Below are 47293 nucleotides of genomic sequence, written 5' to 3'. Positions count from 1 at the left end.
AGGTTGTTTGAGCTATGAAACTATATCAACGACCCCCATCATGGGTAAGCGACTAAAGTGGCTAGCGGGCTTTTCCGCCCCGCACTCAAGTGCGGGGCTACCAAGCTATCCCTTTGTGTGTAGGGGCGTCTTGACAGCGCCTTCGCGATTCCGGTTGTGGACTGCGTGAGAATTCCCCGACTTGAGTCGGGGGAGTGTCAAAAAGCACTTGGCGTGGATGCCGAGGCTTGTGTCGCCGTTTTTTAGTTAAGAAAAAGACGCGAGCTCTCGGAAAAAAGCGCGTAGAGTCGCAGAGCTCCTAGGATTGCCCCTTCCCTGGAGAGGGAGGATAAAGCAAGGCTTCCAGCTCCTGTAGAGCCTGCTCTAGATTGTCGTTGACGATCACGTAGTCGAATTCGTCTTTGGCATCCAATTCTTTGCGAGCCTGTTGCAGACGGCGTTGGATGCTGGCTTCAGAGTCTTGTCCGCGTTCGCGAATGCGGCGTTCGAGCTCTTCTAGCGAGGGAGGAGACAGGAAGATGCGAATGGCATCGGGACACTGTTGTCTCACCTGGCGGGCCCCGGCCAGTTCAATTTCCAGAAGCACATCCTGACCCTGGCTGAGTTTTTGGAACACGATCTCGCGGGGAGTGCCGTAAAAGTTACCTGCATACTGGGCCCATTCCAACAACTCATCGGCTTCAATCAGGTTGAGGAACTCCTCGCGAGTGCGGAAGTAGTAGTTGACGCCTTCCTGTTCCCCAGGGCGGGGGGGGCGGGTGGTTACCGAGACAGAAAAGTACAGCTCAGGGTGGCGCTGGCGCAATTGGCTGACCAGAGTGCCTTTGCCCACCCCACTGGGCCCTGTCAAAACCACCAGGCGACCGCGAGTGGCAGGAGGCCGAGGGGTTTCCTGTTGCTGCAGGCACTCAGGGGGAGTTGGCGAGGAGAGCGTAGTGGAAGAAACTGCCATAGGCGGAGAGCGACAAAGGACGGCTGGACAGTTGGCTGGTTTGGTTTGTTTTAGGATATCTCACTCTCGGCCTCGCAGGCTGCTTGTGAGGCCCTTACTCAGGTTCCTCCGGCGCACCGACTTTGGCAGTAAGGAAGCGGTTGGCAACGGTTTCCGGCTGAATGGCCGAGAGGATGACGTGCCCGGAATCGGTGATGATTACGGCGCGGGTGCGGCGACCGTAGGTCGCGTCCACCAACTGGCCTCTTTCGCGGGCGTCGCTAATGATGCGTTTGATGGGAGCTGACTCAGGACTGACAATGGCGATAACGCGCCCGGCGGCGACGATATTGCCAAAGCCGATGTTGATTAGGCGAGTATCCATGGTTAATCAGCCAATCTAGCGCCTGTCCGGCCAGCAGCCTTCATCTGAATGCGCGGGACACCCCACCGTCTATACGGTGGGGAGCGATAGCGCCTAATATAACCAGCATGACCCAAGTCCTGACTATCTTCTGCAAGCTCAAGGTATCTGCCTCGCAAGCCACAAAGCTGGATGCAACTTTGGATGCCTTTGCCCAGGCCTGTCAACCAAAACACGCCAGAGAAGATAACCAACGCTCTTCAGCTTCAGTCTCTGAGTGACCGCGAAATCCATGCACGGTTTGGGCTGTCCAGCAACTTGGCTGTGCAGGTATGTAGGTCCATCCCCCCGTATACGGGGGGTGTGAAGGGCGGTTGGAGCCGGGTAGTTTACCCTTTTTCCCAAGAAAGTGCAGGTATTAGGCAGCAAGCCGTTCTATGGCTACTGGAAATGGCTTTCTCCTCAGAGAAGCAAAGCCTTGTCAACGTCTGCGCTGGCGACGAGGAGGCCCCTTGCGTTTGCAAATTCTCGGTGGCGTTTTGCTTAGCAAGGCTGGATTCCGCTTTTGAGCTCTAGAGCACGCCGTTGAAGGTAAAGCTGCCGCTGCCCAGCCGCTCCTGGCGATCGAAAACGCTGATGGTGAGTTGATGGGATCCCGTCTGGGTGACGGTAAAGCGGCTCTGGGGCAGGGTAAGCCCTGTTACGGTACAGGCGGTGGCTCCAACGAAGCAGCCGGGCAATTGGGAAGCGTCGAAAGCCCCTAGGGTTACAAAGTTGCCCAGGGGAGTGGTGACGGCAGCCAAGAAAGCGTTGGATCCGCGGATCCCGGCAGGAGCCTCGACGCGGAAGGAGACGACAAAGGTGGGGGTTTGCCCTACGGGGACGGTGCGGGGCGAGAGATCGGTGATGGTGAGAGAAGGAGGAGGGAGGGGCGTCGGCAGGGGCAGGGGGCTGCTGCTGGTCGTCTCCCCGCATCCCGCCAAAACGACGCCCAGGAGCCACAGCAGGGGGATCCGTCTGTTCAGGAGTTGGGCAGGCTGCATAGGTTTCCGTTACCTTCAAATGAGCTGGGTTGCAAGTCTTCTCTTGGCAGAAAGGGAGGGTTCCTCCTATCCTCCCCTGCCCAGGGCTTTGGCTCCATTGTGGCGGGAGGGTCTCGACGGAGCCAGTCCTTGGAAAGGAGAAAACCTGGCTAGAAGCAGCCTGAGCTCCTTCGCCTATTCCTCTTGCAGGAGCTTTTGGCAGGCATTGGCAATGGCCCAGTCTTCCTGGGCTGAGATGACCAACACCCGCACCGGAGCATCAGAGGTGCTGATGTCGCAGTTGCGCGGGGATCCGGCGTTGAGAACTGGGTCGATCTGGATCCCCAAAAAGCCTAGGTTGGCACAGGCTGCGGCCCGTACCGGCGCCGCGTTTTCCCCGATGCCGCCGGAGAAGACCAAAGCATCCAGCCGATCCAGGCTCATGAGCATGGCCCCAATCTGGCTGCGCAGGCGGTGGATGAAGAGGTTAAAGGCCAGCTCGGCGCGGGCATGGCCTGCCTGCATGGCTTCCAGGATCACTCGCATGTCGCTGCTGAGGCCGGACACGCCCTGCAAGCCCGATTCCCGGTTCAAGATCCGATCCAGCTCCTCCACGTCCATGCCCCGGCGCAACTGGTGGATGAGGATCCCCGGATCCACCGAGCCGGAGCGGGATCCCATCATCAGGCCCTCCAGGGGGGTGTAGCCCATGGTGGTGTCGACGCTGTGGCCCCCGCGAATGGCCGCCAGAGAACAGCCATTGCCCAGGTGGCAGGTGATGAGCTGCAGCTCTTCCAGGGGCCGGCCCAGGATCTCAGCGGCGCGGCGGGCGCAGTGCTCGTGGTTGATGCCGTGGAAGCCGTAGCGGCGGATCCCTTGCTCGGCCCAGGCGTAGGGAAGAGGATAGAGGGCGGCTGCCGCAGGCATCTGCTGGTGAAAAGCGGTGTCGAAGACAGCCACCTGCGGGATCCCAGGCAACAGTTGGCGCAGGAGGCGAATGCCCTCAAGAGCAGGGGGATTGTGAGCCGGTGCCAGGGGGCTTAGTTGCTCGATGGCCTGTTCCACCTCGGGCGTAATCAAGGTGGGCTGGCGATAGAGGGATCCCCCATGCACCACCCGGTGGCCAATGGCCTTGATCTCAGCCGCTGTGGCCAACGGGGATCCCTCCCCCTGCCAGAGGCTTTGAAAGAGGGGAGCCAAACCGCTAATGCCAGCTTCTGGGGCAAGGGGGGGAAAAGATTCCCAGGGGCCGCCCCGCCGCCGAGTTTGAATCAAGACTTGGCCGGACTGGTAGGCAAAGTCCACCTGCGCCTGCCAGAGGGGGGTGGCCTCCACCTTGCCCTCAACGGTTGCAAAGAGAGAGGACTTGAGGCTGCTGGAGCCGGCGTTGACGACCAGGATGGGCACGGGATCCCTCCTTTTATTCCAGGCTAGCTGGCCGTTTGCGCCTGCAGGGTTGGGAACTCAGGCAGTTTGCGCCTGGCGCACCAGGCCTGTGGCCGCCAGAGCAGCCAAGGCGCGATCCCGGTAGCGGGCGTAGCGCTCTTGTTTGCTGCGAACTTTTTGCCCCTCCAGCTCCGGCAGGAGGCCAAAATTGGCCGGCATGGGCTGGAAGTGCTTGGGATCGGCGCTGCTGATGAACTGGAATAGGGATCCCATCATCGTCTCCGGCGGCAGCGTGATCAAAGGCAGCCCCAGGGCCAGGCGGGCGGCGTTCTGTCCGGCCAGCCACCCTCCTGCCACGGCACAGGCGTAGCCTTCGGTGCCCACCAACTGGCCGGCAGCCAACAGCGTTGGCCGGCGGCGAAATTGCAACGTAGGCAACAGAAGCTGCGGCGAATTCAAAAAGGTGTTGCGGTGCATCACGCCAAAGCGGACAAACTCCGCCGCCTCCAGGCCAGGGATGAGGCGAAAGACCCGCTGCTGTTCTCCCCACTTCAAATTGGTTTGAAAGCCCACCAGGTTCCACAGCTTGCCCGCTTTGTCCTCCTGGCGCAACTGCACCACCGCATAGGGCCGCGATCCCGTGCGCGGATCCACCAGCCCCACCGGCTTCAGGGGCCCAAAGCGGAGAGTATCTTTGCCGCGCCGGGCCATTTCTTCAATGGGCAGGCAGCCCTCGAAAAACTTGCGCTCCTCCTTTTCAAAGTCTTTGAGGGGCACCTGCTCGGCCTCCACCAGCGCCTGCCAGAAGCGCTCGTACTCCGCCTCGGTCATAGGGCAGTTGAGGTAGGCCGCTTCCCCCTTGTCGTAGCGGGAAGCCTGAAACACCACCGCCCGGTTGAGGGAATCCCCGGTAACAATGGGGCTGGAAGCGTCAAAAAAGCTCAGGTATTCCAGGCCCGTAAAAGCTTGCAGCGCCTTAGCTAAGGGCTCGCTGGTCAGCGGGCCCGTGCAGAGGACGGCTATCCCTTCCGGGATCCCGGTCACCTCCTCCCGGCGCAGGGTGATGAGGGGATGGTTGGCGATGGCTTCCGTTAGGGCCTGGCTAAAGCGGGCCCGATCCACGGCCAGGGCTCCCCCTGCCGGCACGGCGTGGCGATCGGCGGTGGCGATGACCAGGGATCCCAGTTGGCGCAGCTCTTCCTTGAGCAGGCCTGCCGCCCGGTCGCTGGCTAGGGCCCCGAAGGAATTGCTGCACACCAGCTCTCCCAGTTGATCCGTGTGGTGGGCCGGGCTCTGCCGCACAGGGCGCATCTCCGACAGGATGACGGGCACCCCCAACTGGGCAATCTGCCAGGCGGCTTCTGTCCCCGCCAGCCCCCCACCCACCACATGGATGGGAGCTAGGGTCTCTGCTCGGCTCATGGAATGGGGCATCATGACCTCCCGCAACAGTCCTCAGGAAGCGAAAAAGGGGCCCTCGCTGGGCCAGAAGAGCAACCTCCCAAGGAGGTGACCTTGATGATCAGCATGGCTCAAGCTGGACGGTGTAGGGCAAGCGGTTGGAGAATAGGCCCCACCGATGGAGGCCAACCAGGCTGCTGCCCAACTCCTTGCCCGAAGAGGGCTACAGCTAGATGAAGGCGCTTCCCCACCCCTCCGTGGGCTCTCTTCCAGCCAGAGTTCCTCCCGTCCTGCAAATATGCCCACTCTCGACCAGGAACAACTCCAACAAGCCTACTTTTTGGCAAACGGCAAGCAGGACACTGCCCTGCGGCTTCAGGCGGCAAAATGGATGCGCAGGTAATCTTCCTCCATCTTGGCACGGGCCGGCTTCATGGCGGCCAGGGTCTGGGGCAACACCAGGTTGCGGCGGTGGTTGCCAATGCGGATGTTGAGCTCGTCGCCAGTTTTGCTCAGCTCCACCTGCTCTTTTGGGATCCCGGGCAAGTACAGATCCAGGCGGTACTGGCCGTTGTCGCTAGCCACGTTCATCGTCTGCTCGGCGTAGAACACCTCCGCCGGGTTGCGCTCCCCCCAGAGATCCTTTTTCAGGCGGGCCAGGGCGTCCCACCCCACCAGCTCCTCTGGGTAAAGCGGGATCTCCACCACCGGCAGGGGGGCAAAGTTCTCGTGGATCTCCTGGCGATATTTCTGCTGGGCGGCCTTCCAGGCGGCAAAGTAGGGATCCACCACCCCTTCCGGCAAAATGCGGTTGGCAATCACCAAATCGGTGGCGACGCCGTAGAGGCTGAGGTAGGCATGGGCCCGCAGCGACTCCTTGATCACCATCTTTTCGGGGTTGGTGACTAGGCGCACCGAGGTGATGCGGTTGTCGGTGAGGATGCGCTCCAGCCGCTCGATCTTCTGGTAGAACTCGTAGGGGGCATCCAGCACCTGGTCATCCGGCAGGGGGATCCCGGTTAGCCCTTTTACAATCGGCTCGGCAATGGGGCGCAGCACCCGCGCCAACCCCTGCAAAGGTTTGTAGAACTTGCGCATGTACCAGCCGGAAACATCGGGCAGGCTCAAAAGGCGCAAGGCCGTACCGGTGGGAGCCGAGTCGATAATCAGCACATCAAACTTGCCCTCGTCGTAGTGGCGGTTGACCCGCACCAGGGCGAAGATCTCGTCCATCCCCGGCAGCACCGCCAGCTCCTGGGCCTGCACGCCATCCAGCCCGCGGGCCTGCAACACCTGCGTGATGTAGGTCTTGACGGATCCCCAGTTCAGCTCCAGCTCCTGCAGGGCGTCTAGCTCTGCTCCCCAGAGGTTGGGCTTGACCTCCACCGGCTCGTGGCCCAGGGGCTGGTCGAAACTGTCGGCCAAGGAGTGGGCCGGATCCGTGCTCAACACCAGGGTCTTCAGGCCGAGCTCGGCACAACGCCAGCCGGTTGCTGCCGCCATCGAGGTCTTGCCGACCCCACCTTTGCCGGTCATGAGGATGATGCGTTGCATGGGAGCGCTCTTTACGTTCTTTTACAGCTCTAGGCTAACCGATTTGCCCCTCTGCCCACAGCGGCCTGGAGGGCAGTTACCAGGTACACTATTGATTGCCTATGGCTGGCCAAGGAAGTAACGGCCAGAAAGCAAGCCTGTGAAGGCGGATGGGAGGTGTAAGATGATGCGTCGTTGGCCCAATCTGCTGCTGATTGCCATCCTCACATTGGGTCTGTGGCTGGGATCCCTTCCCGTCCAGGCGGCTGCCGCCTTGCCCCGAGAGCTGCAGCAGCTGGAGCAACAGGTGGAGCAGCTGCAGAGCCTGGTGGATGCCGAGGACTGGCTCGAGATCCGCTCCTACATCCATGGGCCGATGGGCATGACCCGCAAGACCTTGAACGGCCTGGCGGCCACCCTGCCGGACAAGCACAAGCGGGAGATGCGGCGCCTGGCCAAGGAGATGGGCCGCGGCTTGGAGCAACTGGACTTTGCCGCCAAAGCCTACGACCAGCCGGAGGTGGAGGTGGCCCAGGCCAAGGTGAGAAAGACGTTGCAAGAGCTGAAGGCCCTGTTTTCCCAGGCAGGGATCCCTTCATCCAGCTAAGGGAAAACGCTCCCGCAGATCTTGAACTACCGGCGGTGGCACCAGGTGATCGATGGGGCCGCCCAGCTTGGCCACCTCCTTGACCAGGCTGCTGCTGACGAAGCTGTGTTCGCTGGCGGTGGCAAGGAAAAGGGTTTCCAGCTCGGGGGCCAGCAGCTTGTTGGTGTGGGCCATCTGCAGCTCCACGTCAAAGTCGGACAAGACGCGCAAGCCGCGCACGATAACTTTTGCCCCCCGTTGGCGGGCATAAGCCACTGTCAAGCCGGAAAAAGTATCGACCTCAACGTTTTTTAGGTGGGCAACAGAAAGGCTAATCTGAGCCTGCCGCTGCTCCGGGCTGAACAGAGGGGTCTTGTTGGGGTTTTTCAAGACGGCGACGATCACCTTGGAAAACAGGCGGCTGGCCCGCTCGATGATATCGAGGTGCCCAAAGGTGATGGGGTCGAAGCTGCCGGGGTAGAGGGCAATCATGCTAGAGAGGGTACCGCTCTTCTTAGCCTACCTGCTCTCGGGCCCACGCCAGATAGGTAGCGCTTACCTGAGCAGCCGGCAGAGCCAGGATCTCCGGCTCCTGGTAGGGGTGGAGCTGCCGCAGCCGCTGTTCCAGGCGGGGATAAGCAGTGGAGGGCAATTTGAGCAACAGCAGGAACTCGCTCTCCGTCTGCAGGGATCCCTGCCAGCGGTAGTAGGAGGTGATCGGCGGCAGCACCTGGGCACAGGCCACATAGCGCTCGGCCACCAGAGTGTGTGCCAAACGATGGGCGTCGGCTTCGGATCCCACGGTGGTCATGACAACCGCCAGGGTATCGGGGGCGGTCTTTTCCTCCATCGGAAGCAAGCTCTAGGCGTCGACCTCCCCTGATCGTACCGCTGGATCCTCGGATCGCCATCCCAGTTGGGTCAAGCCCCCCGGAGCGGCGGTGTGGCCTTGGCAAAATAGGGCCGCCTTTGGTGCCAGCGCCAAGCTGTCTGCAGGATCTCGGCCAAGTCGGCATAGCGGGGCTGCCAGTTGAGATCCCGCTGGATGGCCGTGGCATCGCCCACCAAGCAGGGGGGATCCCCCGGTCGACGGGCTCCAACTTGCACCGGGATCTGTCTTCCAGTTACCGCTGCTGCCGTGGCGATCACCTCCTGAACAGAGAAGCCCTGGCCATTGCCCAGGTTGTAGGCTGCCTGCACAGGCTGGCCAGACGCCAGCGCTTCTAAGGCCAACACATGGGCCTGCGCCAGGTCGGCGACATGGATGTAGTCGCGGATACAGGTGCCATCGAGGGTGTCGTAGTCGTCGCCAAAAACAGTGATGTGGGGGCGTTGGCCGGCGGCGACTTCCAGCACCAGGGGGATGAGGTGGGTTTCGGGGTCGTGGGCTTCGCCGATTTCTCCGTCGGGATCGGCGCCGGCGGCGTTGAAGTAGCGCAGGCTGATAAACCGGATCCCGTGGGCGGTCTGGAAGTCCCGCAGCATCTGCTCCACCACCAGCTTGCTCTGGCCGTAGGGGTTGATGGGGCGCTGGGGGTGGGTTTCCGGGATCGGGATCTGCTCCGGCACGCCGTAGGTGGCACAGGTGCTGGAGAAGACAAGGTAGGGGATCCCGTGATCCCGCATGGCCTCCAGCAAGGTCAGGGATCCGGCCACGTTGTTGCGGTAGTATTTGCCCGGATCCTTGACCGACTCGCCCACGTAGGCATAGGCGGCAAAGTGAATCACCCCTTCGGGCCGATACTGCCGAATGACCTGATCCAGCCGCTGGCGGTCGGCAATGTCGCCGATTTCCAAAGGCCCCCAGCGAACGGCCCAAGGGTGGCCGTAAACCAGGTTGTCGTAGGCAATTGGCAGGTGGCCGTGGGCTGCCAGGGCCTTACAGGTGTGGCTGCCGATATAGCCCGCGCCGCCGGTAACCAGAAGCCGCATAGGTCAGGGGGAAGGAAATTCCTGTCTAGAATACAGCTACTCTTGCAGACCTTGGCAATGGCCCCGGCCTATTCCAGGAGCTGATGCCAATCCAGATGAGGCCGCCAGGCCTCTGCCAGACGATCCAGCAGTTCTTCGCGTTGCTGGGCATAGTGGCCGTCCAACTCCGGCAAGGGATCCCAGCCTTTTTGGCGGCGCAGCTCGTTTAGCCAGTGGCGCCGCCAGCGGTGGTTGTCGAAGAGGCCGTGCAGATAGCTGCCCCAGACCCGGCCTGTGGGATCCCGCCAGCCCAGGCCTTCTTGCTCGAAGATCGGCAGGCAGCCAGCGGGATCGGCCTGGGTGGATCCCTGATGGATTTCGTACCCCTGGACGGGAGCGGGGGCGGGCCAGCGGCTTTGCGTCTGCACCTGCTGGGTAACCTTGGTGGGTTGCAAGACAGTAGTCAGCGGCAGGAAGCCCAGCCCGGGGTAGGTGCCAGCAACTCCCTCTAGGCCGGCGGGATCGGCGATGGTTTGCCCCAACATCTGCAGCCCGCCGCAGATGCCGACGATGTGGCCGGAATAGAGACGCAGTTGGTCGGCCAGGCCGGTCTTTTGCAATGCCAACAGATCCTTGAGGGTGGTTTTGCTGCCGGGCAGGATGACCACATCGGGGGATCCCAGGCTCTGGCCGGGGTGAACCCAGCGCAGATGGACGCTGGGCTCGGCCAGCAAGGGGTCGAAATCGGAAAAATTGGCCACCTGGGGCAGGCGGATCACGGCAATCTCCAGGCAGCTCCCCCGCCCGGCACGTTCGCGGCGATTTTCCCAGAGTTGAGGGCCCGCCTCAAGGCCCATCGAATCCTCTTGCGGCAGCACCCAATCCAGCCAGGGCAGAACTCCGACCACTGGGATCCCGGTGTAGTTCTCCAGCCAATCAAGGCCAGGCTGCAGCAGCTCCCGCGCGCCGCGAAACTTGTTGATGACAATGCCGCGGATCAGGGCCCGCTCGGCCGGCTCCAGCAACTGCAGGGTGCCCACCACATGGGCTAGCGCCCCCCCTCGGTCAATATCTGCCACCAGCCAGGTGGGGGATCCCAAGTGCAAAGCCACCCGCATGTTGGCCAGATCCCGCTGCTTGAGGTTGACCTCTGCCGGACTGCCCGCCCCCTCGCAGACAATCCACTCGTACTGCTGTTGCAAGCGGGCCAGGGCCGTTTTCACCGCCTCCCAGGCCGGCGCAAACCAGCGCTCGTAGTACTCGCCGGCGCGACAGGTATCTACTGCCACGCCGTTGAGGACGACCTGGGAAGTCAGGTTGCCCTGCGGCTTGAGCAAAATCGGGTTCATCTCCACCGCGGGCGGGATCCCGGCGGCCCAAGCCTGCAGAGCCTGCGCATAGGCAATCTCATGGCCCTCCGGGGTGACGTAGGCATTCAGCGACATGTTCTGGGCCTTGAAAGGGGCAACCTTCTTCCCCGCCTTTTTGAGAAGGCGACAGAGGGCAGCTACCAAAAGGGTTTTGCCCACGTGGGAAGAAGTCCCCACGACCATCAAGGATCGGCAAGCACTGCTCATTCGGCTCCCTTTCCCTCCCAGGCCGATTGTCCACCCTCTCCCCTAAGCCGACTGCGCTAGGTTGACGGATTGGCCCTCTGCTGGCCAAAGTCTTCGCGCCAGCAATGCAAAAAGCGTACCCTTGCGCCTAGCGGGAAGTTCCCGAATCAGCGAAGGGGAACTGCCCAAAAAAGCCTTCTGCTGTCTCAAGCAGACCTAGCCCAGCTTAAGACTGGGGCAGATGGATTCGAACCACCGAATGGCGGGACCAAAACCCGCTGCCTTACCGCTTGGCGATGCCCCAATTTACACTGCTTGACTACTTTAGCGATGCAACCTTGGATCTGTCAACGGGCTGCGGCCACCTCTCATCTCCTCAGGAACCAAGTTGGATCCTTTGCCGAGGTCAGGGTTGACCTCAAAAGGGTTGGGCAGAGGGGGAATGCGGGCCACCTCGAAGAAGTAGGCGCGGATCTCCGGCCCAAAGTAGATAACATCGCCACTCCTCAAGTAGTGGGTAGCTACCCGCGTGCCGTTGACGAACACCCCATTGGTGCTGGACTGCCCCTTGCGGTTGCCGTCGACTAGACAATACGTAAATCCTGTGCGATTGGACTTGGTGGGCACTCGCACCAAATAGGCGTGGCGGCGGGAGACGAAGCGGTTGACAATCTGGATGGCATTGGAGGGATCCCGTCCAACCGTGTAGATACTCTCCCGCAGGATGTAGCTGCAGGGCCGGACAGGATGGCAGATGGACAGGGTGAACTCCGGGTGAGACACCGGCTGCTGCGGGACTTGGTCGAACAGATCCAACGGCAGATCGAAGTCCTGACTGCCGGACAGATGGCCTCTGCCCACTGCCGTAGTAGAGGTAAAAAAATCGTCGTAGCTCTGGGGCAACAGCGTTTCCTCCTCGACGCTCAACTACCTGCCCGGCAGCCTGGCTCTTCCAGTCCAACTCCCTGAACCCTAGAGTTCCCAGAAACTAGGAGACACCCAACATCCCCCCGGCGTTGGCGGGCTGGTGGAAAACTCATAGGCCTTAATGTACACTACTATACACCACAGGCAGCCTTGGAGATACTCCCTTTTCCTAAAAAAAATTGGAAAAATTGGGTTTGGGTTCAGGTCGGAGCTATTCCCGTTTTAAGGGATCCCTTGGGAGCCACAGCCTTGGCCGCGGGCGGGCTATTCTGGGTAGCAGGTTTGTAGCCTTGAGGTGTGGGTGTGACGGAGGCCCTGTTGCGTCGGTTAGATGTGGCCACAGAGGCGGCCCTGGAGGCAGGGGCTTTGCTGCGCAGTTACGTGGGGGGCACCCTTGCCATTGAGGAGAAACGTCCGGGCGACTTGGTAACAGCAGCGGATCGCGCTTCCGAGGAGCTTATCTTGAAAATCTTAAGGCGGCACTTCCCCGAAGATGTGATCTTGACGGAAGAATCCGGCCAGCAGGGATCCCCGCAGGGCGCCTACGCCTGGATGATCGATCCCCTCGATGGCACCACCAACTTTGCCCATGGCTATCCCTTTGCTGCCGTCTCTATTGGTCTGCTGGAGGGGCGGGAGCCGGTGCTGGGGGTGATCTACGACATCTTTCGCGGGGATCTCTTTCGCGCCGTACAAGGGATGGGCGCCACCCGCAACCGCAAACCCATCCGCGTCTCCTCTACTACCGAACTCTCCCGCAGTCTCCTGGTTACTGGCTTTGCCTACGACCGCCGCGAAACCCCCGACAACAACTACGCCGAGTTCTGCCACTTCACCCACCTCACCCAGGGAGTGCGGCGAGGTGGATCGGCTGCCCTGGACTTGGCCTACGTGGCCACCGGCCAGTTGGACGGCTATTGGGAGCGGGGTCTCTCCCCTTGGGACATTGCCGCTGGGATTGTCTTGGTGCGAGAGGCCGGCGGCAAGGTTACCGCCTACGACGGCAGCCCGGTGGATGTGTACAGTGGCCGCCTGCTGGCCAGCAACGGCTGGCTACACGCTGCTCTTCAGGAAGAACTGGCCCAGGTCAGCCCTCTGCCGGTCTCCTTCCCCATGCGGCGGGATCGCCGGTCTGGGGAGCAAAACGGCCAAAGTTTAAAGATCAGGTAAAGATCAGGCGAAAATTGGGTAAGGTTTACGCAAAGGCCCTCATGGCTCTTTCGCAAGGCAAGGGAGATAACTTGGCCGGGAAAAAGCTCCGGCGTCGTTGTTGGGCGGCAGGGTTTGGCCTGGCGCTGCTCTTGGGGATCCCGGCCTACCCTCAGCCTGCCCCAAAGCCGACCCTGCCCGCTCCTGCCAGCGAGCGAGCACAGGTTCCCGATTCCCGTTGGGCCGAGATTCAGGCGCGGGGGCGCATCCGGGTTGGCCTGGATCCCAGCCTGGGCCCGGCTTACCTCTACACCGACCTGGAGCGGCAAACCTACGCCGGCTTCGAGTGGGATATCCTGGAGGCGCTTGCCCAGACGCTGCAGGTGCGAGTGGAGCCCGTCTATGTGGCTTGGAGCGAGCAGTTGGCGGCTTTGCAAGCGGATGAGGTGGATCTCATCTGGGGGGCGCGGGAAGCTTTGGGCTTGGATCCGCAGCAGTTTCTCGCCACCCGACCCTACTACCTCAGCCCGCAGCGCTTGGTGGTACGGGATCCCGGGCCAGAGGAAGCTCCCATTGAGGCGCTGTCGCAACTCTTTGGCCGCAAAGTGGGCATTGTAGTTAACAGTACGGGAGCCGCTCTGTTGGAGGCGTACAACGAGAGGCGGGGCAACGCCATTCGTCTTTTTGCCACCAGCAACCCGGATCGCTTGTTTGCCCAGCTCCAGGCTGGCCAGTTGGATGCGGTGCTCGTCGACCAGCCCGTTGCCGCCCTGAGCCTGCGCCAGGCGGGATCCCGGCTGCGCCTGGCGGGGCCGCCTCTGTTCCCGATTCCTTTGGTGGGCGTGGTATCCTCACAGCATCCTTCCCTGAAGGAAGCCGTGGATGGGGCGATCGCAGTCCTGACCGAAAACGGAACTTTGCAACGCATCTTGGAGAAGTGGCAACTATGGGATCCAACTCTGATGTCCCCCGCCTCACCCGAGGGCTAGCCCGCTACGAGACCGACCATTTCGCCATCTTGGGCGTGCCCCTCACCGCCGATGCCAAAGGGATCCGACGCGGCTACCTGCAGGCGGCCAAGGCTCTGCACCCGGATCGCTTTGTCGGGGATCCGGAAGGGGCAGAGCGGGCCAACGTCCTCTTCGCCAAGCTGGTCAGCCCGGCCAACGAGGTGCTGGCCAAGGAGCGAGAGCGGTCAGAATATGAGACTGTGCTCAAGCTGCGCGTTCAACGCCTGCTGGAGTCGCCACCCCCCGATCTGTGGCCCACTGGAGAAGCTGTCAAAGACCTGGCCGAGCGCGCCGATTGGCAGGAAGAATATGTCCGGCGGGTGGAGAAGCTGGCCAAAGAGCAATACAGCTCTATGGCCACCCTGCTGGAGAAAACCGAGCAGTTGAGCGAGCTCAACCTAGCCTACCTGCTGCTCAAGGCCGGCTACAAAGGGATCCCCGCCCCTGCTGCCAAAACCACCACCTCGACGGGGATCCCAACCCCTTTCCCCAGCCGCACCACCTTGGGCGGGATCCCGGCTGCTCCACCCACCGCTCCCCCTGTCCAGCCCGCCCCTCCTTCGCCCCCAACCCCGCAACTTAGCCCCGCTGAGACCCGCTTCCTGCAGGCGCTGGACATGATCGAGCGCAAGCAGTACCGGGTTGCCATCCAGTATTTAAACTTCGCCATCAGCGCCCAGCCCAACGTGGCCCGTTACTATCTGCACCGAGGTATCGCCCACCTCAAGCAGGGCAACGCTGGCATGGCCAAGGCCGACTTCCTGCAGGCGAGCCGCCTCGAGCCGGCCAACGCCGAGTTGATGGCCGAGGTGCGCCGCTGGCTGCAGCAGGTCACCACCCAACAGCCGGTTCCCGTTCCCTCGGCCAGCCGTCAGACCTCCCAGGCCCAGAAAATCGTGCCACCGCCGCGCAAAGAGGATAGCGGCGGCTTCTGGAGCCGCCTCTTCGGCAAGAAAAAGTAGGCCAAACTCCCCTCAGGAAGCGCCCCCCAACACCAGCAGCGTGACCAGGGATCCCGTATTCCAGAGGCTGTGCAACAGGATGGGGGCCAGCAGGTTGCGGCTGTGGCTGTACACCACCCCCAGCACCACCCCCAGCATGGTCAAAGGCAACAGATCGGAAAGGTTGAGGTGGGCAAGGGCAAAGGTGAAGGCGCTAAGCCCAATGGCGGCCCCCATAGGCAGGTAGCGGCTTAGAGTAGGCAGCCAAAAGCCCCGGAACAGCACCTCCTCAAAAACAGGGGCACAGACAGACACCACGGCCAAAAACACCAAGCGCGCCCCCCAGCCATGGCTCTCCAGCAGCAGAGGCAAGATGGGGTTCCCGCCCCCTGCCTGGGGCAGCAGCAACTGCGACAGCGCCGCTGCCAGCACCACCAAAGGCAGGGCCGCCCAGTAGCCGCCCAGGCCCCAGAGGATCCAAGGGCTCCACAGCCGCACCTGCAGCACCTTCTGCCAACCGGGATAGAGCCGAAGAAGCCGGTACAACAGCGCCGCCCCCAGCAGAGCGCCCGCATTGTAGGTGAGAAACAGGGCCACCGCCTGATGCCAAGGGCTGAGCTGCTGCGTCCCCAGGCCGAGCCCGACCGTGTAAAGGCGAGGCACCAGCGCATTGAGGAGAATGAAACCCAAAAACCAACCGGTCAGGACCGCCTGCGCCCCGATCCCCGGCCAAGGCACCTCCCACGGCGGGCCCACAAGAGGACGTTGGCGCCAGAAGCTCCAGCCCAGCCAGCCCAACAAGAGCACCAGCCCCAGCAGCGCCCCCAGCAGCGGGATCCCGCCCACCACCGCCAGCCGGAACAGGGCTGCCAAGGCCAATTTTTCCTGCTGCTGGTTGAGGGCATTGAGGCTGTCGCTGCGCTGTTGCAGCCGGTAGAGCTGCTGCAGGGCCACCGCCTCAAACCAACCGTCCAGGTGGTTGCGGATTTGCACCTCGGCCTCTGGCAAGATGCGCCGTGGCGTTCCCCACAGCCCTTGTAAAACCTGTGCCACCCTCTTCTGGCCGGATTCCAGCTCCAAGGGACGTTCTGGATCGACTACCTCTTGCCACTGCTGCTGGGCTGCCTCCAGATCCTCCTGGTAAACGTAGAGCAGACCCAGGCGCAGCCGCAGGGCGTCCAGCTCCGCCTGCAGATCCTGGACAGAAGCCAGGAGGACGGGATCCACTTCTTCTGGAGTTGAGGCCGGCCCCACCGCATCTGATACCCTGGCCAATTCGGGTTTGCCCCCTGCCGAGGAAGTCGCCCTTTCCAGCCGTGCCATCCGTTTGAGGCGCTGCAGGCGTTCGGCGTAGTTGTCGGCCACCTGCTGGTAGCGATTGTGGGCCAGCTCGAAAACGTTCTGCCCCAGCAGAGCCCGCGCCAGGTCCTGATAGCGGGGATCGTCGAGGGTGCGGGCAGCCTGCAGGGCGAGATTGGTTTGCAACAGATCCAACTGCGTTTGCGGCGGCGGCTGAAACCAACTGCTGGAAAGCGAAAGCCCGACAATCAAAAGGGCCAATAGGCTCAGCAGGTTGAGGATCCCTCGGCGAACAGAAAGCCAAGCGGAAAAGGGATCGACAGAGGCCGTGGCTTCAGAGGGAGACATGGCAGCAACCGAGGCAACTCCAGCGGGTTATATCCTAGCTTCTATTGGCTTCAGCCGGATAAAGGGGTCAGCGTCGCTCTAGCCAATAACGGTAGATGGGCAGACCCAACTGCAGGCACTGCCACTCCCGCTCGGTGGGAATGCCGAAGGGGTTGTCATCGATGGGCCCCTGGTAGGGATTCCAAAACTGCGGATGCTCTAGGAAACGATCGACCATCTCCTCGGCCACTTCCCGCACGTCCGACTGCAGGAAGACGGGGCTGCCCGGTTGCAGCAGCAGGGCCAGATCCGCCACCAGTCGCGGTTGGACGATCCGCCGCTTGTGATGGCGCTTTTTAAACCAGGGATCCGGAAATTGGATGGTGACCCGGCTGAGATCTCCCGGCGCAAACAGATGCCGCAGGGAGACGTTGATGTTGGCAAACAGAAAATGGACGTTATCCAGCCCCAGCTCGTCCCGCCAAGCATTGGCCCGCTCCACCAGCGGCTGTCGAATCTCTACCCCCAAAAAGTTCCAGTCGGGCTGCTCCTGGGCCATGCGCAGCAAAAAGCGTCCGCTCCCTGAGCCGATATCCAAATGCAAGGGCTGCCCCAGTCGCCGATACACCCGTTCCCAGTGGGGTGGGGGGGTGGGTTGTTGGTACTGAGCCTGCAGGGGGTTGACGTGTTGCCGCAGTCGCTGGCCGAGACCCTTCTGCAGCGGGATCCCTGTCCAGGGGGGAACAGAGGAGCCTTTCTCAAGTTGGGCCTGCTGTGCTCGCTGCACGTCCGCTTCCACAGACCACCTCCTGCCGTCAGCCACAGCCGTAGCGAACCCAACGGTGGATCCAAAACAAACGGGATCCGGCAGCCCAGCTCTACCACCGGATGCTGTCGATGACTTGCCGCAAGATCTGGGCCGAGCGGTGCAGCTGCTTCCGCTCGCTCTCGGTGAGGGACATGGCCAGCGTGCGCTCCACCCCTTGCCGACCGACCACTCTCGGCAAACTAAGGCAGACCTCCGGCAGGTCATATTCTCCCTGGGTGAGGCTGCTCACGGTTAAAACGCGCCGCTGATCCCGTACCAGGGCCTGGACAATTTGTGCCACCCCCAGACCAATGGCATAGCTGGTGGCCCCTTTGCGGCGGATGATCTCATAGGCGGCATTGCGCACCTGCTCGAAGATATCGCCCAAATGGGCGGGATCCCATTCCGGCGAGAGCTGGCCAATCGGCGTGCCGGCGATGTTCACCTTGCTCCAGACGGCCACCTCGCTATCCCCATGTTCGCCGATGATGTAGGCGTGCAGGCTGCGCGGATCCACCCCCAGCCTCTGGGCCAACAGATAGCGAAAGCGAGCCGTATCCAAAACCGTTCCCGACCCCAGCACCTGCCCCGCCGGCAGCCCCGCTAACTTCAGGGAAACATAGGTCATGACGTCAACGGGGTTGCTCACCACCAGGAAAATGGCGCTGGGGCAATGCTCCATCAGGGCCGGGATCAAGCTTTTGAAGATCTCGACGTTGCGGTGAACCAAATCCAAACGGGTTTCTCCAGGCCGCTGCTTGGCCCCCGCCGTCACAATCACCACGTCTGACCCGGCACAATCGGCCAGCTCCCCTGCCCAGATCCGCGTCGGCTCCACAAAAGGGATCCCATGCACCAGATCCATCACTTCCCCTTCCAGCTTGGCGCGGTCGATGTCGTGGATCACCAGCTCATCGAGGGTGTTCTGGATAAGCATCGCGTAGGCGCAGGCCATGCCCACCTGCCCGGCGCCGATGATGGATCCCTTCAAAAGGCGGTGAGCAGTCAGCCCACCGGCTTGCTGCTCAAAGCGTGGCTTGGGTTGGTGCTCAGAAACGGTCATGGCTTCAGCCGCTGCACTTCCCTTCCCAGCTTAAGCCTGGCCAGGCGGAGAGAAAAAGAGCAGAGGGGCTATCGCCCCCCAGAGCAAGAAAGGCTGGAAGGGAAGAGAACTTCCGCCTTCCCGGTCGCCTCGGATCCCCGCGGGGTGAAGTGACTTTGAATGCAGCTCAGTAAGGGTTTTAATGGTTTTTTAAGAATTCTTGGGTAGACCTCAACTCCGTTGCTGGGTTAGCCGCTGCCAAAGCTCCAGAGGAATGCGCTCATGAGGACGTGGAAGAGACCGAATCTGAACCAGCTCTTCCGGCAAGTAGTGCAAAGCCACCCGCGCCGTTGCGTCTAAGAGACTGCGCCGCCGCTGGAGATGTTGCTCCGCTTCTCCCAAAAACACATCCAGCCAGCCATCTCGCTCTTGGCAGCGAATCCGCAAAGCAGAGAGAGAAGGTAGGGACTCTTGGCGATAGAGCCGGAAGCCCTGCTCAGGACTCCACCCCAGCCACCACTGGGGCGCCAATTGCCCCAACTGCCGACACCACACGCCCGCCTGAACCTGTTGCCATGTCATGCTCACCACTCCGCAACCTGCGAAGACCTAGCTGCAAATTTTTCCAACTACTTTAGCTAGGTACTCTACCAGACTCACTCGGTTTGATGCAAGTCTTTATCAAAGAGGAACCGATGTGCCATGGGGATATATTGCAACTTAATCTCAATAGTGCTATACTGTCACCCGGTTGAGTGGTGGAGTCATATCCATCAGTCTTCCTCTCTTGTCTTGGACGCAGCAGGGATCCCGCGCCGGCGGAACTGGCCATCCTGCGCTTGGCAGGGATCCCTTTTTCTCCACAAAGTTAATGAGACTAAATATAATTAATGGGAGAGGGGGAGGTTTTCCGCCAACATCGTGTTGAAGTAGGAGGTAGCAGTCGAGGGTGATCGCGCTTGCGTCGGCGGGCCAGCAAGCGAAAGCGGCGTGAAGCGCTGGGGAAGTATCTTGAGCTATTTGGAATGGCTACCAATCCTCTAGAAAGTAAGGAGATAAACGGATGTTTTCGGAACAAGCTAGCTGTTCCGTCTTTGTTTTGTTCTCTAAAAAATGATGTTGGAAGAAGATTAAAATCTGGAGAAAGGAATTGAACCAGATGCGAGTTATCGATTAGAATCTAGATGGCGTTAACGCTAACCGCGACGAAGAGATCGGAGAGGGGAAATCTAACATCCTCTCTCCTTTTTCTGTGGAATTCCTTCCAACTCTATCTCCCGTCTCCCAAGAAGTAGGGATCCCTTAAGCCAAACTAAAGGGTTGCGCCTCGGTCTTGCAGCCATTGGGCAGCTAGCCTGTGCTGACGTTTCTGGGCATAGGCGAGGGGAGTGTGTCCATCGTGATTGCGGGGGTTTAATTCGGCCCCATTTTCCAACAGCAGCTCTAGGATCTGGATATGCCCTTCCCAGGCAGCCCAGTGCATGGGTGTCGCCCCGAAGCGGTTGCGCGCGTTGACATCGGCCCCGTACAAAATGAGAAAGCGAGCGATGCCCAAGTGTCCTTGTGTGGCCGCCTCGTGCAGAGGAGTTCGCCCCGTCTCATCAACGGCATCCACCGGTGCCCCCTTGGAGAGCAAGCGGGCGAGAACGCTTTTCCTACCCGTAGCTGTAGCCCAGTGGAGAACGCCACAGGTTTTTGCCCCTTTTTGGATCAGCAGACCAATAACTTCTGCCTGATCGGTTAGGGCAGCCCGATGGAGAGGAGTGTATCCATAGCGATCTAGCAGATCGATATCGCTGCCTGCCTTGAGAAGCCGCTCCACCACTTCCACCTGGCCGCTGGCAGCAGCCAAATGGAGCGGCGTAGCCCCTGTGGAATCCATCGAGTCGACGGAAGCGCCATAAGCCAAAAGCAAGTCCAACAGCTCCAGATTGCCGATGAGTACTGCTTTGTGAAGCGGGGTGAACCCCTGCGAATCGGGAGCATTCACATCTCCCCCTTGCTGCAAGTAAGCCAGCAATCCTTGCGGGTCTTCATTGGCAAGGGCGCGGTGCAGTGCTTCGCTCATAGTCACTCAGAAATAGGACTTAGAGACAGCTAAAAGTACTTTGAGAACAGTTAGGAGTAGAGTTAGGCAAAGTCTGGAATTTACAACTTGGGCAAAGTCTAGCACTGGATCCCTGCCTCTGAGGTAGCTGTGCGAAGAGATGCCTCTTAGCGCTCAGTCAGAATGGTCAATGCAGCACCATGCCTCAACATGAGAATGATTCTCTACTAGATTGGATCTAAATTGCATGAGCGCCGAGGGGATCCCTTGGTTCAGCCCAGGTTGGCATGGCATGATCGGCGTAGCTCCGAGCCAGAGCTGACTCTTCGCCCAGGTTCAGCAGCCCCTCACCCTCTCTTCTGCTGCCGCTCATGGACTACTATGCAATCCTGAACCTCTCTCCCCAAGCGAACAGCGAAGATATCAAGCGAGCCTTTCGCCGGTTGGCGCGGCAGTTTCACCCCGATGTGGCAGGAGAGGGATCCCGAGAACGATTTGAGCAGATCTACCAGGCCTACCAAGTGCTGAGCAACCCTGAAGAGCGGCGGCGCTACAACGCCCAACGACACTCTCCACCCAGTTCTGTGAGGGGGGAAAGGCGCGTGGTTGTACGCACCACTGGGTCAGGCTCCATCTCAGCAGAACCACCGGCTCGGGAATCCCTTGAGGCAGGGATTGCCCGCGTCAAGGCGGCTTGGCGCGAGCGTAAGTTGCCCACGGCAGTGGCTCTGGCGGAGGCGCTGCTGAAGCGGTTTCCCAACTCCAAGGAAGCCATCCACATCTTGGCTTTGGCCTATCAGCGCTTCGGCAATCATTTAATCTGCGAGGGTCGCTACCAGCAGGCAGAGGCTTACTTGAGAAAAGCTTTGGCCACAGAGCCACACAACCGCGAGTTGGCCTTTGAAATCTGGCGAGACTTGGCCCGTCTGGGCATCCGGGAGGGATCCGGCTAGCTGCCTGGCGTTGCCAGTCTCAACTGCTGGGCCGCCCACTGCCGCAGCTGTTGGCGGCTGACTTTGCCCTGGGCGTTGCGCGGGATCCCGGCACACCATAGCCATTGCTTAGGGTGCTTGAAGGGGCTCAGTTGTTGGCTCAGGTGTTGCTTTAGGTGCCTCTCCAGCTCTACGGGGAGGGCAGGGATCCCAGCCTTGGGCACGGCCACCGCCACCACCTGCTGGCCCCACTCGCCGTCGGGCAGGCCGAGCACGCACACATCCTCCACCCAGCCGCTGGCCCGGATCTCCCCTTCTACCTCGGCCGCCATCACCTTTTCCCCGCCGGTCAGGATCAGGTCGTCGGCGCGGCCCAGCCAGTAGAGATAGCCGTCTGAGTCCAGATAGCCCCAATCTCCAGGGGTGAAGCCCCGCTGTTGCCACTTGCCCAGGCCATCAGCCTCCCTCGCCAAAGGGTAGTAGCCCAGCGCCAGGGATTCCGCCCACACGTGGATGTGGCCCGCCGTCTGGGCGGGCAAGGGATCCCCTGCTTCGCCGCGGATCTCCAGGGTGGCGTGGGGCAGGGGCCGCCCCAGGCTATCGCTCCCCTGCAAAAAGGCTTCCGGCAGGAGCGTACACACCTGGGAGGCGCTTTCGGTCATGCCATAGGTGAGGGCCAAGGGCAGGTGCAGTTGCCGGGCCTGTTGCCGCAAACTGGGCCAGGTGGGGCCGCCGCCAACCAGAATGGCTCGAAACTGGCGCAGGCTCTCCAAGACTCCCGGCTGGGCGTTGAGCAACAGCCGCTGCAACTGGGTGGGCACCAGCGACAGAAAGCTGCCCGGCAAAGGCGGATCCCAGGCCTCGGCCTGCTGCTGTCGTTTCCAATCCCAGACAATCCACTGGCCGCCGCTCAGCCAGGAACGAACAGCTTGCATCAGGCCGCTGACGTGGTACAGGGGCAGGACACAATAGCTATGGACGCAATCCACGCTGAAGTGCTGCTGGTGGGCTCTGGCAGAGGCGCTGAGGGTACGCCAGGAGTGCACTGCCCATTTCACCTGGCCGCCGGAGCCACCGGTAGGGATCCCGATTACTGGCCAATCGGCGCTGGGTAGGATCTGTTGCCAATGCTGCAGAGGGGGGTGGGAGGAGGCAGAACCCTCCTGCAACTGCCCTCGCCGCCAGCGCCAAGCGGATCCCAGGCTGGCCAGAGCCTGCCCCCACTCTCGTCCTCCCCAGTGGGGATTGGCCAAGAAGAGGGGGATCCCCAGGTGTTGGCAGGCCAAAACGGCAGCCCACACTTGCAGCGGATCCGAGTCTGCCACCAACAGGGGAACGGCCTTGTCTGCCAGAGGGCGCAGTTGCTCTTCCAGCCCAGCCAGACACTCCTTCAAAGCGGGAGAGCAGTTGTGGTTGGGAAACATCTTTCGGCAAGTTCGGGCGGGACAGTTGCAGGTTCAACGAAGCGATCAAAGCGATCAAAGAGCAAGCCATAGCCGTGGAGACTTGACCCTCCACCGAGGCAATTGGGGGCGTCCCCTGTACCTTCGTTGTTTTGACTTTTGGCAGGGATCCCCCCGGGCAAGGTGAGGAAGAGTTTGGGCTTGGCTTATCATGATCTAGGTTTGAAGTAGGAGGCCTAGGTTGTGATCGAGCCAATTTTGCTGGGGATCGTTTTGGGGATGGTGCTGGTTACCTTGGCAGGCCTGTTTGTGGCCGCCTACAGACAGTATCAGCGCGGCAATAAGATGGGTCTGTGAAAGCCAGGGAGGAAAAAGCTGGCACCAAACCGTCGGCAAGAGAGTGGCTCAGCAGGTGAGGTGGCATGGCGATGCAGTGGCTGCGCACGGTGGCGGCTTTGCGGGAGCAGGTAGCGAGCTGGCGGGGATCTACCATAGGCCTGGTGCCAACGATGGGATCCCTGCACGAAGGACATCTCAGCCTAATTCGCCGCTGCCGCCAAGAGTGTGACCACACGGTGGTCAGCATCTTTGTCAACCCCCTCCAATTTGGCCCCAACGAAGACTGGGATCGCTACCCCCGCGACGAGGAAGGGGATCGGGCTCTGTGTGAAGCCGCGGGCGTGGATGTGGTGTTTGCCCCCGACCCGCAGGAGATGGGGGCCGACCCGGCCACTGCCGGCGATCGCACCTGGGTCATGCCTCCTGAGTCCCTTTTGCAGACCCTCTGCGCCCCCCACCGACCGGGGCATTTTCGCGGCGTGGCCACCATTGTGCTGCAACTGCTAAACCTGGTGCAGCCGCAGCGGGCCTATTTTGGCCAAAAGGATGCCCAGCAACTGGCAATTATCCAGCGGCTGGTTCAAGATCTGCAAATTCCCACCACCATTGTCCCTTGCCCCACCGTGCGAGAAGCCGACGGCCTTGCCTACAGCTCCCGCAACCGCTACCTTTCGGCAGTGGAGCGGCAGGTGGCCGCCAGCCTGTACCGCGCCCTGCGCCGAGGTTACGACCACTGGCAAGCCGGGGATCCCTCCGCCGAAGGGATCCTGGCCGCCGCCCGTGCTGAGCTGGAGCGCACCCCCGAGCTGCGCGTGCAATATCTGGAATTGGTGGATCCGCAAACCCTCCAGCCCCTATCGGAGGTGAAAGATAAGGGGCTACTGGCCATCGCCGCCTATGTAGGGCAAACTCGCCTCATCGACAACCTGCTCCTTTCCCCGGAAGGGGTGGATCCCTTGCCCCAAGAACAGCAGAGTGCAGTGCCTCCTTCCCCGAAAAGGGGGCGTCGCCCGCTGATTGCCATCGACGGCCCGGCAGGGGCCGGGAAGTCCAGCGTAGCGCGGGCAGTGGCCGCTCAACTGCAGCTCTTGTACCTGGATACGGGGGCGATGTACCGGGCCATCACCTGGCTGGCGCTGCAGCGGGGGATCCCGTTGGACGACGCCGAGCAACTGACCCAACTGGCTGCCCAAACCCAACTAACCCTACAAAGTGGCCCCTCGGCCGACGAACCCACCCGCATCTGGGCCGACGGTGAGGAAGTTACCCAGGCCATTCGTTCCCCAGAGGTGACCCGCTGGGTTTCTCAGGTGGCGGCAGTGCCGGGGGTACGGCAGGAGCTGGTGAAGCGGCAACGCCTCATTGGACGGGATGGGGGGGCCGTCCTGGAGGGGCGAGATATCGGCACCCATGTTTTTCCTGATGCCGAGCTGAAAGTCTTTTTGACCGCCTCGGTGGGGGAGCGGGCCCAGCGCCGGCAACACCAACTGCAAGCCCAAGGACAAGTGGTGTCCCTCGAAGAGTTAAAAGCTCAGATCGAGCAGCGGGATCGCCGCGACAGCGAGCGGCTTATCTCTCCCTTGCGGCCTGCCCCCGATGCCATTCTGATCGACACGGATCACCTGAGCCAAGCTGAGGTGGAAGACAAAATTGTGAGGCTGTACCGGCAGCTTTTGGAGCGATCCGGGGCAGCCCATTTCGATATTATCTGAAGTTATCTGAACCCTGAAGATTTTCTCAAGCTTGCGAGATGGGGCCAATTCAATTCTGAGGTGTTGAGCCTTGGGGGGGCGATGCGCTTGGCCAGAACCGCTAAGGTAGGAATCCTATTGACGAAGAGATACTGGCCTGCCCTGCTCCCCCTCGGCCCAAATCACTCGTATCCGGCTCTGGGTAGCCGCGAGCACTATGGGTAATGTCCTCCTCCTGGCTTTTCTGCTTCTCCTCTCAGGGGCCTGCTCCGGAGCGGAAACCGCCATCACGGCTATGGACAACCTGCGCTTGGAGTCCCTGATCGAAGAACAAGGGGATCCGCAAGGCCTCTATCGACTGGCTCAACAACAGCGCTCACGGATGATCACCACCCTGTTGTTGGTGAACAACTTTGTCAACATCGGCATTGCCGCCCTGGCCACCACCATCTCTATTGAGCTGCTGGGATCCCAGTTTGGAGCTTTGGCCGCCACCGTGCCCACCACGATCCTGGTGCTCCTGGTGGGGGAAGTGGCGCCCAAGTCTTTGGCGGTGAGCCATCCGCTGGCAGTGTTCCGCTGGGTGGTGCGGCCTGTCCATGTCCTCTCGGTGCTGCTGCGCCCTTTTACCGCTGCCTCTGAGTGGGTTGTCAGGAGACTGTTCAACCTGTTGGAGCTCTCGCCGCTGACAGCCACCGCTTCCCTCAAGGATTTGCAGCTGTTGATCGATGTGCTGGGGCAGCGAGGGCTACTGGATTGGCAAAAACGGCGCCTGTTTCGCGGGGCGCTGGCGTTGGATTTGCTCCAGGCTGGGGATGTGGCCAAGCCAAGGGTAAAAATGGAGACCATTTCCCACGACAAAACGCTGCAGGATGTGGTGAAGCTCTGCCTGGAGACGGGCTACTCCCGCATCCCCGTGCAGGGGGAATCCAAGGACGAGATCGTCGGCGTCATCCACCTCAAGCAGGCCCTGCGCTACCTGGAGCAAAAGGGCAATGCCGAGGTGACCAAGGCCATGTCCCCGCCTTTTTTTGTGCCCGAGACCAAGCGCGTCAGCCTGCTGCTCAAAGAGATGCTGCGCTCCCGCCAACACCTGGGGATCGTGGTGGATGAGTTTGGCGGCACCACCGGCCTCATTACGCTGGAGGACATTTTGGAAGAGCTGGTGGGGGATATCTACGACGAGAGCGACCTTTCCCCCCTGCTGCTGCAGCGGCAACGACGACAGCGCCTCTTCTCTTCTGGCTCCCCTTGAAGGAGGCCGCTAGCCGGCTTCTGCAGAGTCTTCGTTGGCTTCGGGGGGGAGCTCCACCAAACCCGGATCGGCAGGATAGCGGGCCACAAAAAAGATCCAGAAGCTGTGGATCCCCAGGCCTAGGCCCCACCCGCCCAACAGCGGCAGCAGCCACGGCCAATCGGCCCGATACAGCTGTTGGAAAAACACCAGCCCCGACGCGCTGCAGAGAAAAACAGCCAGATGCGCCGCGTAGGTGTAGCGGTCATCCAGCTTGCGAAACTCAGGATCCCGACGGGAGGGCTTCCGGGGCCAGCGAGGCGGCATGGCAGCAACCCCTCACAACTCAAAACCTTCTCCAGTGTAGAGGGATCCCTTGCCGCCGACATCACCAGGATCCCGGCCGCTACCGCCACCGGCGTTGCCACCACGTCCAGCAGGTTATCCACCCAGGGTACACAGTAGGCAGCAACCTCGAAAAAGGTAGCCACCGCAAAAACCGACAGCGCCTCTTCCGACCCAATCCACTGCAGATCGGGAGCCAACGGCAGATGCCCGGAGCGAGCTGCCAGGTTCATCACCAACAGCGGCACAAAAATGCGAAAGCCGCAGGCAGCGCTGAGGCCCAATCCCAAAAAATTGCCGGTAGGCTGTCCATTTCTGCTCCTCAAGATTGATGGGTGTGACGGGAGTCCTCCCGCCAGCGGCAACTGGGGGGATCCGTTTCGCCTGGCTGGGCGGCAAACTCCAGCGGCCCGTTTTCGGTGTAGAGGTGCAGGTCGAACCAGAAGGTGGATCCCTGTTCCAGCTTGCTTTCCAGGCAGATGCGGGTGTGGTGTTTCTCCAGGATGTTGCGCACGATGGCCAGGCCCAGGCCGGTGCCCTCCAGGGTGTGGACGCGGTTCTCCACCCGGAAAAAGCGGTCGAAGATCCGCTCCTGATCCTCCGGGGCAATGCCGATGCCCGTATCGGCCACCGCCACCCGCACCGCCTGCGGGGATCCATCCGCCTGCACGACCGGGTGGGCATGCACCGTCACCAGCCCTCCCGAGGGCGTGAACTTGAGGGCATTGCCCAAGAGATTGGTCATCACTTGCAGCAGCAGATCGTAGTTGCCCCACACCAGGGGCAGATCCGGATCGACGAACTTGCGCAACTGGATCCCTTTGTCGCGGGCTTGCAGGTGGTGGGTGCGCAGGGTTTGCTCGATCACCGCTGCAATATCGACAGCCTCGAAGTGGTACTGTTTCCCCGACTCCAGACGGGACAAATCCAACACATCGTTGACCAGGCGGGTGAGGCGATCGGTTTCGCGGTTGGCAATTTCCAGATAGTCCAGCCGCTCCTCTGGCGACATCTGCTCGCCGTACTCGTAGAGGGTCTCGATGAAGGACTTGATGCTAAAGAGTGGGGTGCGCAGCTCGTGGCTGATGTTGCTGATGAACTGGGCCTTGGCCTCGTTGAGCTCCACCTCGCGGGTGATGTCCTGCACCGTCATCACGATCCCCTTGAGGTTTTGCCGCCGCGGATCCGACACCGGCGACAGCAGGATGCGGATGACGCGCTTGGTGGGGCCGCTGAGGTTGACGCGAATTTCCTCTGCCTCTTGATCCCCGCGGGCAATTTGCATCAGGGGGCGGGCCAACTGCTGCCGCAGATCCTCGGGCAACAGCTCCGGCAAGGGCTTGCCCAAAACAGGCTCGCCTTCCCAGCCAAACATGCGCGAGGCAGCTGGGTTGAGCAAGAGTACGCGAAACTCAGCGTCCAGCAAAATGGCGGCATCGACGATGGAGAAAACCAAAGTCTCCAGCTTGGCCTTGGCGGCGGCCAGTTCTTCGATGTTCTGCTCCTCGTAGCTCTGCAGCCGCTCCGCCATCTCGTTAAAGCTGTCGATGAGTTGGGCCAGCTCCCCCCCAAAGGGCAGGTCGATGCGCTGTTTGAAGTTACCCTTGGTGATTTCCTGGACGCCTTTGACCAGCTCCTTGATGGGGTAGGTGATGGTGAGAGCGTTGACCACGGCTCCCAGGATGGCCAGAACCCACACCGCCAAAAACACCCCAATCGAGACCTCGCGCGCCAGTTGCGTCGAGCGCACGAGGGCGGGGTTGGGGTTGATGCCCAGGGCCAGGGTGCCCAAAAAGCGGCCCTGATGATAGATGCCAACAAAAATGTCCGTCACCCGCCCGGCAGGGGTGAGGTGGGCGCGCACCAGGGGCTGGCCCTCAGCAGGCGGACGGTTGCCCGGCAGTTGCATGCGACGGGCAAGGCTGAGAGAGGTTTTCACCTCCTGGTTGGAAAACGGGATCCCGTAGTAGATGTTCCCCTCCGGGTCGGCATAGAGCAAATAGCGAATGCTGCTGGTGCTCTCAAAATATTGCCGCGACAGCTGGGCCACTTCGCCAATGCGATCTTCTGCGATCAGGGGGGCGACATTGGCCGCCAACAGCAGCCCCAGATCCCGGCCAAAGCGGGCTTCGTTAAAGCGCGCATCCTGCTGCACGGTGCTGACGGCCCAGAAGGTGAAGCTGCTCACCACCAGCGAGACCACCAGCGTGGCCACAAAGAGCAACTGGGTCTCCAGGCGCAGCTTTTGTTTCCAGCGAGACCACCAGCGCCGCAGGGATCCCCAAAAGAACCCCCCCCTTGACGGCTCCCCAGTCTCCCCCGGCAAGGGCTGGGGAGGAGAAGCAGCAGCCGCCTCAGGGGATTGGACTTCGGCAAGGGGCTCGGCAGTGCTGACAGGAGACATGGACAACCCTGAAGAACACTGTCGCCACCATTCTGGCATGGCTGCCGACAGGGTTAAGAGGGTTCGATTTTCTGCAAAGATTGTTACAAGCAGGGATCCCGAAAGGGCAAGGGGAGATGCCTCTACAGAGGTTGCAGGCCCAGCTTCTCGAGCAAAGCCGCATCGGCAGCCTGGCCCGGATTGGGCGTGGTCAGCAACCTTTCCCCGGTGAAGATGGAGTTGGCCCCCGCCAAGAAGCACAACGCCTGCTCGCTCTCGGACAGGTTTTTTCGCCCTGCCGAGAGCCGGATCTGGGCGGTGGGCAGCAGCAGGCGGGCCGTGGCGATGGTGCGCACCAGCAGCAGCGGATCGGGCGGGGGAAGCTGGCCTAGGGGCGTGCCGGCCACGGGAACCAAAGCGTTGATGGGCACTGAAGTGGGGGGCGGCGTCAGGTTGGCCAGAACGTGCAGCAGGCCGATGCGGTCTTCGTCGCTTTCCCCAAGGCCGACAATGCCGCCACAGCAGATCTGCAGGCCGGCTGCCGCCACATGGGCCAGTGTCTCCAGGCGATCCCGATAGGTGCGCGTCGTGATGATGCGGGGGTAGAACGCCGGCGAGGTGTCCAGATTGTGGTTGTAGGCCGTCAGACCCGCCGCCGCCAATTGCTGCGCCTGGGCAGCCGACACCATCCCCAGGGTAACACAGGCTTCCATCCCCAGCTTGCGCACCAGGCGCACCATCTCCAACACCCGCTCAAACGCCTCCCCTGCCGGGGCCGACCGCCAGGCAGCGCCCATACACAGCCGGGTGGCGCCGGCCCTTTGGGCGGCCATGGCCTGCTGACGCAGCGACTCCAGCGAGATCAAGGGGTAGGTCTCGATCCCTGTCGAGTAGCGGGCGCTTTGGGGGCAATAGGCGCAGTCTTCCGGGCAGCGGCCCGACTTGATGTTGACCAGGGCGCAGAGTTGAACCCGGCCAGGCGGATGGTGCTGCCGATGCACCGTTTGCGCCTCGTACACCAACTGCAGCAGCGGCCGATAGTAGATCTCGCGAACGTACTCTAGAGCAATGGCCATGCCGGCAATGTCCAAAACAAAAGGTTGAAGGGATCCCTAAAAGCTTGCCAGCGCTCTTAGGTTTGGCTATGATACGAAGTCTGTGCCTTGGGAAGGCGAACCCGCCTTGCTTAGAAACCCAACCATGATAACCGCAGAAGCAGTGGCCAAAGGTCCTATCAGCCAATTTCTTAAGCATCACTTTCGCCACTTCAACGCCGCCGCCCTGGTGGATGCCGCCAAGGGCTACGCTGCTCACCTGGAGAAAGGCGGCAAGATGATGGTGACCCTGGCCGGCGCCATGAGCACGGCAGAGCTGGGCCTTTCTCTGGCCGAGATGATTCGGCAGAACAAGGTGCACGCCATCTCCTGCACCGGCGCCAACCTGGAGGAAGACATCTTTAACCTCATCGCCCACGACTTCTACGAGCGGGTGCCCCACTACCGCGATCTCAGCCCGCAGCAGGAGCAGGAGCTGCTGGAGCGGCACCTGAACCGGGTAACCGATACCTGCATTCCCGAAGAAGAGGCGATGCGGCGCCTGGAAAAAGCTCTGCTGGAAGAGTGGACGGCTGCCGATCAGGCGGGGGAGCGCTACTTCCCGCACGAGTTCATCTACCGCATCCTGCGCAGCGGCCGGCTGGAGCCCTACTACCAGATCAATCCGCGGGATTCTTGGGTCTATGCGGCCATGGAGGCCGACTTGCCCATCTACGTACCGGGCTGGGAGGACTCCACCACCGGCAACATGTACGCTGCCCACTGCATCAGCGGCGAGATCCGCCATGTCCATACCGTCCGCACGGGCATCGAGTACATGATCCACCTGGCGGACTGGTACACGCGCACCTCGGCAGAGTGCTCCATCGGCTTCTTCCAAATTGGCGGCGGCATTGCTGGGGATTTCCCCATTTGTGTGGTGCCCATGCTCCATCAAGATCTGGGTCGCCAGGGCGTACCCCTGTGGGGCTATTTCTGCCAGATCAGCGACTCCACCACCAGCTACGGTTCCTACTCGGGGGCAGTGCCCAATGAGAAGATCACCTGGGGCAAGTTAGGGGTCGACACGCCCAAGTTCGTCATCGAGTCGGATGCCACCATCGTGGCGCCTTTGATCTTCGCCTGGGTGCTGGGGTGGTAGAGAAGGGGAATCAATCTGTATGCCCGTCGGTTGAGGCGGAGCGGGGCCAGCGGGACAACAGGGTTGCAGCTTCCCAGCGGCGCAGATCCTGGGCGATGCGCAGGGGCGTGAGGCCGTAGCCGTCCGGCTCGTCGATCTCGGAGCCATGTTCCAGCAGCAGCCGAACGACCTCGGGGTTGCCGGACCAAGCGGCAAAATGCAGGGGAAGGCCACCGGCGCCAAAACGAGCGTTCACCTCCGCCCCTCCCTGGAGCAGGGCTTTCGTAACCTCAGGGTTGCCCAGGCGAGCGGCTTGGTGCAGTGGGCTAGCTCCCCCATGGTCTAGTTGATTGGGATCCGCCCCCGCTGCCAGCAAAAGGCGGGCCTTGAGGCCGCTTTCTACAAAAAACAGGGCTGTTTTGCCCCGCCCATCGACGGCGTTGGCGTCTTTCCCTAGCCAGAGAGCCAGTTGCAGCCGCAGCGGGTTGGCTTGGGCCAAGGCTTGTGGATCTTCTGGTAGGGAGTATCCATAGAATCCCAGACCCCCCACTAGCAGGGATCCCAGTCCGACAGCGATTTTTAGGACCTGACCTCGCATAGCCCTATTCCTCAAAGAAAAGGATGGCGAGCCCCTGCCTGGGCAGAGCCTGGGCCGAGAGCAGCAACGGGTTGCTGAGGGCAGGTTGCGGGGCAGCAGCGGGGAAGAGACGCAAAAACGCCTGTAAAGGCACCAGATCGCATTGGGAGTCGGCGGCGGCGACGGTGCGATACATCGTTGGGATGACCAACTTGGGCTGCAGCGCTTCGATGGCCGCCTTGGCCGCGGCGGGATCGTAGTTTTTCGGCCCACCCCCCACCGGCACCAGCAACAGGTCAGGGCGAGCCAGCAGGATGGACTGTTCCCGGCCAATGGGCTGCAGTGCCCCTCCCAAATGGACAATGTCGATCCCGGCCATGCGCCAGCGCCAGCCTACGTTGAGGCCAAAGCGGGGGCCCCGCGGCATGCGCACCCCCTGCACGCGGATCCCGTCGATGAAGTAGTCCCCCGGCTGAAACAGCACCCTGGGGTTGCCCGGCACCACGTCCAAAGCCCCTTCGTCCAGGAGACGGCTGCTGAGCAGCACCAGATCGACAGCAACGCTGGGAGCAGGGTAGCCGGCTGTACAGCCCGCCGGGCGGAAGGGGTTGACCAGAAAGCGCTTGCCCTCCCCCTCGAACAAAACGCAACTGTGGTGCAGCCAGGTCAGTTGCAGGCTCTGGGGGGTGAACTCCAGGGATCCCCCTGTTTGAGCACCCGCCCGCTGACCCCCTACGGCAAGGGATCCCAGCAGGCCGGCGCTGGCTTGCAAAAGTTGGCGACGCTTCATGGGCACGGGATCCCTGACGCGACGACGGCAGCCGCCGGCTGGGGCGATCCCGAACCATGGTGCCGAGCCAGGCGCAGAAAGTTGCCTAGCAGGCGCTTGCCCTCTGTGGTCAAAATGCTTTCTGGGTGGAACTGCACCCCCTGCACGTGAGGGTAGCGGCGGTGGCGGATCCCCATGATGATCCCACTGTCCGTTTGAGCCGTCACCTCCAGCTCTTCAGGACAGGTGGAGGGCTCGATGGCCAAGCTGTGGTAGCGGGTGGCCGCAAAAGGCCGGCTTAGCCCCTCAAATACCCCCACCCCTTGGTGGTAGATCAGCGAAGTTTTGCCGTGCATCAACTCAGGGGCGCGCACGATCTGGCCACCGTAGACCTGGCCGATGCACTGGTGCCCCAGACAGACACCCAAAATGGGCAACTCTGGCCCCAGCTCCCGAATTAGCTCCAGCGAGATGCCGGCATCCTCTGGTCGTCCCGGCCCCGGCGAGATGACTACAGCCTCCGGCTGCATCTGGCGCAGCTCGGCCACTGAGATCTCGTCATTGCGAAAAACCTGCATCGGTGCCCCCAGTTCCCCCAGGTATTGCACCAGGTTATAGGTAAAGCTGTCGTAGTTGTCGATTACAACCAGCACGATGGCACCCGGCGACGGCACCTCATTTTAGCATTGCCCAGGCTTGGGTCTCCCCCAGCGGCAAGACTCGCAGCCCCGAGCCAACACCCGGATCAAGCTTGTATCCTGGGAGATATAGCACACAAGCGGCAGCGAGGTGGCTAGCTTTTAGGTTGTTTTCTGATGACTTTTCGGATCCCATGAACCCGCTTCTCTCCCCGGCAACCGACTTGCTGGACGAGTTGCGCAGGCTTTTCCCTTTTGAGCTGGATGAGTTTCAAATCCGAGCGATTCAAGCTCTAGCAGCTGGGGAATCGGTGGTAGTCTGTGCACCTACGGGATCCGGCAAGACGCTGATCGGAGAATATGCTATTTATCGGGCCTTGTCCCAAGGCAAGCGGGTTTTTTATACAACTCCTCTGAAGGCTCTTTCCAACCAGAAGTTTCGCGATTTCGGCCAGCAATTTGGCCCAGAGCGGGTTGGCCTGCTCACCGGCGACATCTCCATCAACCGGGAGGCGCCCATCTTGGTGATGACCACCGAGATCTTCCGCAACATGCTCTACGGCACGCCGCTTTCTCTGGCTGTCCAACAGGGGGCTTACGCCAGCGAGAGGGATGCGTGGGAGCAGGCGGAGGCCCTGAGCCGGGATCCCTTGCAAGACGTGCAGGCGGTGATCCTGGACGAATGCCACTACATGAACGACCAGCAGCGAGGCACCGTCTGGGAAGAGGCGATCATCTACTGCCCTGCCCACATCCAGCTTGTTGCCCTCTCGGCCACGCTGGCCAACAGCGACCAGCTCACCGACTGGATGAACCAGGTGCATGGCCCCACGCGACTGATCGACTCCAGCCATCGCCCGGTGCCGCTGCAATTTCACTTTGCCAATCGCAAAGGGCTGTTCCCCCTGCTGGAACAAACGGAGTCGGGCCAGTGGGTTTGCAATCGCCGCCTAAAAAGCAAACTCCCCAAGTCCGGCCAGTCCTCCTATGGGGGGGTGCCGGATATGGTGCAGGTGGTGGAAAACCTGCGCCAGCGGGACATGTTGCCGGCCATCTATTTCATCTTCAGCCGCAAAGGCTGCGACCTGGCGGTGGCCAGCGTGGGGAACTTGGACTTGATCGCCAGCGAGGCAGAACGGCAGCAGTTGGCCGAGCAGATCGACCGCTTTTGCCGGGAAACGCCGGAAGCCGTGCGTCGGGATCAACTGGATGCCCTCTACCGGGGGATTGCCGCCCACCATGCCGGCCTGTTGCCCGCCTGGAAGGGCCTGGTGGAGCACCTCTTTCAGCAGGGGTTGGTGAAGCTGGTCTTCGCCACCGAGACCTTGGCCGCCGGGATCAACATGCCCGCCCGCACGACCGTGATTTCCTCCCTCTCCAAGCGCACCGACGACGGCCATCGCCTCCTGACTGCCTCTGAGTTTATGCAAATGTCGGGCCGGGCCGGACGACGGGGCAAAGATGTGATCGGGCATGTGGTGACCTTGCAATCTCCCTTTGAAGGGGCGCAAGAGGCGGCGCGGCTGGCCACTGCGGGAGCAGATCCCCTGGTGAGCCAGTTTACCCCCACCTATGGCATGGTGCTGAACTTGCTGCAGAAGCACTCTCTGGAGGCGGCCCGGGATCTCATCAACCGCAGCTTTGGCCAGTATTTGCTCTCGCTGCAAAAGCTGCCCGAACAACAGGAGCTCCAGCACACCCGCGCCGAGCTGGAAGAGATCGACCGCCTCTTGGAGGGTATTTCCGACGAAGACATCGCCCGCTACGAGAAAGTGCAGGCGCAACGGCGGGAAGAGCGGCGCATCTTGCGCTACCTGCTCAAACAGCGAGAAGCCGAGCCGGATCCCACCCTGCGCCTATTGGCCTTTCCCCACATCCAAGCCCAAGAGGAAAAGATCCGCGCCCTGGAAGCCCGCATCCGCGCAAACCCTGCCCACAGGGTTGGGAAAAAGCTGCTGGGTTTACAGGAAAAGCGCCAGCGCCTGCGCAAGCGTCTGCAGCACCTGGAGCGGCAAAGCGACTCGGTACAGGAGTTGCGCTGGCAGCAATTTATGGCCTTGGTGGGGGTGTTGCAGGAGTTCGACTGTTTGCGGGAGTATCAACCTACCGCCAGCGGAGAGGTGGTAGCCGCTCTGCGGGGAGATAACGAGCTCTGGCTGGCGCTGGCTTTGCTATCTGGCGAATGTCTAGGCTGTGCTCCCCATCACTTCGCTGGGGTGATCGCTGCCCTGGTGGCCGAGCCTCCCCGTTCGGGTACCTACAGCCGGCTGCGTACTTCCGGGCTAGTCGAGGATGTGCTGCATGGCTTACGAGGCTTGCGGCGGCAACTGTTCCGCAGCCAGCGGCAACACCAGGTGTTTCACGTGCCGATTGGGTTTGAGCCTGGCTTGGCCGGGATCGTGGAACACTGGGCGCAAGGGATCCCTTGGGAACAGCTAGAGGCCAGCACCAACCTGGATGCTGGGGATATTGTGCGCCTGATTCGCCGCACGCTGGATTTGCTCTCCCAGATTCCCTACATACCCCATCTGCCAGCCGAGTTGCGGGAAAACGCTCGCGAAGCCCAAAAACTGCTGGATCGCTTCCCGGTAAGCGAGCTGATCTGAGCGTAGATTGTAAGGAATCTGCCAGGATTCGGTTGCCCCTGGGAATCCTCTGTTTGGGGAACTGGAAGTGGACAAGACAGGTTGTTTTGTCCGTCCAGCCAACTGCGTAGGGCCCACAGTCTGCTGGCGCAAACGCGATGCTGCTCCGGCGGGAAATGCCGCCGGGCCGAAAATTGCTTCGTTGCCAGAAAGATCGCTTAGAGAAGGATGACGATCTCGATGCAGCGCTGAACGGTGCTCGGCTGTGCTCAGTACCCGGTGTTCCTAGGTCTTTCGGAGCGGATTATGCTCCCGCCTGCCTAAGGTGCGGGCGGCTGTCTATGGGGGGTCACCACCGAGCGCTTCACCGCAGCCATGGCTTGCTTCCGCGCTGCGCTTTTTCGCTCGAGAGCGGGTGGTGGGGGGCCGAGGCTTTTGTTATCCTGTCGCTTAACGGATGCAAGCACGAGTCCCTAGATTGCTGTGTCAGGGAGATTTGGCTCCATTGGCAGGCTCGGAGAGAGGATGGGATCTGATGTTTACTTGGCTCTGGACGAAACACTTTTCTCGCCTAAACCAGAGGCTGCAAAGCTTGGAGGTGGCCCGCGAGGAAAACCTTCTGTCTCCTGATCTGAGCGCCCAAACTCTGCAGGTGGCCCCTGACTTTTGGGAGCGGCAGCACCAGGCTTTCGTCTACCTGGATAAGCAGATGCGAAAGCTCAGCCGTCGCAGCAAGATTTGGGGCGGGATGGCACTGCTGGCTGTTTTGGCCGATGCTGCTTTGGTGGTTGCCGGCTTGGCGATGCTCCAGTCTTGGCAACAGATGCGGGCCGACCAAAACCTTGCTCGCATTGTCCAACAGGCTGCGGCTGCTGACCCTGTACAGCAAGCCTTTGACAACCTGGTGGCCCAATTGCCGCATATGAACGAGGCAGAGCGGTATCATGCCCTAGAGGCGTTGCAGGCCCTTTCGGCCATCGCCATGGCGGGCCGGGGCTCCTACGGCTACTCTCCTGGCATCTCTGTGTACGGCTCTGTTCCTACAGCTGCGACAACCCCTCTTGAGGCCCAACTGCAAACCATCTATCAGTTGGGTCAAATGCGTGCAGTTGAGGCGGTGCCGGCTTTGCTGACCAAGCTTTCTGACGGCGAACCGGCGGTGCGGGAGGCGGCAGCCCGCGCCCTCGGCCAAATCGGGGATCCGCGCGCCCTGGATCCCTTGCACGCTCTCCTGGCCCACGAGACCAATGAGTTGGTTCAAGACGCAGCCATTGCTGCGATTGCGCAAATGCTGCGCTGAAGAGCAGGTCAAGGACGCGTCGATTCGCTAAAAGTTCGTAGTGGGTGCTGAGGCCAGGGGATGAGAAGCGACAAGTTCGGCAGAGGGGCCAAGCTCGCAGGGATCCTGTGTTGGGTGTGGGGATCCGCCTTGCCGGTTTGGGCGCAGGATCCTTTTCGCAGCGGGGCCAATGCCCGCCCCATCAGCCCTGAGGTGGCTGCGGCGTTTGAGGAGTTTTTCTGCGCAGGCCGCTACACCCAGAGCCGAGAGAAGCTGGAAATAGCCAAGAAAGCTTCCCCCGACGAGCCAATGGTCTATGCCCTGTTGGCGGCGCTGGCCTACCAGGAGGGGGATCTGGATGCTTTTGCCCAGTTGGCCACCCAAACCCGACAAGTGGCTGCCGAGCTGAAAAAGACGGATCCCTTGCGCGGCAACCTGTATGAGGGCGTGGGCTATGGGCTGGAGGCGGCCAACACTGTGGTGCGGGAGGGGGTGGTGATCGGGCTGCCCAAGGCATTGCCCACCCTCAATCAATTGTTTGCGTCCATCCGGGCCGCCCAGGCCGTGGACAGCAGCGACCCAGAGCTGAATCTCCTCAACGGCTATATGGATTTGCTGCTGACCTATCGGGAGAAAGCGTTGAATCAATTTCGCCTGGCAGCGCCTGACTATTTGTCCTACCGCGGCCAAGCCCTGGCCTATCGGGATATGAAACGCTTTGACGAGGCGCTGGAGGCGGTGGAGCGGGCCATTGCTGCTTCCTGCAACAACCCTGAGCTCTACTACCTCAAGGCGCAAATTTTGGTTGCCAAGGGCCAAGACCGGGAGGCAGTTCCCCTTTTCGACCAAGCCCTGCAGGCTGCTGCCCAGTTGCCTGAAGCTTTGGTGGAGCAGATCCAGATGGAACGGGATCGTGCCGCCCAGCGCAGCGGGTTAACCGGCCAGTTGCCTACACCGACTCCCTCCCCCTAACACTAATGGGCCTGCGTATCAGCGGCAAACGAGCGCTGCAGACCCCTGCCGGCCTGGGCACTCGACCCACCCCTGGGCGGGTGAGGCAGGCCCTGTTCAACATCTTGCGGGGGCAGGTGGAGGGCTGTCGCTGGCTGGATCTCTGCTGTGGAGCCGGCACAGTGGGGGCAGAGGCCCTGTGCCATGGGGCGGCCTTTGTGGCCGGGATCGAGATCGCTGCGCCGGCCTGTCGCCTCATCCAGGCCAACTGGGCAAAGGTAGCTCAGCCGGGACAATCTTTCCAGGTGATTCAGGGGGATGCCCGCAAGCTGCTCAGCCGCGGCCTGGGCTTGGATCCTTTCGATTACGTCTATTTTGATCCCCCCCACGACGCCGGTCTGTACGCCTCGCTCCTGCCGCGGATCCCGCCCTTGCTCAAGCCAGGTGGAACCTTGATTGTCGAGCATCGCAGCGGCCAAAAGCTGCCAGAGCAGGTGGGATCTCTCCTGCGCGTCGACCAGCGGGCTTATGGGCAAACGGCGCTGGCTTTCTACCGCAATCTGGAAGAAAAGCTCTAGGGAAAAGGAGTGCTAACAAAGCCAATTTCCAGCAGCTGCTGGTAGGCCTGGGTGCCTAGCTCCCGGGTTGGGGTTTGGCTTTTGATGACCTGGATCAACCAGCCCACGGCCTCCTCGGGGCGCCCGGCAGCCCGATAGACCACGGCCAGATCGTAGGCAGCCTCATCTCGGGCCTGGGCGGCAACGCGGGCCAGCTCCCGCTGCTCTTCGGAGATGCGGTTTTGGATCCCGGCAAAAGCCCGGGAGAGATCTTGGTGGTAGTTGGAGCGCTGGTTGTAGGCGTTGAACACCTGTTGCAGCAGCTCGATGGCCCGGTCGTAGTTTTGCGCTTGGATGGCGGCATCGGCTTCGGCGGCCAGTTGTTCAGCCCGCAACACGCTGAGGGCATTGTTGGGCTGTTCTAGGGCCCGAAACTGCTGCGGGTTGGGAATGAGCTGCTGGCCAGGGGGCAGCTCTTGAGCCGTGGCCCAGAGAGTCGAGCCGACGCCCAGGACAAGGCCAAGCAACAAGCCGAAAGCCAACCGCGCCCAAGAACGGCGCAGAAAGTTGAGCCCTTGGACAGTGGCGTCTTGGCGCCGACCTTGGCCAATAACAGCGGGACGTCGTCCGAACATTGGCAGGCAGTCCTCAAAACCTCGTTAACCCGTTCTACTTTATCTCACTCTGGGTGCCTCCGCCGCAGCTCAGGGATCCCCTCAGCCAGAAGTTGCTGGGAGGCTGGCTGTTTGGACGGAGTAGAGCTAAGTGGGGGCGGGCTGATTCTCAGAGGAGGTCTTTTCCGGCCTCAGCGGCAAGTTCATAATCAGCTCGTACAGGCGCAGGTATTCCAGCGCCGAGCGCTGCCAACTGAAGTCGGTGGCCATGCCCCGCTTTTGCAGCGCCTGCCAAGTGTCTTTGTGCTGAAAGGCCTCCCAAGCCCGCGCCAAGCAGGTGTAGAAGTCCAGGGCTTCGTAGCGATCAAAGCAGTAGCCCGTACCGATCCCCTTGCTGGGAATGTGATGGCTGACCGTATCCACCAGCCCTCCCGTGCGGCGGGCAATGGGCACACAGCCGTAGCGCATGGCGATCATCTGGCTGATGCCACAGGGCTCAAAGCGGCTGGGCATCAAAAAGACGTCTGCTCCTCCATAGATCAACTGAGCCAGTTGCGGCTGGTAACCCTGTTGATAGGCCATTCTGCCCGGGTGCCGCTCGGCCATCTCCCGGATCCGCCCCTCGTAGTAGGCTTCCCCGCTGCCCAGCAAGACAAATTGTGAATCGCTATAGGCCAAAAAGCGATCCAGGGTTTGGATAAGCAGATCGATCCCCTTTTGTTCCACCAAACGCGCTACCATGCCCATCAAGAACACGTCGGGGTTAACGGTCAAACCCAAGCGAGACTGGAGCGCCGCCTTGTTCACCGCCCGGCCGCTGAGGTCGTCGATGCTGAAGTTGGCCTCGAGAGCGGGATCGGTGCGGGGATCGAACTTCTCGGTGTCGATGCCGTTCAGGATCCCCCGCAGGCGCTCCCCTTTCCAGGCCAGCAGATCCTGGAGGCCCTCTCCATGGAGGCTGGTGCGGATCTCCATGGCGTAGGTGGGCGAAACCGTATTCACTTGGTCGGCGTAGAGGATCCCGGCAGCCATGGTGTTGTGGGCGGAAAAATACCAGGGCAGCCAGGTCATGCGTTCCAGTTGCCAACGCCAAGGCCCCTGATAGGCCAGGTTGTGGATGGTAAAGACGGTGCCGATATCGGGAGCCTGGTGCATCCAGGCCGGGATCATGCCGGTGTGCCAGTCGTGGCAGTGGATGATGTTGGGTTTCCAAGGGTAGTAGGTCCAGGCAAATTCAGCCACGGCGTTGGCAAAAAAAGTAAAGCGCCAGAACTCGTCCTCGCCGTAGTAGATGCGGTGGGGAGCAAAACAATAGTGGCTGACCAAGTAGAGGGGCACATCGGTGCCGGGCAAAACGCTTTCGTAAATATCGGCCACCTGCCCCATGACCTGTTTAGACCAGATGGGATCCTTGGAGCGGGGGTATTGCCCCGGTTCCGGGCCGAACTTGTCCCAGAGAAACCCGTACAGGGGCATGATGATGCGCACATCCTGCCCCAGCTTGCGCAAAACGACGGGCAGGGATCCCACCACATCCGCCATACCCCCCACCTTGGCAATGGGGGCAGCCTCCGCCGCTGCAAACAAAATCCTGGCTTGCACCACAATGCCCTCCGTGTTGCGATGACCCTCGTCCTGCTGAGGCAAGCGGATCCCGGCAAAACCCTTCCCATCCTAAAACACAAGGGATCCCTGTGCCGGCCAAGCTGGGGCAGAGCCTCATCCTGAGAAGTGTTGCAATTTATTAATTTTTCGTAAGATAGAAGGGCGGTGCCGCTCAGAAATGCTGGGGGCGGTGCTGCACTGCATTTTTGGTTGGTTGTCTTTTTCTGGAGAAAATTGTCCTATGACCATCGCAGTAGGGCGCGCGCGCCAGGAGCGAGGATGGTTCGACATCGTCGACGACTGGCTCAAGCGCGACAGATTCGTGTTTATCGGCTGGTCGGGGCTGCTGCTGTTTCCTTGCGCCTATTTGGCCCTGGGCGGCTGGCTGACCGGCACCACGTTTGTAACCTCTTGGTACACCCACGGGTTGGCCAGCTCCTACCTGGAGGGGTGCAACTTTTTGACGGTGGCCGTGTCCACCCCCGCCGACAGCATGGGGCACAGCCTGCTGCTGCTGTGGGGCCCGGAAGCCCAGGGGGACTTTACCCGCTGGTGCCAGATTGGCGGGCTGTGGACCTTTGTGGCCTTCCATGGGGCGCTGGGCCTGATTGGCTTTATGCTGCGGCAGTTTGAGATTGCCCGGCTGGTGGGGGTGCGGCCCTACAACGCCATTGCGTTTAGCGCGCCGATAGCGGTGTTTGTGAGCGTGTTTTTGATTTACCCGCTGGGGCAGAGCAGTTGGTTTTTTGCGCCCAGCTTTGGAGTGGCGGCGATTTTTCGGTTTTTGCTGTTTTTCCAGGGGTTCCACAACTGGACGCTGAACCCGTTCCACATGATGGGGGTGGCCGGCGTGTTGGGTGGAGCGCTGCTGTGTGCCATCCATGGGGCGACGGTGGAGAACACGCTCTACAAGGATGGGGAAGCGGCGAGCACGTTTCGGGCATTTGAGCCGACGCAGGCGGAAGAGACGTACTCGATGGTGACGGCGAACCGCTACTGGAGCCAGATTTTTGGGATAGCGTTTTCCAACAAGCGGTGGCTGCACTTTTTCATGTTGTTTGTGCCGGTAACGGGATTGTGGATGTCGAGCATTGGTGTGGTGGGGTTGGCGCTGAACCTGCGGGCGTATGACTTTATCAGTCAGGAGACGCGGGCGGCGGAAGACCCTGAGTTTGAGACGTTCTACACGAAGAACATTTTGCTCAACGAGGGGATTCGGGCCTGGATGGCGCCGCAGGACCAGCCGCACGAGCGCTTTGAGTTCCCCGAGGAAGTCCTGCCCCGCGGCAACGCGCTCTAAGGAATCGTTGCCTGCCCCTTGCCAGGGATCCGCTCCTGGCAAGTCTAGGGATCCCAGAGGTTTGCGGATCCCTTTTTTTATCGGTTGCAAGGCGGCTGGGCTCGCAGGCGGGCGCAAATGGCCTGCCAAACCTGTTCCGCCAACTGGGACGGGCTGGCTTCTGAATGGATGGGCACCCGCACGTCGGCCTGGGCGTAGAAGGGTTCTCGCTCCTGCATCAGCCTCTGCAGGGCAGCTTGGGGATCGGGGGTTTGCAAGAGGGGCCGTTGGCCAGGATCCCGCTTTAGGCGTTGCCAAATGAGCTCAGGGGCCGCATCCAGCCAAACGGTGAGGCCGTGGTGCAGGTAGCTCCAATTTTTGGGCCGCAGCACGATGCCGCCCCCCGTAGCAACCACCAGGCGGGTGTAGCCGCTGAGCTGAGCCAGCACCTGGGTTTCCAGCTCCCGGAAGTGGGCCTCCCCCTGCTCGGCAAAGATCTGGGCAATCGAGCAGCCCGCCACCTGCTCCACCAGGGCATCGGTATCGAAGAAGGGGCGGCGCAACTGGGCGGCCAGCTCAGCTCCCAGGGTGGACTTGCCGCTGGCCATCATGCCAATCAAATAGACGGTCACGCCACGCAGGCGTTCGGCTTCTTCCGGCTGAATCATGAGATGGGCAAAGATCCGCTAGGGACTTAAACGTATCCGTGCTCGGCCAGAAACTCCAGAGAAAGGCCGCTCTCCGGCGGAGCCAGGCCCAACAATTTTTCCACATACTTGCCCAGCATGTCCGCCTCCACGTTCACCGGATCCCCCACCTGCAGCAAGGAGAGGTTGGTCTCGCGGTAGGTCTGCGGGATCACCGCCACCTTGAACCAGCAGCCCCCCTGGCGCACCTCGGCAACGGTCAGGCTGACCCCGTTGACGGCCACGCTGCCTTTGGGCACGATGTAGCGACCGATCTCCGCCGGCACCTTGAAGCTCAGCTCCCAGGCGTTGCCGGTGGCCGCTTGCTCCCACAGTTGTCCCACCCCATCGATATGGCCGCTGACGAAATGCCCCCCCAGCTTGTCTCCCACCCGCAGGGACGGCTCGAGGTTAACGGTGCGCGGGCCGGATCCCTGGCCCCAGACCGAGCGCCGCAGCGTTTCCGGCGAGACATCGGCCAAAAAGCCATCGGGCAGGATCTCCACCACCGTCAGGCAGAGGCCGTCCACTGCCACGCTGTCGCCATAAGCCAACTGCGGCTGTAGCTCTGGACAGATAACCCGTATTTGGGAAGAGGAGATCAACTGAGCTGTACCCAAACTGCGCACCAGACCCGTAAACATAGTTTCGGCCTCCTTGGCCCGCTTTCTAAGCTTTGGCCTGATCCCCAAGGGGGGCAGGGGATCCCCGCCATGGGCTGGGCGGGTTGGTTTTGGCTCCTCGGGGAGAGTAGGGGGTGTGCTCTTGCTGCTGGGCCTGGGCCAAAAGCCGCTCCACCTCGGCGACGAGCTGGCTTTCGCTAAAAGGCTTGGTCAGGTAGCCGGTTGCTCCCGACCACTTGCCGCGGATGCGATCCAGCAAACTATCCCGCGAGGTAACCATCAGGATAGGGAGAGACTTGAACTCTTCCAGGCTACGCACAATGCGGCAGAGTTCTATGCCGTCGATCCCGGGCATGGCGATGTCCATCAACAACAGGTGAGGCCGGTGCTGAAACAAAAGGGGGAGCACCTCGGCGGGGTTGCCCGTTGTGATCACGTGATATTTGGATAGGTACTGCCGCAGGATTTCTTGCATCACGACACTGTCGTCCACCGCCAAGAGGGTTGTGGGAGCGTGGCGCTTAGCCTGCAGCAGTTCTGGGGGCGTTTGCAGGCTCACCAGACCTTTTTTGGCCCAGGCAGCGAAAAGGCCGGCCACCTCCAGCCGATCCCGACACAGCTTCTTGGCAATGGCCTCTAGCGACTGGCCATCTTTGGTGAGGGCGTGTAGCTTTTGCCGCTGTTCGTCGGTAAGGCGATAGCGGTTGACCCGATCCCAGTTGACCACCGGCACCGCCAGCATGGTGGGAACGGCCACCCGCAACTCCGCCCAGCGATCGTGGCGGCGAGCCGCTTCTTGTAGCAGCGGCTCCAACTCAAACCCGCCAATGGGGGCCTCTTGGGCAACCCGTTCCTGCACTTCAAAGGAACAGGTGCCTGCCCGCTCAAAGAGATAGCGATCGAAATCGGTGAGCAGGTTGAGCCAGAGCGCGTCTTCCAGCTCACCTGGCTTGATCAGGCCCAACTGGGCGATGGCCTCTAGCAGTTCCGGCAGGGAGTTGTCTTTTATCAGCCGCTCCTGCAGCACTCGGATAGCCCGCTGCGACCATTCCAAGTTGAGGCGGGGAATAAAGCGGGATAGGCGCTTTAGCAGGATCTGAGGGTTGAGGGGCTGATCGGCGGAAAAGAGCAGTCTGCCGTAGTAGTAGGTCAGCACCCAAGGCTCCGTGCCCTCGGCGGGATCCCCCCCTTTGAGGTGGAGGTGCAGATAGCCGGTGCTAAACTGCCGACCTTGCTGCCGGAGCAGGGGCGCCAGTTCCCCCGCTGCAAACACAAAATGGGACATGGGACATCCTCCCGGCCAGCCTCTGCAGTCCAAATGCGCAGGGATTCACCTCGGCCACACACCCAAGCTTGCAGAGGCAGCCGTGATTCACGGCTGCTTCATCTCATTATCGTCTCTTTACCAAAAAGAAACACAAGAGGATAGCTTGGTAGCCCCGTACTTGAGTGCGGGGCGAAAAAGCCCTTGAGCCACTTTAGTTGCTTCTTTGTTATATAGAGCTTCTCCAGGAAAACAACCTACTGCGGTGCAAAACCGGCGCGGCAATAACTAACCTGGAGGAACTTCAGTCCGAAGTAAGCAGAACTTTGAGGTTATGCCTCAAAGGACTGTCTAGGGGCGTCTTGACAGCGCCTTCGCGAGTCCATTTTGGGCTGCGTAAGAATCCCCTGGGTGGGAGTGTCAAAGGCAGAACTCTGGGAACCCTACCAGCAGCCGCCCGACCGGAACCGCTGCAAGGCTCAGGCTGGGCTCGCGGCTGCAACAATCCCGTCGGCTACAAGTTTAGAGTCTCTCGCTGGGCCCGGAGCAATTCTTGGATGCCGGCCTGGGCCATATCCAACATTTGCAACAGTTGCGAGCGGTCGAAGCAGCCGGCTTCGGCGGTGCCCTGAATCTCGATCAAGGCTCCCTGCTCGTTCATGACAATGTTCATGTCCACTTCCGCTTGGCTGTCCTCCTCGTAGCACAAATCCACCAGCACCTCGCCTCGCACGATCCCCACCGAAAGGGCTGCCACCTGCTGCCGCAAGGGGGATCCCTGCGCCGGATCCAGCAGCCCCTGTTTGTAAAGCCAAGTGATGGCGTCGTGCAGGGCCACATAGCCACCGGTGATGGCGGCGGTGCGCGTGCTGCCATCGGCCTGCAGGACGTCGGCATCGACAGTGATGGTGCGGGATCCCAGCTTGTGGAAATCCAAGGCGGCGCGCAGGCTACGCCCGATGAGCCGTTGGATCTCGGCGGTGCGGCCTGAGACTTTTAGCGTCTCTCGCGGCCGGCGCTGTTGGGTGGCGGTGGGCAGCATGCGGTACTCCGCTGTCAGCCAGCCTTGGCCGGTGTTCTGCAAAAAGGGGGGGACTTCTTCGGCCACACTGGCGGTGCAGAGGACATGGGTATCGCCAAACTTCACCAGCACTGAGCCCGGAGCGTAGCGGGTGAAGTGGCGCTGAAAGGAAATCGGGCGCAATTGGGCAGCCGTGCGACCATCGGGGCGTTGCCAGCTCATGAGCAGTTCAAAAAAGGATCCCTCGCATTGTCAGTCATGTTCGCCCGAGGCAGCTCACGGCTTGGAATCTCTACAGAAGTGCCGCCGGCGCCTTGACAGGCGGGGGTCTGGAGGATCGCAGCCGTGGGCCGGTTGGGCAGGTTACAGTTGAGCAGGTTACAGTGTAAAGAAGTTCTTAACTCTCATTTCCTGCTGTTGCTATTGTTGCGGCAAGACAATGCTGCAAGAGCAGTCCTACGGGACAACGGCCAAGACAGGAAGCGACAAGGACAAGATTGCCCATGCTTCACCTCCTGCTGCAACAGCTGCGCCGATCCACTTTGGATCCCCTGCAAGAGATCTGCTGGACGCCGGAACTGATCGGGATCCTGCTGGTGTACTTTGTGCAGGGGGCGGTGGGGCTGGCGCGGCTGGCCACCAGTTTTTACTTGAAGGATAGCCTGGGCCTGGGGCCGGCGCAGACGGCGGCGCTGATGGGCTTTGCCGTCATTCCCTGGACCCTCAAGCCTCTTTACGGCCTCCTCTCCGATACGCTGCCGCTGGCAGGCTACCGCCGCCGTCCCTACCTCTTGCTCTCCGGGCTGCTGGGGTGTGGGGCTTGGCTAGGGATGGCCCTGTGGGCGCCAACGGCTGAGTTGGCGATGCTGTGGATGGTTTTGGGATCCCTGGCGGTGGCGGTGGGGGATGTCATTGTGGATTCGCTGGTGGTGGAGCGGGTTCACGGCAGCGACTGGGCGGGGACGGGCACGCTGCAGTCTTTGTCCTGGGGGGCGACGGCGCTGGGATCTCTGCTCACGGCCTATGCCGGAGGGGCACTCCTAGACCACTATCCCCCCCAGGTGGTGTTTGGGCTGACGGCCTTGTTGCCGCTGCTGATCGCCCTGGCGGCTTGGGTGATTGTGGATCAGCCGGTGGCCTGCTCCTTTGGCTGGGATCCCTTGCGGCAGCAGGTGGGACAGGTGTGGCGGGCGCTGCGGCAACCCAGCATTCTCTTGCCGGTGTTGTTTGTCTTTATCTGGCAGGCAACTCCCAGCGCCGACGTGGCCCTGTTTTATTTTTTTACCAGCGATCTCGGCTTTGGGCCGGGGTTTTTAGGCCAGGTGCGGCTGGTTACCAGCGTCGCCAGCTTGGTGGGGGTGGCGATCTTTCAGGTGTATCTGCGGCGGATCCCGCTGCGGCCTCTATTTGGCTGGATGACGGTTCTCTCGGCAGGGCTGGGCCTAACCAGCCTCATTTTGGTCTATCACCTCAACCGGGCCTGGGGCATCGACGATCACTGGTTTAGTCTGGGGGATAGCCTGGTGCTGACGGTGGCAGGGCAGATTGCCTTTATGCCGGTGTTGGTCTTGGCTGCCCGCCTCTGCCCGCCGGGAATCGAAGCTACCCTCTTCGCCTTGCTGATGTCGGCTTTTAACCTGGCGGGGTTTCTCTCTCAAGAGTTGGGATCCCTGCTCATGCACGCGCTGGGGGTAACCGAGAGCGATTTCAGCCATCTGGGGCTGCTGCTGCTATTGACCAACCTGTCCACCCTCTTGCCCCTGCCGCTTTTGGGCTGGCTGCCGGAAGGGGGAGCAGATCTGGAGGCGGAAGCCCACGCTTCTCTCGAAGCCTTTTTGCAGGAGGTGCGCGCAGAAGAGGCCGAGGCAGGGATGGAGGCAATCCCTTTGGGACAGACGGACATCACCTATTCTTGAGGGGCTGGCTGCCAATCAGACGCACTCCTAGAGGCACCCCTCACCCCCAGCTCTTCTCCCAAAGGGAGAGAGGAGCTAGAGGTGGAGACGGCGTTCGGCTTCGCCATGCTTGAGTGCGAACTATCAATTGAGACTCCCACCGCCTAAAGGCGGGGGATTCTTACGCAGTCCACAAAAGAACCCGCAA

44 protein-coding genes, 1 tRNA gene and 2 pseudogenes are annotated in these 47293 nt (G+C 61.3%); 16 read left to right on the top strand and 31 right to left on the bottom strand.

Going from position 1 to position 47293, the window contains the following annotated elements; translation table 11 throughout:
- Positions 1-298: 298 nt before the first annotated feature.
- Both gmk and remA read right to left on the bottom strand, forming a co-directional pair.
- Complete coding sequence (gmk, locus tag NW846_RS01800; protein ID WP_414347002.1) at positions 299-952, bottom strand: guanylate kinase; 654 nt, start codon at positions 950-952, stop codon at positions 299-301.
- A 94-nt stretch (positions 953-1046) separates the two neighbouring features.
- The gene (gene remA / locus NW846_RS01795) at positions 1047-1316 is read right to left on the bottom strand and encodes an extracellular matrix/biofilm regulator RemA (protein WP_011431477.1); all 270 of its coding nucleotides are present in this window, start codon (positions 1314-1316) and stop codon (positions 1047-1049) included.
- A 107-nt stretch (positions 1317-1423) separates the two neighbouring features.
- On the opposite strand from remA, the pseudogene NW846_RS01790 reads away from it, so the two are divergent.
- Positions 1424-1640, top strand: a pseudogene (locus NW846_RS01790) (RNA-guided endonuclease TnpB family protein); the annotation flags it as partial.
- Positions 1641-1867: 227 nt separating this feature from the next.
- On the opposite strand, the gene NW846_RS01785 reads toward NW846_RS01790, so the two are convergent.
- From NW846_RS01785 to NW846_RS01770, 4 genes are all read right to left on the bottom strand, one after another.
- Positions 1868-2338 (bottom strand): hypothetical protein, encoded by a 471-nt coding sequence (locus NW846_RS01785; RefSeq protein WP_099812725.1) that lies wholly within the window; start codon positions 2336-2338, stop codon positions 1868-1870.
- Positions 2339-2512: 174 nt separating this feature from the next.
- Complete coding sequence (locus NW846_RS01780) at positions 2513-3724, bottom strand: acetate kinase (protein WP_099812726.1); 1212 nt, start codon at positions 3722-3724, stop codon at positions 2513-2515.
- Positions 3725-3781: 57 nt separating this feature from the next.
- Positions 3782-5137, bottom strand: coding sequence for an FADH(2)-oxidizing methylenetetrahydrofolate--tRNA-(uracil(54)-C(5))-methyltransferase TrmFO (gene trmFO / locus NW846_RS01775; RefSeq protein ID WP_414347011.1), 1356 nt, complete (start codon positions 5135-5137; stop codon positions 3782-3784).
- 342 nt (positions 5138-5479) lie between these two features.
- Entirely contained in the window at positions 5480-6658 is a 1179-nt protein-coding gene (locus NW846_RS01770) for a TRC40/GET3/ArsA family transport-energizing ATPase (protein ID WP_414347003.1), read from the bottom strand.
- Between the two features lie 163 nt (positions 6659-6821).
- On the opposite strand from NW846_RS01770, the gene psbQ reads away from it, so the two are divergent.
- Complete coding sequence (gene psbQ, locus NW846_RS01765) at positions 6822-7244, top strand: photosystem II protein PsbQ (RefSeq protein WP_414347004.1); 423 nt, start codon at positions 6822-6824, stop codon at positions 7242-7244.
- Here psbQ and coaD read toward each other — a convergent pair.
- The 6 genes from coaD to NW846_RS01735 all read right to left on the bottom strand — a co-directional run bounded on the left by coaD (position 7233) and on the right by NW846_RS01735 (position 11617).
- Positions 7233-7715: a pantetheine-phosphate adenylyltransferase gene (gene coaD, locus NW846_RS01760; RefSeq protein WP_414347005.1), complete on the bottom strand. Its 483-nt coding sequence runs from the start codon at positions 7713-7715 to the stop codon at positions 7233-7235. The two genes, psbQ and coaD, sit on opposite strands and share 12 nt — an antisense overlap.
- 22 nt (positions 7716-7737) lie before the next feature.
- Positions 7738-8073 (bottom strand): divalent-cation tolerance protein CutA, encoded by a 336-nt coding sequence (gene cutA, locus NW846_RS01755; RefSeq protein ID WP_414347006.1) that lies wholly within the window; start codon positions 8071-8073, stop codon positions 7738-7740.
- A gap of 71 nt (positions 8074-8144) precedes the next feature.
- A complete protein-coding gene (galE, locus tag NW846_RS01750) occupies positions 8145-9155 on the bottom strand; it encodes a UDP-glucose 4-epimerase GalE (protein WP_011431461.1) in 1011 nt (336 codons plus the stop codon).
- 68 nt (positions 9156-9223) lie between these two features.
- Positions 9224-10711, bottom strand: coding sequence for a cobyric acid synthase (locus tag NW846_RS01745; RefSeq protein ID WP_414347007.1), 1488 nt, complete (start codon positions 10709-10711; stop codon positions 9224-9226).
- A 211-nt stretch (positions 10712-10922) separates the two neighbouring features.
- Positions 10923-10994, bottom strand: a tRNA-Gln gene (locus tag NW846_RS01740).
- Between the two features lie 20 nt (positions 10995-11014).
- The gene (locus NW846_RS01735) at positions 11015-11617 is read right to left on the bottom strand and encodes an FHA domain-containing protein (protein ID WP_414347008.1); all 603 of its coding nucleotides are present in this window, start codon (positions 11615-11617) and stop codon (positions 11015-11017) included.
- 297 nt (positions 11618-11914) lie between these two features.
- Between NW846_RS01735 and NW846_RS01730 the strand changes: the two genes are divergently transcribed.
- The 3 genes from NW846_RS01730 to NW846_RS01720 are packed head-to-tail and all read left to right on the top strand — an operon-like array spanning position 11915 to position 14738.
- Positions 11915-12787, top strand: coding sequence for an inositol monophosphatase family protein (locus tag NW846_RS01730; RefSeq protein ID WP_414347009.1), 873 nt, complete (start codon positions 11915-11917; stop codon positions 12785-12787).
- A gap of 41 nt (positions 12788-12828) precedes the next feature.
- The gene (locus tag NW846_RS01725) at positions 12829-13755 is read left to right on the top strand and encodes an ABC transporter substrate-binding protein (RefSeq protein ID WP_228375358.1); all 927 of its coding nucleotides are present in this window, start codon (positions 12829-12831) and stop codon (positions 13753-13755) included.
- Positions 13713-14738, top strand: a complete 1026-nt coding sequence (locus NW846_RS01720; RefSeq protein WP_414347010.1) for a DnaJ domain-containing protein — start codon at positions 13713-13715, stop codon at positions 14736-14738. The genes NW846_RS01725 and NW846_RS01720 overlap by 43 nt, the downstream gene beginning before the upstream one ends.
- 12 nt (positions 14739-14750) lie before the next feature.
- On the opposite strand, the gene NW846_RS01715 is transcribed toward NW846_RS01720, so the two are convergent.
- The 5 genes from NW846_RS01715 to NW846_RS01695 all read right to left on the bottom strand — a co-directional run bounded on the left by NW846_RS01715 (position 14751) and on the right by NW846_RS01695 (position 20261).
- On the bottom strand, positions 14751-16364 hold the full coding sequence (locus NW846_RS01715; RefSeq protein ID WP_414515176.1) for a type II CAAX prenyl endopeptidase Rce1 family protein: 1614 nt from the start codon (positions 16362-16364) through the stop codon (positions 14751-14753).
- Between the two features lie 67 nt (positions 16365-16431).
- The gene (gene trmB, locus NW846_RS01710; RefSeq protein ID WP_041439245.1) at positions 16432-17064 is read right to left on the bottom strand and encodes a tRNA (guanosine(46)-N7)-methyltransferase TrmB; all 633 of its coding nucleotides are present in this window, start codon (positions 17062-17064) and stop codon (positions 16432-16434) included.
- Between the two features lie 157 nt (positions 17065-17221).
- Complete coding sequence (locus NW846_RS01705; protein WP_414515207.1) at positions 17222-18142, bottom strand: L-lactate dehydrogenase; 921 nt, start codon at positions 18140-18142, stop codon at positions 17222-17224.
- A 282-nt stretch (positions 18143-18424) separates the two neighbouring features.
- Positions 18425-18775 (bottom strand): hypothetical protein, encoded by a 351-nt coding sequence (locus NW846_RS01700; RefSeq protein ID WP_011431451.1) that lies wholly within the window; start codon positions 18773-18775, stop codon positions 18425-18427.
- 730 nt (positions 18776-19505) lie between these two features.
- Positions 19506-20261, bottom strand: a complete 756-nt coding sequence (locus NW846_RS01695; protein ID WP_099812733.1) for an ankyrin repeat domain-containing protein — start codon at positions 20259-20261, stop codon at positions 19506-19508.
- Positions 20262-20611: 350 nt separating this feature from the next.
- Here NW846_RS01695 and NW846_RS01690 point away from each other — a divergent pair, with 350 nt between their 5' ends.
- Complete coding sequence (locus NW846_RS01690; protein ID WP_414346996.1) at positions 20612-21193, top strand: DnaJ domain-containing protein; 582 nt, start codon at positions 20612-20614, stop codon at positions 21191-21193.
- Here NW846_RS01690 and NW846_RS01685 read toward each other — a convergent pair.
- On the bottom strand, positions 21190-22596 hold the full coding sequence (locus tag NW846_RS01685; protein ID WP_011431448.1) for a 2-succinylbenzoate--CoA ligase: 1407 nt from the start codon (positions 22594-22596) through the stop codon (positions 21190-21192). The genes NW846_RS01690 and NW846_RS01685 overlap by 4 nt on opposite strands.
- A gap of 222 nt (positions 22597-22818) precedes the next feature.
- Between NW846_RS01685 and petG the strand changes: the two genes are divergently transcribed.
- The 3 genes from petG (at position 22819) to NW846_RS01670 (ending at position 25860) form a co-directional block, all read left to right on the top strand.
- On the top strand, positions 22819-22932 hold the full coding sequence (gene petG, locus NW846_RS01680) for a cytochrome b6-f complex subunit V (RefSeq protein ID WP_011431447.1): 114 nt from the start codon (positions 22819-22821) through the stop codon (positions 22930-22932).
- A 71-nt stretch (positions 22933-23003) separates the two neighbouring features.
- Positions 23004-24626 carry a bifunctional pantoate--beta-alanine ligase/(d)CMP kinase gene (locus NW846_RS01675; protein WP_011431446.1) on the top strand — a complete coding sequence of 541 codons (1623 nt, stop codon included), beginning with the start codon at positions 23004-23006 and terminating at the stop codon, positions 24624-24626.
- A gap of 196 nt (positions 24627-24822) precedes the next feature.
- Entirely contained in the window at positions 24823-25860 is a 1038-nt protein-coding gene (locus tag NW846_RS01670) for a hemolysin family protein (protein WP_414346995.1), read from the top strand.
- 9 nt (positions 25861-25869) lie between these two features.
- Here NW846_RS01670 and NW846_RS01665 read toward each other — a convergent pair whose 3' ends face one another.
- From NW846_RS01665 to bioB, 4 genes and pseudogenes are all read right to left on the bottom strand, one after another.
- Entirely contained in the window at positions 25870-26166 is a 297-nt protein-coding gene (locus NW846_RS01665; RefSeq protein ID WP_099812735.1) for a 2TM domain-containing protein, read from the bottom strand.
- A gap of 56 nt (positions 26167-26222) precedes the next feature.
- Positions 26223-26468, bottom strand: a pseudogene (locus tag NW846_RS01660) (DUF4126 domain-containing protein); the annotation flags it as partial.
- Between the two features lie 38 nt (positions 26469-26506).
- Positions 26507-28588: an ATP-binding protein gene (locus NW846_RS01655; protein WP_414346993.1), complete on the bottom strand. Its 2082-nt coding sequence runs from the start codon at positions 28586-28588 to the stop codon at positions 26507-26509.
- 122 nt (positions 28589-28710) lie between these two features.
- Positions 28711-29643, bottom strand: coding sequence for a biotin synthase BioB (gene bioB / locus NW846_RS01650; RefSeq protein ID WP_011431441.1), 933 nt, complete (start codon positions 29641-29643; stop codon positions 28711-28713).
- A gap of 124 nt (positions 29644-29767) precedes the next feature.
- On the opposite strand from bioB, the gene NW846_RS01645 reads away from it, so the two are divergent.
- A complete protein-coding gene (locus NW846_RS01645; protein ID WP_414515172.1) occupies positions 29768-30763 on the top strand; it encodes a deoxyhypusine synthase family protein in 996 nt (331 codons plus the stop codon).
- A 10-nt stretch (positions 30764-30773) separates the two neighbouring features.
- Here the strand turns inward: NW846_RS01645 and NW846_RS01640 are convergent, their stop codons facing one another.
- Genes NW846_RS01640 through NW846_RS01630 form a run of 3 tightly spaced genes read right to left on the bottom strand, consistent with a single transcriptional unit; the run spans position 30774 to position 32741 of the window.
- The gene (locus NW846_RS01640) at positions 30774-31340 is read right to left on the bottom strand and encodes an ankyrin repeat domain-containing protein (RefSeq protein WP_414515171.1); all 567 of its coding nucleotides are present in this window, start codon (positions 31338-31340) and stop codon (positions 30774-30776) included.
- 4 nt (positions 31341-31344) lie between these two features.
- Positions 31345-32109 (bottom strand): MBL fold metallo-hydrolase, encoded by a 765-nt coding sequence (locus NW846_RS01635; protein WP_414515169.1) that lies wholly within the window; start codon positions 32107-32109, stop codon positions 31345-31347.
- Positions 32106-32741: an anthranilate synthase component II gene (locus NW846_RS01630; protein WP_011431437.1), complete on the bottom strand. Its 636-nt coding sequence runs from the start codon at positions 32739-32741 to the stop codon at positions 32106-32108. The genes NW846_RS01635 and NW846_RS01630 overlap by 4 nt, the downstream gene beginning before the upstream one ends.
- Positions 32742-32920: 179 nt before the next feature.
- Here NW846_RS01630 and NW846_RS01625 point away from each other — a divergent pair, with 179 nt between their 5' ends.
- The 4 genes from NW846_RS01625 to rsmD all read left to right on the top strand — a co-directional run bounded on the left by NW846_RS01625 (position 32921) and on the right by rsmD (position 38119).
- Complete coding sequence (locus NW846_RS01625; protein WP_414515167.1) at positions 32921-35332, top strand: DEAD/DEAH box helicase; 2412 nt, start codon at positions 32921-32923, stop codon at positions 35330-35332.
- Between the two features lie 514 nt (positions 35333-35846).
- Positions 35847-36611: a HEAT repeat domain-containing protein gene (locus NW846_RS01620; RefSeq protein ID WP_228375357.1), complete on the top strand. Its 765-nt coding sequence runs from the start codon at positions 35847-35849 to the stop codon at positions 36609-36611.
- A 60-nt stretch (positions 36612-36671) separates the two neighbouring features.
- Positions 36672-37562, top strand: a complete 891-nt coding sequence (locus NW846_RS01615; protein WP_011431434.1) for a Sll0314/Alr1548 family TPR repeat-containing protein — start codon at positions 36672-36674, stop codon at positions 37560-37562.
- A gap of 5 nt (positions 37563-37567) precedes the next feature.
- Entirely contained in the window at positions 37568-38119 is a 552-nt protein-coding gene (gene rsmD / locus NW846_RS01610) for a 16S rRNA (guanine(966)-N(2))-methyltransferase RsmD (RefSeq protein ID WP_414348025.1), read from the top strand.
- On the opposite strand, the gene NW846_RS01605 is transcribed toward rsmD, so the two are convergent.
- A complete protein-coding gene (locus NW846_RS01605; protein ID WP_099834749.1) occupies positions 38116-38733 on the bottom strand; it encodes a hypothetical protein in 618 nt (205 codons plus the stop codon). The two genes, rsmD and NW846_RS01605, sit on opposite strands and share 4 nt — an antisense overlap.
- 126 nt (positions 38734-38859) lie before the next feature.
- On the bottom strand, positions 38860-40254 hold the full coding sequence (gene glgA, locus NW846_RS01600) for a glycogen synthase GlgA (RefSeq protein WP_049749844.1): 1395 nt from the start codon (positions 40252-40254) through the stop codon (positions 38860-38862).
- A gap of 304 nt (positions 40255-40558) precedes the next feature.
- Here glgA and psbD point away from each other — a divergent pair, with 304 nt between their 5' ends.
- Positions 40559-41617: a photosystem II D2 protein (photosystem q(a) protein) gene (gene psbD / locus NW846_RS01595; RefSeq protein ID WP_011431157.1), complete on the top strand. Its 1059-nt coding sequence runs from the start codon at positions 40559-40561 to the stop codon at positions 41615-41617.
- 77 nt (positions 41618-41694) lie between these two features.
- Here the strand turns inward: psbD and NW846_RS01590 are convergent, their stop codons facing one another.
- The 4 genes from NW846_RS01590 to rph form a co-directional block, all read right to left on the bottom strand.
- A complete protein-coding gene (locus tag NW846_RS01590; protein WP_011431430.1) occupies positions 41695-42264 on the bottom strand; it encodes a shikimate kinase in 570 nt (189 codons plus the stop codon).
- A 26-nt stretch (positions 42265-42290) separates the two neighbouring features.
- Positions 42291-42926 carry a riboflavin synthase gene (locus NW846_RS01585; protein WP_011431429.1) on the bottom strand — a complete coding sequence of 212 codons (636 nt, stop codon included), beginning with the start codon at positions 42924-42926 and terminating at the stop codon, positions 42291-42293.
- 25 nt (positions 42927-42951) lie between these two features.
- On the bottom strand, positions 42952-44190 hold the full coding sequence (locus NW846_RS01580) for a response regulator (protein WP_011431428.1): 1239 nt from the start codon (positions 44188-44190) through the stop codon (positions 42952-42954).
- Positions 44191-44683: 493 nt separating this feature from the next.
- Positions 44684-45412 carry a ribonuclease PH gene (gene rph / locus NW846_RS01575; protein WP_414348251.1) on the bottom strand — a complete coding sequence of 243 codons (729 nt, stop codon included), beginning with the start codon at positions 45410-45412 and terminating at the stop codon, positions 44684-44686.
- A 281-nt stretch (positions 45413-45693) separates the two neighbouring features.
- On the opposite strand from rph, the gene NW846_RS01570 reads away from it, so the two are divergent.
- Positions 45694-47106, top strand: coding sequence for a folate/biopterin family MFS transporter (locus NW846_RS01570; protein ID WP_414348248.1), 1413 nt, complete (start codon positions 45694-45696; stop codon positions 47104-47106).
- The last annotated feature ends 187 nt before the right edge of the window (positions 47107-47293 follow it).

This window comes from Synechococcus sp. W60.3 (assembly GCF_047502615.1).
GTDB lineage: Bacteria > Cyanobacteriota > Cyanobacteriia > Thermostichales > Thermostichaceae > Thermostichus.
This window is presented reverse-complemented; position numbering and strand designations above follow the sequence as displayed.

Bases quoted from the DNA above. Each gene is read 5' to 3' on its own strand.
- trmFO (WP_414347011.1), bottom strand. From the start codon at position 5,137: ATGCCCCATTCCATGAGCCGAGCAGAGACCCTAGCTCCCATCCATGTG.
- coaD (WP_414347005.1), bottom strand. From the start codon at position 7,715: ATGATTGCCCTCTACCCCGGCAGCTTCGACCCCATCACCTTTGGGCAC.
- NW846_RS01620 (WP_228375357.1), top strand. From the start codon at position 35,847: ATGTTTACTTGGCTCTGGACGAAACACTTTTCTCGCCTAAACCAGAGG.
- bioB (WP_011431441.1), bottom strand. From the start codon at position 29,643: ATGGCCATTGCTCTAGAGTACGTTCGCGAGATCTACTATCGGCCGCTG.
- NW846_RS01720 (WP_414347010.1), top strand. From the start codon at position 13,713: ATGGGATCCAACTCTGATGTCCCCCGCCTCACCCGAGGGCTAGCCCGC.
- NW846_RS01645 (WP_414515172.1), top strand. From the start codon at position 29,768: ATGATAACCGCAGAAGCAGTGGCCAAAGGTCCTATCAGCCAATTTCTT.
- NW846_RS01585 (WP_011431429.1), bottom strand. From the start codon at position 42,926: ATGTTTACGGGTCTGGTGCGCAGTTTGGGTACAGCTCAGTTGATCTCC.
- NW846_RS01635 (WP_414515169.1), bottom strand. From the start codon at position 32,109: ATGAAGCGTCGCCAACTTTTGCAAGCCAGCGCCGGCCTGCTGGGATCC.
- psbQ (WP_414347004.1), top strand. From the start codon at position 6,822: ATGATGCGTCGTTGGCCCAATCTGCTGCTGATTGCCATCCTCACATTG.
- rph (WP_414348251.1), bottom strand. From the start codon at position 45,412: ATGAGCTGGCAACGCCCCGATGGTCGCACGGCTGCCCAATTGCGCCCG.
- cutA (WP_414347006.1), bottom strand. From the start codon at position 8,073: ATGGAGGAAAAGACCGCCCCCGATACCCTGGCGGTTGTCATGACCACC.
- NW846_RS01625 (WP_414515167.1), top strand. From the start codon at position 32,921: ATGAACCCGCTTCTCTCCCCGGCAACCGACTTGCTGGACGAGTTGCGC.
- NW846_RS01640 (WP_414515171.1), bottom strand. From the start codon at position 31,340: ATGCGAGGTCAGGTCCTAAAAATCGCTGTCGGACTGGGATCCCTGCTA.
- NW846_RS01785 (WP_099812725.1), bottom strand. From the start codon at position 2,338: ATGCAGCCTGCCCAACTCCTGAACAGACGGATCCCCCTGCTGTGGCTC.
- galE (WP_011431461.1), bottom strand. From the start codon at position 9,155: ATGCGGCTTCTGGTTACCGGCGGCGCGGGCTATATCGGCAGCCACACC.
- NW846_RS01695 (WP_099812733.1), bottom strand. From the start codon at position 20,261: ATGAGCGAAGCACTGCACCGCGCCCTTGCCAATGAAGACCCGCAAGGA.
- NW846_RS01685 (WP_011431448.1), bottom strand. From the start codon at position 22,596: ATGTTTCCCAACCACAACTGCTCTCCCGCTTTGAAGGAGTGTCTGGCT.
- NW846_RS01580 (WP_011431428.1), bottom strand. From the start codon at position 44,190: ATGTCCCATTTTGTGTTTGCAGCGGGGGAACTGGCGCCCCTGCTCCGG.
- NW846_RS01700 (WP_011431451.1), bottom strand. From the start codon at position 18,775: ATGACATGGCAACAGGTTCAGGCGGGCGTGTGGTGTCGGCAGTTGGGG.
- NW846_RS01590 (WP_011431430.1), bottom strand. From the start codon at position 42,264: ATGATTCAGCCGGAAGAAGCCGAACGCCTGCGTGGCGTGACCGTCTAT.
- NW846_RS01725 (WP_228375358.1), top strand. From the start codon at position 12,829: ATGGCTCTTTCGCAAGGCAAGGGAGATAACTTGGCCGGGAAAAAGCTC.
- gmk (WP_414347002.1), bottom strand. From the start codon at position 952: ATGGCAGTTTCTTCCACTACGCTCTCCTCGCCAACTCCCCCTGAGTGC.
- psbD (WP_011431157.1), top strand. From the start codon at position 40,559: ATGACCATCGCAGTAGGGCGCGCGCGCCAGGAGCGAGGATGGTTCGAC.
- NW846_RS01655 (WP_414346993.1), bottom strand. From the start codon at position 28,588: ATGTCTCCTGTCAGCACTGCCGAGCCCCTTGCCGAAGTCCAATCCCCT.
- NW846_RS01770 (WP_414347003.1), bottom strand. From the start codon at position 6,658: ATGCAACGCATCATCCTCATGACCGGCAAAGGTGGGGTCGGCAAGACC.
- NW846_RS01615 (WP_011431434.1), top strand. From the start codon at position 36,672: ATGAGAAGCGACAAGTTCGGCAGAGGGGCCAAGCTCGCAGGGATCCTG.
- NW846_RS01745 (WP_414347007.1), bottom strand. From the start codon at position 10,711: ATGAGCAGTGCTTGCCGATCCTTGATGGTCGTGGGGACTTCTTCCCAC.
- NW846_RS01715 (WP_414515176.1), bottom strand. From the start codon at position 16,364: ATGTCTCCCTCTGAAGCCACGGCCTCTGTCGATCCCTTTTCCGCTTGG.
- remA (WP_011431477.1), bottom strand. From the start codon at position 1,316: ATGGATACTCGCCTAATCAACATCGGCTTTGGCAATATCGTCGCCGCC.
- NW846_RS01665 (WP_099812735.1), bottom strand. From the start codon at position 26,166: ATGCCGCCTCGCTGGCCCCGGAAGCCCTCCCGTCGGGATCCTGAGTTT.
- NW846_RS01675 (WP_011431446.1), top strand. From the start codon at position 23,004: ATGCAGTGGCTGCGCACGGTGGCGGCTTTGCGGGAGCAGGTAGCGAGC.
- rsmD (WP_414348025.1), top strand. From the start codon at position 37,568: ATGGGCCTGCGTATCAGCGGCAAACGAGCGCTGCAGACCCCTGCCGGC.
- NW846_RS01690 (WP_414346996.1), top strand. From the start codon at position 20,612: ATGGACTACTATGCAATCCTGAACCTCTCTCCCCAAGCGAACAGCGAA.
- NW846_RS01605 (WP_099834749.1), bottom strand. From the start codon at position 38,733: ATGTTCGGACGACGTCCCGCTGTTATTGGCCAAGGTCGGCGCCAAGAC.
- NW846_RS01570 (WP_414348248.1), top strand. From the start codon at position 45,694: ATGCTTCACCTCCTGCTGCAACAGCTGCGCCGATCCACTTTGGATCCC.
- glgA (WP_049749844.1), bottom strand. From the start codon at position 40,254: ATGGCGGATGTGGTGGGATCCCTGCCCGTCGTTTTGCGCAAGCTGGGG.
- NW846_RS01670 (WP_414346995.1), top strand. From the start codon at position 24,823: ATGGGTAATGTCCTCCTCCTGGCTTTTCTGCTTCTCCTCTCAGGGGCC.